Origin of the sequence: Caldicellulosiruptor morganii, from assembly GCF_026810225.1 — a bacterium.
GTDB lineage: Bacteria > Bacillota > Thermoanaerobacteria > Caldicellulosiruptorales > Caldicellulosiruptoraceae > Caldicellulosiruptor > Caldicellulosiruptor morganii.
On the sequence record NZ_CP113865.1, the window covers coordinates 1,065,344 to 1,123,014 of the forward strand.

Consider the following 57,671-nt stretch of genomic DNA (forward strand, 5'->3'; position numbering starts at 1 on the left):
GTGAAAGATTAGAATTTTTTGAAAAATATGGAATAGAAGATGTTTATTTTATTGAATTCACAGATGAGTTTATGCAGATGGACAAAGACAGATTTATCAGAGAGATTTTGATTGAAAAACTAAATGCGGGTTTAGTTGTTGTGGGCTATGATTTCACATTTGGTTACAAAGCAGAGGGAAATAGCGAGTATCTCTGTAGAAGACTGAAGGATTATGGCAGACAGTGCATAGTAATTGATCCTGTTACCTACAATCATCAGGTTGTATCAAGTACTCTTATTCGAAATTTGATAATGGATGGGAATATTCAACTTGCAAACTCTATGCTGGGCTACAATTTTTTTATAAATGGAATTGTTAAAAAAGGAAACAGAATTGGTAGAAAATTGGGATTTCCTACCCTCAATATACGATTTGATAAAGACAAGATCATACCCAAAAGAGGGGTTTACGTTACAAATACCATCATTGACAGCAGAAGGTATATATCCATTACAAATGTGGGGGTAAATCCTACTGTATCAAAGACAAATAGTATAAAAATAGAAACACATGTTTTGGATTTTGAAGAAAAGGTATACGGTAAAAAGATTAAATTGGAGTTTATTGATTTTATACGTGATGAAAAAAAATTTGAAAGCTTGCAGGATCTTAAAAATCAGATTGAGAAAGATATAGCATATGTAAAAGATATGCTTTGTAGAGCAACTGTATATAGACATTAAAGAAGATTTTTGTTACAATATGCTATGTGTTAACCTGAGTCCTTGTTAGAGGATGCTCCCAGCCTTTAACAAAGATTCAGGCATTTATAAAAGAAAGGGAGGTGTGAAAGGAATGCTTACAAAAGAGCAGAAGCAGGAGATAATCCAAAAGTACCAGCTTCACGAATATGATACAGGTTCTCCAGAGGTGCAAATAGCTCTTTTGACAGAGAGAATTAATAGGCTAAATGAGCACCTGCAGATTCATAAAAAAGATTTTCATTCCAGAAGAGGGCTTTTGAAGATGGTAGGTCAAAGAAGAAAGCTGCTCAATTATCTTAAAGAGTATGACATCAACAGATATCGTGAGCTGATTGAAAAATTGGGATTGAGAAAGTAAAATCACAAAAATTGGAGCGGTATAGCCGCTCCATTATTTTAGAAAGAGGTGGTTAGGTTTGGAAAGTAAAATCTACAGGATGGAACTTGCAGGGAGAGAACTTAGTTTTGAGATTGGTAAGTATGCACTTCTGGCAAACGGTGCAGTTTTGGCAAGGTACGGTGATACAGCTGTTTTAGTAACTGCCTGTGCTTCAGAAAAGCCAAGAGAAGGTATAAACTTTTTTCCTTTAACAGTTGACTATGAGGAGAGACTTTATTCTGTTGGGAAGATCCCGGGCGGTTTTATCAAAAGAGAAGGTAAACCTTCTGAAAAGGCGATTTTGTCTGCAAGGTTGATTGACAGACCAATACGTCCTCTCTTTCCCAAAGACTTTTACCATGATGTGTCTGTAATTGCCACAGTTTTATCTGTTGATCCTGACAATCCACCCGATGTTCTGGCTATGCTTGGTTCATCAGTTGCTCTGTCAATATCCGATATCCCATTTGAAGGACCAACCGGCTCAGTACTTGTTGGATATGTTGATGGAAAGATTGTAATCAATCCCACAGCAAAAGAAAGAGAAGTCAGCAAGCTGCATTTGGTTGTCTCTGGTACAAAAGATAGAGTGATGATGATTGAAGCGGGTGCTCATGAGATTCCAGAAGACATTATGCTTGAAGCTATAATGACTGCTCAGGAGGAGATCAAAAAGATTGTTGAGTTTATAGAAGGAATAGTAAGAGAAGTTGGGAAACCCAAGATGCAATATGAGAAAAGAATTGTTCCTGAAGAAATAAAACAAAAAGTGAGAGAGCTTGCATATGAAAAAGTATATCAGTATGTTCAGATACCTGATAAGATAGAGAGGGATAAAAAGCTGGATGAACTAAAAGAAGAAGTGTTCAAGGCGTTTGAGGGTGAAACAGAAGATACACTTCTTTTGGTGGACGATGCTCTTTACAGCTTGGAAAAAGAAATTGTCAGGAAGATGATTGCTGAAGAGGGAAAAAGACCTGATGGGAGGAAGTTTGACGAAATCAGACCTCTGTATGCTGAAGTGGGAATTTTGCCAAGAACTCATGGATCAGCCATTTTCAAAAGAGGATATACCCAGGTTCTTACAGTGGCAACACTCGGAACAAAGAGTGAAATGCAGTTTTTAGATGGTCTTGAAGAGGAAGAAGCAAAGAGGTACATGCACCACTACAACTTTCCTCCATACTCAACAGGTGAGTCAAAACCGGTAAGGGGACCTGGCAGAAGGGAGATAGGACATGGTGCTTTGGCAGAAAGAGCACTTGAGCCTGTTATACCATCTGAGGACGAATTCCCATACACTATACGGCTTGTGTCAGAAGTCTTGACTTCAAACGGTTCAACATCTCAGGCAAGCGTTTGTGGAAGTACTCTTGCATTGATGGATGCAGGGGTTCCAATAAAAGCGCCTGTTGCAGGTATTTCGATCGGGCTTATTACAAAAGAGGATGGTAGTTTTATAACACTTACTGATATACAGGGTATAGAGGATTTCTTTGGTGATATGGACTTTAAAGTAGCTGGAACAAGAGAGGGTATCACTGCTATTCAGCTTGATATAAAGATTCACGGTCTTACACGGGAGATAATTGAAAAAGCACTGTATCAGGCAAAAGAAGCAAGGTTGAGAATTTTAGATTTTATGCAAACAGTAATTGACAAGCCCAGAAGTGAGCTTTCACCGTATGCGCCAAAGATATTCAAAACTACAGTTGATCCTGAAAAGATCCGCGACATAATAGGTCCTGGTGGTAAGATGATCAATAAAATCATTGCAGAGACAAATGTAAAGATTGATATAGAACCGGATGGTAGAATATTTGTAGCTGCGCCTGATGATATTTCTGGCAACAGGGCAATTAGTATGATTGAAGGTATTGGTCGTGAGATTGAGGTAGGACAGTTCTTCCTGGGGAAAGTTACGCGAACGGCTTCTTATGGGGCTTTTGTTGAAATATATCCTGGTAAAGAAGGACTTGTGCACATTTCCCAGCTTGACAATAAGAGATTAAAATCAGTGGATGAGGTTGTCAAAGTAGGAGATTTGGTGCTGGTAAAGGTAATCGGAGTTGACAAACTTGGAAGAATTTCGCTTTCTCGAAAAGAAGCTTTAGATGCAACATACTCTCGTAGAGCAAAATAACAAAGAAAGCATAAACCATAAAAATGGCTTATGCTTTCTTTTATTTTTTACTTAATAGGCTTTTCTTTTTGAAACACTCTGAAAATCCAGTTAAAAGATGTAACAAGCATCAAGGCTATTGCAATACTTCCGGCAATCAAGAGTGTTTGAATACCCATTTTTATTGCAATGTCAAAGTGATTTTTTATAAGTGCAATCATTGTATTGTACATTCCCGCACCTGGCACAAGAGGTATTATACCGGGTATAAGAAAGATTGGGACAGGGTTTTTAAGAAGTCTTGCAAAGATTTCTGACAGTATATTAACCGTCAGTGCAGCAAAAAACACTCCTATAATAGGAGAAAAATTTGACCGTAAAAGTGTTATGTTAACAAGCCAGCCAAGCATACCGCTAATACCACAGTAAAACAGCGTTTTTTTGGGTGAATTTGTTAGGATTGCAAATGAAAAACTCACAAAGAATGCTGAAAAAAGTTGAAAACATATGCTTTGTTCCACTGTTTTTCCCCCTTTTTACTTTAAAATGCTCAGAGCAATTCCTGCGCCGGTTGCAATGAAAATGGCTATTAAAAATGCCTCAACAGCTCTTGCAACACCGGATAGAAGATCACCTGCGATTGTATCTCTTATTGCATTTGTTATTGCAACGCCGGGGGTCATGATCATAACAGAACCGATGATTATCTTATCCAGGTTGATTCCAATATGAAGATAACTTACAGTTATCAAGGCCATGGTAGCAGTTGCAAAACCACCTATGATATAAGAGATAAAATAAGAAAGATTTTTTGAATTTAGGATGTTGAGTATTGTTTGAGTAAACAGACCGACAAAAAAAGCAGATATCGCATCGAGAATATTTCCACCAAAAAGGATTGAAGAAAAGCAGCATACTAAAGCTGCTGCAAATGGTGTCAGGCGGCTACTGTATCCTTTTTTGTTTTGTATATCATTTAAGGTTTTTATAGCTTTCTCATAGGTGAAGTTATACTTCTCAAAGTCTCTTGAAAACTGGTTAACAAGAGATATCTTGTTTAAATCAATTGTTCTTCTTTTTATTCTCTTGGAAATTGTCAACAGGTTGTCATTCTCATCTACAATTGTAGCTACTATTCCAGTTGGGATGACAAAACTTTCGTTGAACTTCAGATTACCCTTTGAACAGATTCTTACCATCGTATCCTCAACTCTGTAAGTTTCTGCTCCGTTTTTGAGCATTATCTCACCGGCCAAAAGTGCAACTTCAATGAGCTCTTTTGAAGTCATCATCCTGGATTTAAATCTTCCTTTCTATTTGGTTTTCAAAGGTTTATAATATGATTATATAGCAACCTTAGCTTGATTGTGAACAAATTCAAAATTTAAAATGGACTTTCGCTAATTTGAGGTGATTGACTTTAGAATCAAAGCTAAAATATAATATACAAAAAAGCAAAATTGGTGTATAATCATAAATTGCGAACGTTATATATGAAAAATAAAAAAATATTCGGAAAGGGAGATGTAAATGTATTTCTATAATTTAGTTAAGGATACTGATCCTGAAATAGCTGAGGCAATTAAAAATGAGCTGAAAAGGCAGCAAAGTAAGATTGAGCTCATTGCCTCTGAGAATTTTGTTTCAGTTGCTGTTATGGCAGCTATGGGTTCACCTTTGACAAATAAATATGCAGAAGGTTATCCCAACAAAAGATATTATGGTGGCTGTGAATACATTGACGTTGTTGAGTCTATTGCAATAGAAAGGGCAAAGAAATTGTTTGGAGCAGAGCATGCAAATGTGCAGCCACATTCTGGAGCTCAGGCAAATATGGCAGTATATTTTGCGGTATTAAATCCTGGAGATACCATACTCGGCATGAATCTTTCACATGGAGGACATCTTACACATGGAAGTCCTGTTAACTTTTCCGGTAAACTATATAATATTGTTTCCTACGGTGTTGACCCTGAAACAGAGACAATAAATTATGATGAAGTATTGAAGCTGGCAAAACAACACAGACCAAAACTGATTTTGGCAGGTGCTTCTGCATATCCAAGAATTATTGATTTCAAAAAGTTTAGAGAAATAGCTGATGAAGTTGGAGCTTATTTAATGGTTGACATGGCGCATATTGCAGGTTTGGTTGCTGTGGGACTTCATCCGTCGCCTGTTGAATATGCTGACTTTGTTACTACAACAACTCATAAAACTCTCAGAGGTCCTCGAGGAGGACTAATCCTCTGCAAGGAAAAATATGCAAAACTGATTGACAAATCCATATTTCCTGGCATTCAGGGTGGGCCTTTGGAACATGTGATTGCAGCAAAAGCTGTTGCTTTCAAAGAAGCGATGACAGATGAGTTTAAAAACTATCAGGTTCAGATTCTAAAGAATGCCAGAGCGCTCAGTTCAAGACTCATTGAAAGAGGATTTCGACTTGTCAGCGGTGGCACCGACAATCATTTAATGCTTGTTGATTTGCGAAATAAAGGTATTACTGGCAAAGATGCAGAAAAAAGACTTGATAGTTTGAATATAACATGCAATAAAAATGCGATTCCTTTTGACACTCAAAGCCCGATGGTGACAAGTGGTATAAGACTTGGCACTCCGGCTGTGACAACTCGAGGGTTTAAAGAAGAAGACATGATAGAAGTTGCTGATATTATTCATGATGCTCTGACAAATTCCGACTCAGATGAAAATATACTGCATAGAGTTAAGGTACTGTGCGAAAAGTATCCGCTTTACAGTGAGTTTAATGAATAATAAAGTTCTGGTGAGTTTTGAGATGGACTTTTTTCAATATTTAGGAGATAAAAGATTAAAAAAAGAATCTCCTCTGGCATATAAACTGAGACCCAAGCGACTTGAAGATATTGTTGGACAAGACCACATTTTGGGCAAAGATAAACCTCTTTATAATCTCATAAAGAGTGACAAGATTACTTCTATAATTTTGTATGGACCACCGGGCACAGGAAAGACAACAATTGCACACGTTATTGCTAATGTTACAGATAAGATTTTTAGGTCAATAAACGCTACTATCGCCGGGATAAACGATATAAAAAAGATTATAGATGAGGCAAAGTTTGAATTTTCACAGGGTGGTAAAAAGACAATCCTGTTTATTGATGAGATCCACAGGTTTAACAAGCTTCAACAGGATGCGCTTTTGCCGTCTGTGGAGGAAGGAACAATAGTTTTGATTGGTGCAACCACCGAAAATCCGTTTTATGAAGTAAATAAAGCATTGGTTTCAAGGTCGCTTGTGTTTGAGCTTTACCCTTTAAAAGAGGAGGATATTATTAAAATAATTGACAGGGCAATCACTGATAAAGAAAATGGTCTTGGAGAGATGAAAATTGAAATAGATGAAGAAACCAGAAAGTTTATCGCAAGACTTTCAAACGGAGATGCAAGGGTTGCTCTTAATATTTTGGAAGCCTGTGTTTATTCAGTAAAACCCCAGCATGATGGGAGCATTGTAATTACGAAGGAAATAGTCAGCAATCTTTCAAACAGAAAAGTGAGCGTATACGATGCAGCAGGGGATATGCATTATGATACAATTTCGGCGTTTATTAAGAGCGTCAGAGGGTCTGACCCTGATGCGGCTTTATTCTACCTTGCAAAAATGCTTGAAGGTGGCGAAGATATTAAGTTTATTGCAAGAAGACTTATTATCTTGGCAGCAGAGGACATTGGTCTGGCAGATCCCATGGCACTGAATGTAGCAACAGCTGCTGCATGGGCTTGCGAATTTATTGGTATGCCAGAGGCGCGCATAATTTTGTCCGAGGCTACCATATATCTTGCATGTGCTCCAAAAAGTAATTCGGCGTATTTGGCGATTGAAAAGGCGCTTGAAGATGCTAAAAATGTTCCTATCAAGAGTATACCTATGCATCTCAGGATGGCTTTGCATGGTGAACAGAGGATTGGACATGGAAGTGGGTACCTTTATCCACATGACTATAGAAATCACTGGGTAAAACAGCAATACTTGCCAGATGAGCTTGCTGGGAGAATATATTACTGTCCCACTGAAATAGGAAAGGAAAAATATATAAAGGAATATATAGAGAAACTGAGAAAAGAAAGCAATGGTTAGTATTCTTTAGGATTACATGAAAATGAGAGGAGCAAAATTAAGATGGAAATTGGTAGTTTAGCTCTAAAGCTTCACAGAGAACACAGGGGGAAAATAGCCCTGAAAAGTAAGGTGCCTATAAATGATGCAAAAGATTTGAGCATCTATTATACTCCGGGCGTTGCAGAACCATGTAAAGAAATAGCAAAAAATGAAGAACTTGTTTATGAATATACGGCAAAATCTAACTGGGTTGCTGTTGTTACAAATGGTACTGCTGTTTTGGGTTTGGGTGACATAGGTGCTCATGCTTCTCTTCCCGTAATGGAAGGGAAGGCAGTTTTATTTAAAGAATTTGGTGGGGTTGATGCTTTTCCAATTTGTATTAATTCAAAAGATGTGGAAGAGATTGTCAGGGTAATAAAGCTTATTCAACCTTCATTCGGAGGGATTAATTTAGAGGATATAGCAGCTCCTTTTTGTTTTGAGATAGAAGAAAGGCTTATAGATGAGCTTGAGATTCCTGTATTTCACGATGACCAACATGGCACAGCAGTTGTTGCTCTGGCTGCGTTGATAAACTCTTTGAAACTTGTGAATAAAAAGATTTCTGATGTTAGAATAGTCATCAATGGGGCAGGCGCAGCCGGAATTGCTGTAGCTCAGCTTTTAATAAAATATGGTGCAAAAGATATTATAATTTGTGACAAATGTGGTGCGATTTATGAGGGCAGAGAAGAAGATATGAACAAATATAAGCAACAGATAGCAAAAGTAACCAACAAAAATCATTTAAAAGGTTCTATTCATGATGTAATAAAAGGTGCTGATGTCTTTATTGGGCTGTCAGTTGCAAACGTACTTGATGAAGAAGATGTGAAAAATATGGCAAAGGATGCTATTGTTATGGCAATGGCAAACCCGGTACCAGAAATTATGCCGGGTAAAGCAAAAAGAGCTGGTGCCAAAATTATCTGTACAGGTAGGTCTGATTTTAGCAATCAGGTAAACAACGTACTGGCTTTCCCCGGCATTTTCAGAGGTGCACTTGATGTGAGAGCAAGAAAAATAACTGATGAGATGAAAGTTGCAGCAGCAGAGGCAATAGCCAGAATTGCAGAGGAGGATTTAAATGAAGATTATGTAATTCCAAAGGCGCTAAACAAAAGAGTTTCGTTTGAAGTTGCGTTGGCTGTTGCCGAAAAGGCAATTGAACAGGGGATTGCAAGGATCAATTTGAGTAAACAGGAACTTCAAAGAAAGATTTTACTTGCGTTGAATTGTCCAGGTTAAGAAATCTTTTGACCAAAACACCCTTTTTAAAAGGGTGTTTTTTTATAGACAGTAACTGCAATATGTAATATAATTTTAAGTGAAAGATTCATATCATTTAGAATTGTGTTGTGTTTTTGCTAAATGTAAATATGTAGTAATTTTGGAAGCAAGTTGGTACTTCAAAGTAATGGATTGTAAAAAGCGGGAGGAAGTCTTGTGAATAGTCAAAAAATAGCTATCGAAAGAGAATACATAAAAGTTTCATGGTTTTTGATAGGTGCGATAGTTATTTACCTGGTTTTTGATAGACTTGTAATTGAAAAGGCAAATAATTTCTCTTCATTTTCTGACTGGCTTGTACCGTTTATATTCTTGCTTGTTTCAGTATGTTATAACTTTTTCAAACAATGGCTTTTTGATAGTAATACTGAGCTTGGCGAGGAAATTTACAGGTATCTTAAATTTTTTGAAGTTCTAAATTTTGTTTTTTTCTTTGGATATGAAAGATTATTTGATCTGATGTTTGTTGTATCTCTAATATTTCTATTTTATCTTGGAAAAATTAAAATAAGAGGTATTAAGCAAATAGTATTGGCTTTAATTTTTTCTTATGTTTTCTTTATACTGCTTGACTTTTTGTCTAAAGATATAAGCATGGAGGTTTTAAAGAATTTATTTTACATACTCTTTTATATTTTCTGGATTTACAACATTGAAAAATTCGAACTTGTTGACAGAACTTCTGTGTATGTTTCTGAAGCCCGTGCGCAGGAGATGGAAGAAAAATTAAATAATCTTATAGAATCAAATAAAGCAAAGGATACAAAGATAAAGGAGTTAGAGAGGGAAATAAGCTATCTCAGGGAGGTAAATAAAAGATTAAATATTTCGCTTGGGGAGTTTTTCAATCTTCAGGAGATTAGTAAAATAATAACTCAAATTTTGGATACCAATGAATTATTAAAATTTGTAAACGATGTGTTAATTGGTGTAACAGGAGTTGACAAAAGTTCAATTCTACTTTTTAACAGGGATAAAACAGAGCTGTATGTTGCATTCTCAAATCTTTCTGAAAGTGATCAAAAAGAGAGTTTTAAACAGGAGAATATTCAGTGGCTTAAAAATGTTGCATTGAATTGCGAAAATGGATATAGAAATAGGGTAAATCCCAAAGAGTGTCCTTTTATTGCTGGAAGAGCTACAAAATCAATTATGTATGCATCTCTGTCAACTAAAAACGATAAATATGGGATTATATTGCTTGAGCATGTATTTGAGGATATCTTTACAGAAGATAATCTGAGGTTTTTGACTTCTATTGCCGCTCAGGTTTCAATTGCATTGGAGAACTCAAGTTTATATCAACAGATGAGAAGTATGGCAATGGTTGATGGTCTAACCGGTGCATATAACAGAATCTATCTGTATGAAGTTTTGGAAACCGAGATTGAGAATTCTAAAGGCAGGTATCCTATCAGTATTGCGCTATTTGATGTGGACAATTTCAAAAAACTTAATGACACATATGGACATTTGTTTGGCGATAAAGTACTCCAGACAATTGTAAAAGTTGCAAAAGAAAAGATTAGAAAAGGGGATATTATAGCAAGATATGGTGGTGAAGAGTTTATAATTGTGTTTACTCATCTTGAAAGTTCAGAGGCATACAAGGTTGTTGAGAGAATCAGGAGAGCAATTGAGAATGAAACCATAGAGGACAATCTTGTCCAAACAAAAGTTACGGTTAGCTTTGGAATAGCTTCTTATCCCGCTCATGCCCAGAATGTTAAAGATTTAATAAAATCTGCTGATATGGCAATGTATCGAGCAAAAAGCAGTGGTAAGAACTGTACTGTAATCTACAATAAGGAAATGGGGATGAAAATATGAGGTGTCCTTACTGTGGATATGAAGACAGCAAGGTTGTTGATACAAGACCTGCTGATGAAGGAAGGACAATAAAAAGAAGAAGAGAGTGCTTAAAGTGTCAGAGGCGATTTACAACTTTTGAAAAAGTAGAAAGACAGCCTGTTTTGGTTATTAAAAAAGATAATCGCCGTGAAGAGTTTGATAGAAGCAAGATTCTGAACGGGATTATAAAAGCATGTCAGAAAAGACCTGTATCTGTTGAGCAGATGAACAAAATAGTGGATGAGATTGAAAACGAGATTTATAACTCCATGAGAGATGAAATCTCATCAAGGGAAATAGGCGAGATGGTTATGGAAAAGCTAAAGAAGCTTGATGAGATATCCTATGTACGCTTTGCATCTGTTTACAGGCAGTTTAAAGATATAAATACCTTTATAGAAGAGCTTCAGAAACTTTTAACAGAAAAGATAGAATAATCTTGAGAAAAAGTGAGAAAAATAAATATTGAATGTAGAAAATTAAAAAAAATCATGAAATTTGGTCAAATTTGAGAGTTGAGATGAGTGTGAAAAAAAGTATAATAGTAATTGAAAGTCAAAGATAGTCAAAATCAAATACAGGTGGCGATGATTCGCCACTTTAAAAAACTTTTAAAAGTCAAAAAAAGTCAAAAGGAGGGTGATGTAAGATGTTAAGAGACATTGTTCCATTTGGAAGAAGACCATTTGACATCATGAGAAAGCTTGAAAGAGAGCTTTTTGACATTGACGATTGGTTTGAAGATTTTTTTGCTCCGTTTGAAAAGGGCTCAAGATTCATGAGAACAGACATCAAAGAAACAGAAAATGAATATATTATTGAAGCTGAGCTTCCAGGGGTTAAAAAAGAGGACATCAAGATAGAGCTTTATGACAATAAACTCACTATAAAGGCAGAAACTAAGAAAGAGGAAAAAGAAGAGAGAGAAAACTTTATAAGAAGAGAAAGAAGGTATGGTGCATTTAGCAGAACATTCTACCTTGACAATGTCAAAGAGGATGGTATAAAAGCAAAATACGAGGACGGAATTTTGAAGATTATACTTCCCAAAGAGAAGCCATCAAAGCCAGATGTTAGAACAATTGAAATTGAATAAAAAGGCAATCAGGGAAGGATGGAAACCTTCCCTGATTGTTTTGTATAAAGTTCATTGAATGTGAGGTGAGATATATATGAATATGGAAAGATTTACCCAGAGTTTACAATCGGCTCTTTTAGATGCACAAAATACCGCTATATTGTACAAACATCAGGAGATAGGGATAGAACATTTGCACTATGCGCTTATCAACGAAGATGACAAATTAATTCCCAAAATACTTAAAAATATGGCTGTAAATATAGACGTGTATAAAAAAGACATAGAAGACCAGCTGAGAAAGATTCCAATGGTATATGGGCCCGGCGCTTCAACTGTGTATGTGAATAGATTTTTAAACGAGATATTGCTAAGAGCAGAAGAAGAGGCAAAGAAGTTTAAGGATGAGTATATCAGTGTTGAGCACGTATATCTTGCGATGATAGATTATGATCATCCTTCCACTAAGTCTATATTCAGAAAGTATGGGATTAACAGAGAGAAATTTTTGCAACAACTTTACAGGATAAGGGGAAATCAGAGGATAACAAACCCAAATCCTGAAGAAGTTTATGAGGTTTTGAAAAAGTATGGTAGAGACCTTACTGACCTTGCAAGGAAAGGCAAACTTGACCCTGTTATTGGCAGAGATGAGGAGATAAGAAGAGTAATTCAGATTCTTTCAAGAAGAACGAAGAACAATCCTGTCTTGATTGGAGAACCGGGGGTTGGAAAGACAGCTATTGTAGAAGGGCTTGCTCAGAGAATTGTCAAAGGTGATGTTCCAGAAGGGTTAAAAGACAAAACCATCTTTGCACTTGACTTGGGTGCACTGATAGCTGGTGCAAAATACAGGGGAGAGTTTGAGGAAAGGTTAAAAGCAGTTTTGAACGAAATTACGGCATCCGAAGGTAGAATAATCCTGTTTATTGATGAGATTCACAACATAGTCGGTGCGGGAAGAGCGGAAGGTGCAATGGATGCAGGGAATCTTTTGAAACCTATGCTTGCAAGAGGAGAGCTGCACTGTATAGGGGCAACCACCATTGATGAGTACAGAAAATATATTGAAAAAGACGCAGCATTGGAAAGAAGATTCCAGCCTGTGTTGGTAAATCCGCCATCTGTAGAAGATACAATTTCCATCTTAAGAGGGCTTAAAGAAAGATTTGAGATTCATCATGGTGTCAGAATCACAGACGATGCTCTGATTGCTGCTGCAAAGTTATCTGATAGATACATCACTGATAGATTCCTGCCAGACAAGGCAATTGACCTGATTGATGAAGCTGCTGCACTTTTAAGAACAGAGATTGATTCTATGCCTACAGAACTTGATGAGATTACAAGAAAGATTATGCAGCTTAAGATTGAAAAGAATGTATTGCAAAAAGAAGAAAACCCGAGTGCAAAACAAAGATTGGAGGAGATAGATAAAGAAATTGCGGAGCTTAACGACAGAGCAAATAAGCTTTCAGCGCAGTGGGAATATGAAAAAGAACTCATCAAAGAAATAAGAAGAATAAAAGAAGAAATAGAGAATGTAAAAATTCAAATAGAAGAAGCAGAGAGAAATTATGACTTAAATAAGCTTTCTGAACTAAAATATGGAAAACTGTTAGAACTACAGAAAATGCTTGACCAGAAGCGTCAGGAATTAGAGAAGATACCTTCTGAAAAAAGACTATTAAAAGAGGAAGTTACCGAAGAGGAAATTGCTAAAATAGTATCAAAATGGACAGGTATTCCTGTTTCAAAGCTTGTTGAAACAGAAAGACAGAAGATTTTAGAGCTTGATAGAATCCTTCACAGAAGAGTTGTTGGGCAGGATGAAGCAATTGAAGCAGTTTGCGATGCTATAATGAGAGCACGAGCTGGAATAAAAGACCCGCGAAAGCCGATTGGAACATTTTTGTTTCTGGGACCAACCGGTGTTGGTAAGACAGAGCTTGCACGAGCTTTGGCTGAGGCTTTATTTGACTCAGAAAATAATATGATAAGAATTGATATGACAGAATACATGGAAAAGCACTCTGTCTCAAGGCTCATAGGAGCACCACCCGGATATGTGGGGTATGAAGAAGGAGGGCAACTAACAGAGGCTGTCAGAACAAAACCTTATTCAGTGGTTTTGTTTGACGAGATTGAGAAAGCGCATCATGACGTATTTAATATACTGCTTCAGATAATGGATGATGGAAGACTTACAGATTCAAAGGGCAGAACGGTTGATTTTAAAAATACTATAATAATAATGACTTCAAACCTGGGCAGCGAATATCTCTTGAATGCGAATATCTCAAACGGTGAAATAGATGAAAACACAAGAAAACTAATAGACAGGGAGCTCAAAACTCACTTTAGACCGGAGTTTTTAAACAGGCTTGATGAGATAATAATATTTAAACCTCTCACAAAAGAGCAGGTAATAAAAATTATTGACCTCAGAGTAGCTGAGATTCAGCAAAGACTTATTGAAAAAGGAATTTCGATTGTTCTCACACAGAAAGCAAAGAAATATGTAATGGAAAATGCGTTTGACATAAACTTTGGCGCAAGACCAATAAAGAGGTTTTTGCAAAAAAATGTTGAAACATTAATTGCAAAGGAAATTTTAAAGGGTACCATTAAAGAAGGAGATATTATTACTATTGATGTTGACAGTGGCAGGTTTGTAATAACAAAGTAAGGACTATCTCAGATAAATTAGAAAAGATGAGATAGTCCTTATTTTTTGTTTGCTTTTATTTATTTTGAAAATTATTAAATATTACAATATAATAACTTAAAAAGCTTGTAACTTTTTAATTCATTTATATTCTCTAATATGTATATCATCAGGAAGGATGGTAGATTGGGATGATTTGGTCAGAATATGAAAAATTAAACAGAAAACAATTTGAAGAACTACAGCTTGAAAGACTTAAAAGGACGGTAGAAAGGGTTTATGAAAATGTTCCCTTTTACCGTAAAAAGTTTGATGAGATTGGAGTAAAACCCCATCACATCAAAACTCTCAAAGATATACAACTCCTCCCCTTCACAACAAAAGATGATTTAAGGGAAAATTATCCATATGGGCTCTTTACTGTTCCACTTACAAAGATTGTCAGAGTCCATGCCTCATCAGGCACAACTGGTAAACCTACCGTTGTTGGCTATACAAAGCATGATATGGAAGTTTGGACAGAGGTTGTTGCACGAATTGTCACAGCATCAGGTGTAAGGGAGCATGACATTGCCCAGATAGCATTTGGTTATGGGCTTTTTACAGGAGCTTTTGGACTTCATCAGGGATTAGAGAGAGTAGGTGCAACTGTAATTCCCATTTCAAGTGGTAATACGGAAAAGCAGCTTATGGTAATGCAGGATTTCGGCGCGACAGTTTTGGTCTGTACGCCATCATATGCACTTTACATGGATGAGGTTGCAAATGAACTTAATATTGACAGGTCAAAACTCAAACTCAGGTTGGGGCTTTTTGGAGCAGAAAGCTCAACTGTAGAGATGAGAAGGGAAATAGAAAAGAAGTGGGGGCTTTTTGCTACCGAAAACTATGGTCTTTCTGAGATAATTGGTCCAGGTGTATCAGGTGAGTGTGAATATAGAGAAGGACTTCATATAAATGAAGACCATTTTTATCCTGAAATTATAAACCCACAAACCGGTGAAGTTTTGCCGGAGGGTGAAACAGGAGAGCTTGTTCTGACAACACTTACAAAAGAAGGTATGCCACTTATAAGGTATAGAACAAGAGACATTACCTCATTGATTTATGAGCCATGCAAATGTGGAAGAACAAATGTCAGGATGACTTCTGTGAAGGGTCGCACCGATGATATGCTAATTATCAGAGGTGTAAATGTATTTCCTTCGCAAATAGAAAGTGTTTTAATGGGGATTGAGGGAATTGGGCCCCACTATCAGCTGGTTGTTACAAAAAAAGGATACTTGGATGATTTGGAAGTACATGTTGAACTTGTAGATGGAAGACTTTTAGAAAGGTATGCTGAGCTTGAAAAGCTGGAGAATAAAATAAAACACAGAATTTATACAGTATTAGGATTAAATGTAAAAGTAAAATTGGTAGAGCCCAAGACTCTGGAGAGGACAACAGGAAAAGCCAAAAGGGTTCTGGATTTGAGGAATCAGAGCAACTAAAAAAAACAAAACTGGAGGATGAGACTGTTGAGGCGACTTATGCTTGGTAACCAGGCTGTTGCCAGAGGATGTTTTGAAGCAGGTGTTAAGGTTGCAACTGCTTACCCTGGCACACCATCTACAGAGATTACTGAGTACATATCAAACTACAATGAAATTTACTGTGAATGGGCACCAAATGAAAAGGTGGCGTTAGAGGTTGCAATTGGAGCTTCTATCTATGGTAAAAGAGCAATCTGTTCAATGAAGCATGTGGGTTTGAATGTTGCAGCAGACCCACTTTTCACAGTATCTTATACAGGGGTCAATGCCGGGCTTTTAATAGCTGTTGCTGATGACCCCGGTATGCACTCATCGCAAAATGAACAGGACACAAGGAATATTGCAAAGGCAGCGAAGGTGCCAGTGTTAGAGCCTGCTGATAGCCAGGAGTGTATTGATTTTGTAAAAAAGGGTTTTGAGATTAGCGAAAAGTATGATACTCCTGTAATATTACGTCTTACAACAAGGGTTTCACACTCTCAATCGGTGGTGAAAGAAGGTATAAGGGAAGAAGTGGATTATGAGTACAAAAAAGACATACAAAAATATGTCATGATGCCAGCAATGGCAAGGAAAAGGCATGAGGTTGTTGAAAAGAGATTAAACGATCTAAGAGAATTTGCAGAAGGGACTGATTTGAATAGAATTGAAGAAGGGAAAACAAATCTTGCCTTTATTGCAGCGGGTATAGCTTATCAGTATGTAAAAGAAGCATATCCTGATGCCTGGGTTTTAAAACTGGGTATGGTGTGGCCACTTCCTAAGAAATTAATTATGGATTTTTGTAGCAGATTTGAAAAAGTATATATTGTTGAAGAGCTTGACCCATTTTTGGAAGAGAACATAAAAGCAATGGGTATAGCAAATATAGTAGGTAAAGAAGTTTTTAAATTAACGGGTGAATATTCACCTTCGTTTATAAAATCAGCAGTTGAAAAGATATATACTGAAATACCATACAGTATAGCGCAGCAGATTCCGCCAAGGCTTCCTGTACTGTGCCCTGGTTGCCCTCACAGAGGGATATTTTATACACTGAGCAAAATAAAAGATATAATCATCACAGGTGATATAGGCTGTTACACCCTGGGTGCTCTTTCCCCTTTCAACGCTATGGATACATGCGTCTGTATGGGTGCAAGTGTTGGAATGGCTCATGGTATTTCAAAAGCATCAAATAATGGTAAAAAAGCTGTTGCGGTTATAGGTGACTCCACCTTTGTTCACTCGGGGATAACAGGTATTATTGATGCTGTTTATAATAAGTCTGATATTATTGTGTTAATTCTGGGTAATTCTACAACTGGAATGACAGGACATCAAGACCATCCTGCAACAGGGTATACTATAAGAGGAGAAGAGACTTATAAACTTGATCTATTGAATCTTTGTAAAACTATAGGATGTTCGGTTGTGGAGGAAATAAATCCTTATAATATTAATGAAAATCTCAATAAGATAAATGAACTACTAAAAGTCCCTGGTGTTAAGGTTTTAATTGCCAAAGCACCCTGCAGACTTCACAAAAGGTATAAATATACCACTTTAAAAAGGTATGTTGACAAAACCAAATGCAAAAATTGTAAATTATGCTTGAGTCTGGGGTGTCCTGCGCTATCGCTAAAGGATATACCTGTAATTGATCAAAACCTGTGCCTTGGATGCGGGATGTGCGAAAGTGTTTGCAGATTTGGAGCAATCAATAGTGTAAAGGAGTAATGCTGCGATGAAAGAAAGTGTCAATATATTAATAGTTGGAGTTGGAGGACAGGGGAATATTTTGTTTAGCAAGATTTTAGGAGATGTATTTTTAAACACAGGATATGATGTGAAAATATCAGAGGTCCATGGTATGGCTCAGAGAGGAGGAAGTGTGGTAACATATGTAAAAGCAGGTAGGAAGGTGTTTTCACCACTTATAGATAAGGCGGAAGCTGATTATATAATTGCATTTGAAAAGTTGGAGGCTTTGCGGTGGATTGAATTTCTAAAGAAAGAGGGGTTTTTGATTTATTCCGATTATGAAATTCCTCCAATAGGTGTTATTACCGGGATGTATGAATACCCCGATGTTGATAAGATTGTGAAACAGCTTGGAGTAAAGTTCTGTAAAATTGATATTCTCTCTTTGCTCAGCAAAGCAGGGAATCCACGTGTTCAAAACACTGTAATGCTGGGTGTATTTAGCAAGTTCATGGAAATAGAAGAAAACTTTTTTAAAAAGGCTATAGAGAATAATGTAAGGTCAGAATTTGTTGAGATAAATCTCAGAGCGTTTGAAATTGGCAGAAGTGTAGATTTAGGTGAGGTGAGGATTTGATATGAGATACTGGGATGAGCATATGGAGTGTATGGACAGAAGTACATTACAGGAGATTCAATTGAAAAGATTGATAGAGACGGTTAAAAGAGTGTACACAAGCGTACCATATTACAGAAATAAGATGCAAAAGTTAGGACTTATTCCCGAAGACATAAAAGACCTAAATGATTTACAAAAACTCCCATTTACAACCAAACAGGATTTAAGAGACAACTATCCTTATGGGCTTTTTGCAGTACCATTGAGTGAAATTGTGAGAATTCACGCATCATCCGGTACCACGGGAAAACCCACCGTTGTGGGATATACAAAACATGACATTGGTATATGGTCTGAGGTTATGGCAAGAACACTTGTTGCAGCAGGGGCTGACAAGCATTCTTTTGTTCAGATTGCATATGGTTATGGACTTTTTACCGGCGGACTTGGAGTACATTATGGTGCAGAGAGAATAGGAGCTTCTGTTATTCCAATTTCGTCTGGTAACACAAAAAGGCAGATTCAACTTATGGTTGACTTTGGAACAACACTTTTGGCTTGTACGCCATCTTATGCACTCTATCTTGCTGAAACAATGGAAGAGATGGGCGTAGACAAATCTCAGCTAAAGCTCAAATCAGGTGTATTTAGAGCAGAGCCTTGGTCTGAAAATATGAGAAAAGAAATAGAATCAAAGCTGAATATAAAAGCATATGATATTTATGGACTTTCTGAGATAATTGGACCGGGGGTTGCTTATGAGTGTGAATACCAGTGCGGTATGCATATAAATGAAGATCATTTTCTCCCTGAAATAATAAACCCTGAAACGGGTGAAGTATTGGGAGAAGGAGAGTATGGAGAGCTTGTATTTACCACAATAACCAAAGAAGGGCTCCCCCTTATTAGATATAGAACAAGGGATATAACAGCTCTTCACTATGAAAAGTGCAGATGCGGTAGGACATTTGTCAGAATGGAAAAGGTAATTGGTAGAACCGATGATATGATAATAATAAGAGGTGTGAATGTATTTCCTTCTCAGATAGAAAGTGTTTTGCTTGAACTTGGAGAAGTAGAACCACATTATCAATTGATAGTTGACAGGGTCAATAACCTTGATGTCTTAGAAGTTCTGGTTGAAGTTTCTGAGAGGATGTTCTCGGATGAGGTTAAAAAATTGGAGCAGCTTGAGAAGAAAATAACAAAAGCAATTGAAGATACACTTGGAATTTCTGTTAAGGTAAGACTTGTTGAACCAAAAACAATTGAGCGTAGTGAAGGAAAAGCAAAAAGAGTAATTGACAGGAGAAAGATATAAATAAAAAGGGGTATTAATAATTTAGTAGGAGAAGTTTAAAGAAATTCAGGAGGGTTTAAAAATGTATGTAAAGCAGATTTCTGTATTTTTAGAGAACAAATCAGGAAGACTTGCTGAGGTGACCAGTGTTTTAGGAAAACATGAAATTGATATTTCGGCTCTGTCAATTGCAGATACTACAGATTTTGGTATTTTAAGATTGATTGTTAACAAACCTGATTTAGCTCTTCAGGTCTTAAAAGAAAATGGATTTACAGTTTCTGCTACAGATGTAATTGCTATAGCTGTTGAAGACAAACCAGGTGGTCTTGCTAAGGTGCTCGATATTTTGTATAAAAACGATATAGGTATTGAGTACATGTATGCTTTTGTTGGGAAAGTAGCTGATGAAGCTCTTGTAATCTTGAAGGTTGAAAATGCTGAAGAGGCAGTGAATATTTTAAAAGAAAACGGTGTTAAGATTCTGTCAGCAGATGAGGTTTACTCTTTGTAAAAATTTCCTTTATTACAGTTAATATGGAAAGGCAGAAGGGGATGGGACTCCTTCTGCCTTGTTTTGTTATTGCTGATTTTTAACTCTATTTTGATAGTCCTGAATCATCTTTTTAACCATATATCCTCCTACAGTTCCTGCTTGTTTTGCGGTAATGTTTGGATTGTAATTATCAAGTGTTACGCCAACTTCCTGAGCTGTTTCTTGTTTTAATTTATCCAGCTGAGGAGCTGCTTCTGGAACAAGCCTTTTTTTCTTGGCATAAATTTTTCCTCCTTTTTGGTTGAGACATTTTGAGATTTTTCAATATTAATTTGTTCTGATTTTGTACGAAATATTAAGAAAAAAATGGAACCTTATGATATTATAATTCCATGAACAAAATGCTATAATAAAGCTTGTTAAATAAAAATTTTGAGGGGGATAAGACTTGGAAAATAGAGGTATTTATTATATAGATTTTGGTACTCAGGCACACTTTGTTGAAGAGATTGAAAAGATGAATTCAGAATATTACTTTAAGAATCGAAGAAATAGAATGTATCACATAATAACATATGGTTGTCAAATGAATGTCCATGATTCTGAGAAATTGGCAGGAATGCTTAATGCTATGGGATATATTGAAACTCAAAATATAGAAGAAGCAGATCTTATAATTTTCAACACATGCGCTGTTCGCGAGCATGCTGAGTCAAGAGTATATGGTAATATTGGACCTTTGAAGAAGTTAAAAGATAAAAAACCGGATTTAATAATAGGTGTATGCGGATGTATGCCTCAGCAAGTTGAAGTTGCGCAAAAACTTGCCAGGTTATTTCCATTTTTGGATATTATATTTGGTACAAAAAGTCTTCATAGATTTCCTCAGCTTTTGTACAAAGCAATTACTGAACATAAAACTGTAATTGATGTTGCAGAGGATGAGGATGTGGTTGCTGAAGGCATTCCAACTGCAAGAAAAGAAGGTGTCAGTGCGTTTGTGAATATAATCTATGGTTGCAATAACTTTTGTTCCTATTGTATTGTGCCCTATGTAAGGGGGAGAGAAAGGAGTAGAAGACCCGAAGAGATTCTATTTGAGATTGAGCAGCTTGCAGCAAATGGCGTAAAAGAGGTAACACTACTGGGGCAGAATGTGAACTCATATGGTAAAGATTTACCCGATGGAATTCCGTTTCACAAACTTCTTGAAAAAGTAAATGATATCAATGGTATTGAGAGAATAAGGTTTGTGACATCACATCCAAAAGATTTGTTGGATGATTTGATTTATGCAATGAGAGATTTGGAGAAGGTTTGTGAACATATACACTTACCGGTACAGTCAGGTTCAACAAGGATTTTAAAAGAGATGAACAGGCACTATACAAAGGAGGATTACCTGAAGCTTGTTGAAAAGCTAAAAAACAATATTCCTGATATAGCAATTACAACAGACATTATTGTAGGATTTCCAGGAGAAACAGAAGAAGATTTCGAAGATACGCTGGATGTAGTCAAAAAAGTTGAATTTGATTCTGCATTTACCTTTATGTATTCAAAGCGTAGAGGTACAAGAGCAGCGCAGATGCCAAACCAGGTACCTGATGAAGTAAAGCGTGAAAGGTTCCAGAGACTTTTGAAATTGGTAGAGGAGATTGCTTTAAAAAAGAATAAGCAAATGCTTGGTAACACATATGAAATTCTAATAGATGGGTATGCCAAGAAGAATAATTTGCTTGTGGGAAGAACAAGGACAAATAAAGTAGTAAATGTGAAATGCTCCGAGGATTTTATGTACAAATTTGTAAATGTAAGAATTTTGGAAGCTACAGAGCACTGGCTTTATGGTGAGGTGATTTAGATCATGCAAGAGCTTACCCCCATGATGCAGCAGTATATGGAAATAAAACAGAAGGTAAAAGACTGCATTTTGTTTTTCAGACTTGGAGACTTTTATGAAATGTTCTTTGACGATGCAATAGTTGCCTCAAAGGAACTGGAAATAGCCCTGACTGCAAGAGATTGCGGAAACAATGAGAAAGCACCCATGTGTGGTGTTCCTTACCATTCCGCTCATAGTTACATTGCAAAACTTATTGAAAAGGGATACAAAGTGGCTATTTGTGAGCAGGTAGAAGATCCAAAACTTGCAAAAGGTGTTGTCAAACGTGAGATTACAAGAATTATCACACCGGGTACATTTATTGATGAGAATTTTAGCAGATCTAATAACTTTATCTGCTGTGTGACAGAGGTGGAAAATGGTTTTGCCTTAACCTTTGTAGATATTTCAACAGGTGAGATGTATGCCTGTCTGGTTGAAAATGATACTCAGAAGTTGATAAACGAAATTAGTAAATATACTCCCAACGAAATTCTGGTATCTTTATCAGAACCAGACATATATGAAGTTTTAAAGAGGAATTATAACACCTTTATTCAAAGAGTAAACTTTATTGATATTGATAAATGTTACGAATTAATAAATACACATATCCAGATTGCTACTGTTGATGATACAATAGCGCTTTCTGTTGGCAATCTTTTAAACTATTTGGTTGAAACACAAAAAATCTCTTTCAATTATATAAAGAAGTTTGAGTTTTACAAAATTCAGAACTATCTCCAAATTGATTTTAACACAAGAAGAAATTTGGAACTTACAGAAAGCATTATCACGCGTTCTAAAAAAAATAGCCTTCTTGGAATTTTAGATCAAGCAAAGACATCGATGGGCTCAAGACTGATAAAAAAATGGCTTGAAAGACCTTTAATTGATGTTGTAGAGATAAATAGAAGGCTTGATGCGGTTGAAGAACTATATAATAATTTTACGCTTCTGGTGCAGATTGAAGAACTGTTAGATGGGATATATGATATTGAAAGACTTTCTTCAAAATTTGCTTATAAAAGCATAAATGCTAAAGATTTAATCAGTTTAAAAAAATCAATAGAGGTTTTACCCAGATTAAAAGAGCTTCTGAGCAAATTTAGTTCTAATTTGTTAAAAGAGCTCTGCAGCAATCTTGATACATTGGATGATGTATATGAGCTTATTCATTCATCAATAGATGAAAATGCATCTGTGAGCTTGAAAGAGGGAGGAATTATAAAAGAGGGCTATGACGAGGATGTAGATAGGCTCAGGAATATTTCAAAAAATAGCAAAGAACTTCTAATTCAATACGAGGAGAAAGAAAGAAATTTAACAGGTATCAAAAATCTGAAAATAGGTTATAATAAAGTTTTTGGATACTATATTGAAGTGACCAAATCTAACTATTCTCTTGTTCCAGAACGATATATAAGAAAACAAACTCTTGCAAACGCAGAAAGATATGTTACAGAAGAGCTTAAGAAGTTAGAAGATGAAATTGTAAATGCAGAACAAAAACTTATTGATCTTGAGTACCAGCTTTTTTGTGAAATAAGAGACAGAGTAGAAAGTCAGATAGATAGAATCCAGAAAACTGCAAGCTGTATAACTATAATTGACGCTCTTTGTTCATTTGCTCGTGTTGCAATTGACAACAGGTACACAAAACCAGCTGTTTATTTGGGAGATAGAATCTTTATAAAAAATGGCCGGCATCCTGTTGTAGAAAAGATGATAGGACATAGCAATTTTGTTCCTAATGATACAGAACTTGATAGCAACCAGAACAGGGTTTTAATAATAACAGGTCCTAACATGGCAGGCAAATCTACATACATGCGTCAGGTAGCACTGATTGTCATAATGGCACAGATGGGCTGTTTTGTACCTGCTGAAGAGGCACAGATTGGTATAGTTGATAAAATTTTTTCGCGAATTGGGGCATCCGATGATATTTCATCTGGTCAGAGCACTTTTATGGTTGAGATGAGTGAAGTTGCAAACATTTTGAAAAATGCAACCTCCAAAAGCCTTATAATATTTGACGAGGTGGGAAGAGGAACCAGCACATACGATGGACTTTCAATTGCCTGGGCTGTTTTGGAATATGTTGCTGATAAAACCAGGATAGGAGCAAAGACCCTCTTTGCAACTCATTATCATGAGCTTACTGAACTTGAAGATAAAATTCCGGGGGTGAAAAATTACAGGGTTGATGTTAAGGAGGAAGGTAAAAATATTATCTTTTTGAGAAAGATTGTGAGAGGTGGCTGTGATTCAAGCTATGGTATTCATGTTGCGAGACTTGCTGGTATTCCTGAGGAGGTTTTACAAAGGGCAGAGCAAATACTAAAAAAGCTTGAAGAAGCTGATATAAACCGTAAAGAGGCAAAGAAGTTGAGAAGGGAAATAAAAAGAGAGTTTACCGAGCAGATTGAATTTTTCTCATACAAGAAAGATGAGATAATAGAGAAGATTGAAAACATTGACATTTTAAATATAACCCCAATTCAGGCGCTAAACATTTTAAGTGAGCTCAAGCATGAAATAATTAAAGCAAAAGAGAGGCAGCTATTATGAGAGAGCTAAATAAGTTATCTGAAGAAATTGCTCATATTCTGGCGGCTGGAGAAGTTGTTGAAAGACCTGCTTCATGTGTGAAGGAAGTTATTGAAAATTCTATTGATGCAGGGGCAAGTTTTATAGATATTAAATTGGAAAAAGGCGGTATTAAAAAAATTGAGGTTTATGATAATGGCAAAGGTATTCATCCAGAGGATATAAAATATGTGTTTGAAAGACATACAACAAGCAAGATAAAAACAGTGGATGACATTTTTAAAATTAAAACGATGGGTTTTAGAGGAGAGGCACTCTGTGCAATCTCAAGTGTCTCAAAAGTCACTCTAATTTCAAGACATTATCAGCAGGACCAGGGTTACATGGTAAAGGTTGAGGGAGGAAAAGTTAATTCAAAAACAGTATATCCTTTTGAGAAGGGTACAAAAATAATTATTGAAGATCTTTTTTTCAACACACCGGCAAGATTAAAGTTTTTAAAGTCACCTTCTGTTGAACAAAAGTACTGTGCAGAGGTTGCGGAAAAGATAGCCATCTGCTATCCGGAGATTTCCTTTAGAATGCAAGTTGATAACAAAAGGCAACTTTTCACCCCCGGTGATGGTAAGGTAGAATCTGCAGTTGCCTCAGTTTTTGGGACAGATATTTTAAAGAGTCTGATTGATTTTCATCAAGAAGAGCCAGGATTGAAAGTGTGGGGATATTTTGCAAATCCAGTGTTAAGTAAATCAACAAGAAGCGGTTACTACTTTTATGTCAACAGGAGGTTTATAAGAAGTAAGCTTCTTTCCAGCTGTATTGATGAGGTTTTTAAAAATTCGATTTTAACTGGTAGATTTCCTATAATATTCTTATTTATAGAAATAGACCCATCCGACATTGATGTTAATGTACATCCTACAAAGCTTGAGATAAAATTCAAAGATGAAAGATTTGTTTACAACACCGTATATAAAGCAATTTCAAAAGTGCTTCAGTCAGAAAAGATAATTCCCAAACCTGATTTGAATAATATTTATTCGCATCAGGATAAGCAGGAAAGTGAAAGTAAAAAAACTTCTTTGCCCTTTATTTATGAAGAACATAACTTTGAGAAAAATTCTTTTGAAAATTTAAGTGAGTTTTTAAAAATAGAAGAACAGCTTGATTTTTCTGAATTAGAACCGAAGCAGTGCACAGAGAATGTTATAAATATATTTTCAAAAACTTTTGAATTAGAAACCTACAAAATAGTTGGATATGCTTTTGATACCTACATTATTGTGGAAAAAGATGAAAGTCTTTATTTGATTGATCAGCATGCTGTTCATGAAAGAAGATTGTTTGAACTTTTTAAAGAAGAGGTAATTCAGAATAAAATTCAAAGACAGATGTTGCTTTCTCCGGTTATAGTTGATCTACCTCCTTCTCAAAAAGAATTTGTTCTTGAGAATGCTCAGTTTTTTGAAAGACTTGGTTTTGAAGTAGGTGATTTTGGGAAAAATGAGATAATAGTGAGAACAGTTCCCGTTTTGATTAAAAATTTGGCCGATAGGTATCTTATCTTTGATATAGTTGAAATGCTGTACAATGAATCCATTTCAGCAGGTCTTGTACAAATTTCAGAAGAACTGCTAAAAGAGATTGCTTGCAAAGCGGCTGTTAAAGGTAATATGAATATTTCTGACCTTGAAAAAGAAGAGATAGTAAAGCTTGTTCTTGTTGAAAAAAGGATTTTTCATTGCCCTCATGGAAGACCGGTGGTTGTTGAAATTCCTAAAAAAGACATAGAGAAGATGTTTAAAAGAATTGTTTAATAAAAAATTTTTCAAGGAAAAGGTGAATCTTAGAAGATGCAAAAGATTCCTTTGATAGTAATTGCAGGTCTGACTGCAACCGGGAAAACGGATGTTGCAATTGAGCTTGCCCAAATGATAGATGGTGAAATTGTCTCTGCAGATTCTATGTGTGTTTACAAGTATATGGACATAGGGACTGCTAAGCCAACAAAAGAACAAAGAGAAATGGTGAAGCATTATATAATCGATGTTGTTTACCCCGATGAGGATTACAATGTAGCTCTGTTCCAGAGGGATGCTACAAAAGCAATAGAAGAAATTTACCAGAAAGGCAAGATACCCCTTCTTGTCGGGGGTACAGGGTTTTATATAAAATCGGTTGTGGATGAAATAGAGTTTCCAGAAATGGGGGACTCAAAGGAAATACGTCAAAAACTTTACAAGGAGCTTGAAGAAAAGGGTAACATGTACCTTTACGAAATGCTCAAAAATATTGATGATAAAGCTGCACAGACCGTTCATCCGAATAATGTAAAAAGAGTTATAAGATATTTAGAAATTTACTTTCTCACCGGCAGGAAACCTACTGATTTTCTGGATAAGGTGAGAAAGAGAGGCTCTGAAAGGTATAATATATTGCCCTTGTGTTTTGTTATGGAAAGGACTGCCCTGCGTGAGAGGATTGATGCAAGGGTTGAGAAAATGTTTAAAATAGGGCTTGTGGATGAGGTAAAGATGCTGCTTGAAATGGGATATTCAAAGGATTTAAAATCTATGCAGGGGCTTGGATATAAGCAGGTTATACCATACATTGAAGGGAAAATTACCTTGGATGAAGCAAAGGAGGATCTGAAGATCAGAACAAGGCAGTTTGCAAAAAGACAAAGTATTTGGTTTAAATACCAGGGGAATTTTATATATTTGGATGTGGGGAACCTTGAATTTAAAGAAGTTGTGAAAAAATGTTTTGAACTTTGCAAAAGTGTGGTATAATTTAAGAAAAACATATAAAAATTATAATATAAAAAACTTTTAAGTTTGGGGAGGAATACATAAAGTGGCAAAAGGAAATTTGAATTTGCAGGATTTATTTTTGAACCAGCTCAGAAAAGAAAAGGTTAATGTTACAATCTTTCTACTGAGCGGTGTCCAAATAAAAGGGACTATCAAAGGTTTTGATAATTTTACCCTGGTAGTGGAAACAGACAATAATAAACAAATGCTCATTTACAAACATGCAATTTCCACAATTCTTCCATCAAAACCAGTAAACTACATGACTCAAATGCAAAATTCGCAAACACAAAATGCCACCCAGCAAGACAAATAATCAAAGCCTGAAGTCAGAATAACAGCAGTTGAGGAAAGCTCATGAACAAAGAGGTTTCATGAGCTTTCTTTAATTTTTTGAATAAAAATTGGTGCACTAAAAAGGAAGGGTGTGACAGGATTTGCAATTTGATTTTGAAGCTCTGAAAAGATTTTATAACTTTGATATAAAGCTTTTGACACTGGCGCAGCAAACAATTAAAAGTGTAGAAGAGGTTTTTAAAAAAATAGAAAGAATAAAATCTTACAATCAATTAAAAATCTTAAATGCATTTCACAAAAATAAGCTTTCTTACACTCATTTGAACAAGACAGATGGTTATGGATATTCAGATAGTGGAAGAGAGGTCATTGAAAAAATATATTCAGATGTATTTGGCTCTGAGGATTCACTTGTTAGAATCCAGTTTATATCAGGTACTCAGGCAATTTCAACCATGTTATTTGGTGTTTTGCGTCCAGGTGATTTGCTTTTATCTATAAGCGGCAGACCTTATGATACTTTACAAAAAGTAATTGGGATAAAAAAGGGAGGTTACGGGAATCTTATTGAGTTTGGTATAGGATATGAAGAGGTGGATCTTAAAGAAAACAACTTTGATTATGAGCAAATTGAGAACCTTTTAAGAAAACAAAAAGTGAAAGCAGTTTTTATACAGCGTTCAAGAGGATATTCTTTAAGGGAATCAATCTCTATAGAAAAAATAGGACAGGTAACACAATTTATAAAAAACATAAGTCCTGACACAATTGTTATTGTGGACAACTGTTATGGTGAGTTTGTAGAGGAGAAAGAACCAACAGAGGTTGGAGCAGATTTAATGGCAGGATCGCTTATTAAAAATCCAGGCGGAACCATTGCATCCTGTGGTGGTTATATTGCGGGGAAAAAAGATCTGATAGAGATGTGCGCAGATAGACTCAACACAACCGGTATGGGTAAAGATGTAGGACCCTCCTTGGGGTTTAACAGAGAAATATTACAGGGACTTTTATTTGCTCCGCACATTGTTGCCGAGAGTTTAAAGGTTGCAGTTTTTACAGCATACATTATGGAAACCCTGGGCTATGAAGTTTTACCACGGTACAATGAATATAGAACAGACATAATTCAGTCAATTGTATTTAAAGATGAAGAAAAACTAATTAAATTCTGCCAGGGAATTCAGAAAGGCTGCCCGGTTGACAGTAACGTTTTGCCCGAGCCCTGGGATATGCCAGGGTATTCACACAAAGTGATAATGGCAGCGGGCGGTTTTGTTCAGGGGACATCATTGGAACTTTCATGTGATGCGCCAGTTCGTGAACCTTTTGTTGCATATCTTCAAGGAAGTTCCTCATTTGAGATAGGAGTGGTGGGAGTACTAAGGGCTATTGAAATGATCAGGAGGATGTAAAGATTTACATCCTCCTGAAAAGTCCTATCACTTTTCCAAGTATCTTTACGTCCTTTACAATTATAGGTTCCATTGCTTTGTTTTCAGGTTGAAGTCTTATGTGGTCGCTTTCTTTAAAAAATCTTTTTACAGTTGCTTCATCATCAATTAAAGCAACAACAATATCTCCATTTTCAGCTACATTTTGTCTTCTTACAATTATAATATCATTGTCAAAAATTCCAGCATCAATCATACTATCACCTTTTACTCTTAACAAAAACGCATCTTCTGTTCCCACAAGGTCGTAAGGAAGAGTTAGAGTATCCTCTATATTTTCAACAGCCAAAATAGGTTCACCTGCAGTGACTTTACCAACAAGAGGAAGCTGAACCATGTTTCTGTTGGTATAAAAATCATCATCAACAATCTCAATGGCTCTTGGCTTTGAGGAGTCACGTCTGATATAACCTTTTTTCTCCAAACGAGTCAGATGTCCGTGAACGGTTGAGGTTGATTTCAAGCCTGTTGCTTCACATATTTCTCTAACAGCTGGGGGATATCCCTTTTCTTTGATTCTCTTTTTTATGAATTCCAGTATTTCTTGCTGTTTTTTTGTAAGCTGCTTCTTCATTAAATTTCCCCTTTTCAATTTAATTTTTAAGTAAATTATAGCATAAAAACATATATTCTTCAAACAGTTGTTTAGCATTTTACAAGAAAATTTTGCACAATAAATATTTATGCAAATTTGTATTGCACTATTTTTTCTTGATATAATATAATCAAACCGAAAATCATAAAAACAGGGAGTGAGGGGTATGAGTGCTAAAATTAATACAAAATACCCTGTAATTAAGACAGCCAATAATCATTCTAATTCTGTTAGTTACAGCAGTAAGGTTTCTACTCAATCCTTATCAAGTGGATGGTTTGTAACTAATAAACCATCATCACAGTTGACCCAGCCTTATAAGGTTACATTTTCGCAGATTAGTACTTCTTCTCAAAAATCTTCAACAAGCAACAAGACTCATACCACAAACACAAGTGGTGGAGGACTTTTTGGCTTTATTTCAAACATTAAAAAAGATATTTCTGAAGCTGCTAAAAAAGTTAAAGACAACGTTAATGCATTTGTATCATCTGCATCTAAAACTGTCAGTAGCACAGTAAAAAGTGTAGAGCAAAAGGTTTCTTCGGCTGCAAAGGCTGTCTCCCATAGTGTTAACAATATCAAAAAGGATTTAGAGCAGACAGTCAGAGATGTGAAACAAAGAGTGCAGCAATTTGTTAATTCTGAAAAGAAGAATGAGAAAGCCGATTCTAATCGTCAGAGTTCTGCGGCAAAGGTTAATGATAAGAAAGACAGGAGCGGTGGGACATATGTAATAACAAAGAATACCGGTTTAAAGAGTGATAATAATTCAGAAGGTAATAAAAATACCGGTAATATCAGTATTGACTTGAGCCCTTTTGATCCAAGAAAATCACCTGGGAATGCATTAAGCAACGGAAATGGAGTGAAAAATGTTATAAAATATACAAAGGCATACATAAAGGACAATTTCACAATAGTAGTGAAAAGGGCAGAAGATAACAGGAAGTATGCGATAATAAAAGGTGCACGAAGTGAATCGGCTTTGGAGGAAGGGATAAAAGGCACAAGATATGCATTCAAAAATGCTGAAAAATACCCAGAGGTGTTCAAATTTATTAAAGGGAAGGTTGCAGTAAAAGAAGCGTTTAATCTAAAGAGTGTAGGTGGGAAAATATCTGTGGCAGGGATTGCCATTGATACAGGGATTGATGTGTATAAAGATTTAAAGAGCAAAGCAGAGCCCAGCAAAGTAGCAGCTGATGCGGTTGTGGATGTTGCATTTGGAGCAGGTGGTATGGCAGTTGGTGCTTTAGCAGGGGCAGCTTTTGGAAGTGTTTTTGGACCGATTGGAACGGCAGCAGGTGCTTTGGCTGGGGGATTGTTTTATACATATATGACTGAGTCTTATAAAGTAAATGGTAAATCTTTAAAGGATGCTGCAAAGCAATTGACCAAAGAGGTTTTTGATTATGCATTTAGATGATAAAAATTGTGTATGAAATTCCCAGGTGGAAGGACTGATTGAATTATGACATTAGAAGAATACCGTATAAAAAAATACCTGATAGAAAGTGAACCATATATTGATGACCCATCAGAGTTTAAAAGTAGTACAAAAATTAATTTACTTGCATATCTATTTTTCGCAGGAATGTCAGTTTTAATGCCAATGCTTATTGCAAAGAATTTAATCACCAGGGTTATTTTTTTGACAGTGATTGGATTGTTTGTGTTTTTCAGTATATGGGCAATATATATTTTAAGAAGCCCTTACAAAAGGCAAAGGCAGATTGTACTTTATAATGGATTGTTCTATTTAGTATTCTCGTTAATTCTCTTGGTGGGTGCAGTGGAACATGTAGGTATGCTATTGCACCTGCATATTCTTGCATTTTTATTTGTTGCAATTTATATAGGAATTTTCTGGTTATTGTACAGGGTATATATTCCAAGGAAGCTTAAGGGCTGGAGATCGAAGTTTTACGAGACCAAGCTGGGCAGGAAGATACTTGGTATTGCCACAGCAATTATTCCTTTTGCAGGAACTCTTGGTATAGCAATAGCCAAGATGACAAAAGATTATCTCAGTCAGGAGCAGGTATATTTTGCGATAGCGATGAGTTGTTTGGTTCTTTCTTATATGTGTGTTAAAGGGAGCGAGAATATATACAGGTATTATTTAATGCAGAGGTATCCCCAGTGTGCTATTTATTATGAGCCACCAAAGGAGAAGAGAAAGAGGACTACCAGGAAGAGTGGGAAGGATGAAAAGGCTCGAGATGATTTAGACAAAGTTCAAAAACAAAGAGGGGTTGGAGGCAGTGAGGTATAGATTTGAATGCACATATTTAGAAGCAGAGAGAGTATTTTTGGAGATTATTTCTGAGAAGATGGGCAAAAGATATATTCCGATGGAGAAGAAGGAGGATGTTTTTACCTGTGAGATAGAATTGAGCCCATCAGATATTTACAAATACATTTTTGTTATAGATGACAACATTAGGCTAATTGACTTTTCAGCACCTTTTACCATTCCAACAGAAGATGGGCAAATATATTCGTGCATTGCTATAAATGCCGGTGGAGAGATTTTGACATATGATTTTGAGCCAAGTATATATGTTAAAGATTTTGGTTTTTGCAATGAGGCAAAAGAAGACGAAAAGATGCTTTATAAAAGAGCTTTTTCAAAGAAAGACAGGAAGGTTTGTGTTAGAATAGTATACACAGAAGTTCTGGGATTTCATCAAAGCAGTATACTTTGGTATAAGCCTGATGGAGAGTTTTTTGCTCAAAGTAGTGGAATTGTCTGGAGTGATGAAGAGAAAATGGACAACATAACCGAGTGGCATTATATAGAAATAGGAGAGGAAATACCAACAGGCAGATGAAAGGTAAAGTTATTTATTGATGGGCTGTATATCTTAGAAGACTATTTTGTAATAACTCCAACTGTATACGGTGTAGAGTCAGGTATATTAAAAACGAGAATATAAAACTTTTACTTCTTTCTATTTCACTTAGGTGTTTAAAACTTCTCTTCTTTGTGGTGTTATTATTACAAGCCATAGCTTCAAACCTCCTGTGTATGGTTTTGTCTTTTCAACTAATATCATACACAGTTTGAAGCTATGGCTTCAATGTTTATTGACACTGTTTCGTTTAAATTTACAACAAACATCTTTAAAATTTTGCAGATTAATTCTTGTATACAAGATACAATTTAGTTTATAATATATAAGGTGCAAAAATGTTAAACAATAAACGAAAGGGGCTTTCAGAGATGTCATTTATTGATACAATAATAGAAAAAGCCAAGTCGAACCTCAAAACTATTGTGTTGCCAGAAAGCTATGAAGAGAGAAATTTGAAAGCTGCAAGCATTGTTCTAAAAGAAAAAATAGCGAAAATTGTGTTAGTAGGTAAAGAAGAAGAAATAAAAAAAGAAGCAGCAAAGTTTGGTGCAAATGTGGATGAAGCAATTTTCATTGACCCTGATAACTTTGAAAGATTTGATGAATTTGTAAATGATTTTTATGAAATCAGGAAAAACAAAGGTGTGACACTTGAAGATGCAAGAAAAATTATGAAAGACTTAATGTATTTTGGAGTTATGCTGGTGTACAAAGGTTTGGCAGATGGTATGGTGTCTGGTGCAATTCACTCAACTGCCGATACACTGCGCCCAGCACTTCAAATCTTAAAAACAGCACCGGGCGTAAAGCTTGTTTCGAGCTTTTTCATAATGGTTGTTCCAAATTGCGAATATGGGGAAAATGGAGTGTTGTTATACGCTGATGCGGGACTAAATCCGAATCCTACAGCTGAAGAGCTTGCAGACATTGCCATTTCATCTGCAAAAAGTTTTGAAGCCCTGGTTGGAAAGACCCCAAAGGTTGCAATGCTTTCATATTCAACCAAAGGCTCGGCAAAATCAGAGATGGTTGACAAGGTGGTTGAGGCCACAAGAATTGCAAAAGAAAAGGCACCAGATATTTTGATAGATGGCGAACTTCAGGCGGATGCAGCACTTGTGCCGTCTGTTGCAAAACTAAAAGCACCGGGCAGTCCTGTTGCAGGACAGGCAAATGTGCTAATCTTTCCTGACCTTGATGCGGGGAATATTGCATATAAGCTTACAGAGAGACTTGCTAAGGCAGAAGCTTATGGACCTATTACCCAGGGAATAGCAAAACCTGTAAATGATTTGTCAAGGGGCTGCAAGGCAGAAGATATAGTTGGCGTTGTGGCTATTACTGCTGTTCAGTCAATGATGAAATAAATTTTAAAAGGGGTAGGGTAACAGATGAAAGTATTAGTGTTAAATTCAGGAAGTTCATCATTAAAATATCAGTTTATTGATACTGAGACAGAAATTGCTTTATGTAAAGGTGTTGTTGACAGAATTGGTTTGCCGGGAGCATTTATAAAACACCAGAAAAACGGACAGGAGATTATAAAAGAACAGGATGTAAAGGATCACAATGTGGCAATAAAACTTGTTTTGGAGATGCTGACTCATCCTCAAATGGGGATAATAACCTCAATGGATGAGATTGATGCAATCGGTCACAGAGTTGTTCATGGCGGGGAATATTTCAGTAATGCCGTGATTGTCAATGAAGAGGTAAAAAAGGCAATAAGAGAGTGTATTGAACTTGCTCCTCTTCACAATCCTGCAAATCTTATGGGAATTGAAGCGTGCGAAAAAGAAATTCCGGGGAAGCCCAATGTTGCTGTATTTGATACAGCTTTTCATCAAACAATGCCAAAGTATGCTTATATGTACTCTATTCCATATGAGATGTATGAGAAATACAAAATAAGAAAGTATGGCTTCCATGGTACATCACACAAGTATGTTGCAATAAAAGCAGCAGAATACTTAAAAAGACCGCTGGAAGAATTGAAACTTATAACATGCCACTTAGGGAATGGTTCAAGTGTTTGTGCAATAAAGTATGGCAAATCAGTTGATACAAGTATGGGGTTTACACCCTTGGCCGGACTTGCGATGGGAACAAGAAGCGGAACAATTGATCCTGCTGTTATTCTGTACATTATGGAAAAAGAAAATATGGATGTTAAACAAATGAATGATTTCCTGAATAAAAAATCGGGTGTTTTGGGTATTTCTGGTGTCAGCAGTGATTTTAGGGATTTAGAAAGAGCAGCTAACGAAGGAAATGAAAGAGCTCAGCTTGCAATTGATATGTTCTGCTACAGGGTAAAAAAATATATTGGAGAATATGCGGCAGTTTTGGGCGGGGCTGATGCAATTGTTTTCACCGCCGGAATAGGAGAGAACAATGCAGTTGTTAGAGATAGGTGTCTTACTGATTTAGAATATATGGGGGTTTTATATGACAGAGAAAGAAACTTCAATGCAGAAAAAGGTAAAGTATTTGAAATCAACAAACCGGAAAGCAAAGTAAAGGTTTTAATAGTTCCAACAAACGAAGAGCTAATGATTGCAAGGGAGACAAAAAGATTACTGGAAAAGTAAATTAAAAAAGGGCTGCTTTTAAGTAAATTTTAGCAGCCCTGTCTTTTTTATTCTTTTTTCCAAAGCCCATGCAGATTGCAATATTCATAAGCAACAAGTTTATCGGCAGATACATCAAATAAAGCTTTTGGTTCATCGCCGGGTTTTAGGTATTTTCTGTAGACAACATCATCTGCTATTAGTTCGATCCACATAATATAGTGTTTTTCTTCCATTGGATGTGGAACTTCTCCCACCTTAACTAAAATGCCTTCTTCTGTTTTTTCAATTACAGGTACATGCTTTTCTAAACTTGCGTCGACTGTATTTGCTTCAATCAAAGTCATTGGTTGACCACAGCAGACCAGCTGCCCGCCACCTGCAAATAAAACTTCTACAATGTTTCCACAAATTTCACATTTATAAACGTTTCCTCTTTTTACCATATCAATATAGCCTCCCTTGTAAAATTTGAATTTTTAAATTACAATTACTTTATACCCACAAAAATAAAAAACTAAACAAAGAGTTTGAAATTAAAATAATTTTGAAATAATATAAAAAGTGAAATCAAAACTTTGAAAGGAGGATGAAAGAAGGTGCAAAAGGTCTACAATCCTCAAGAGGTTGAAGATAGGCTTTATAAGATGTGGCTTGAAAAAAAATACTTTCATGCAAGGATTGACTGGTCAAAAAAACCTTTTACAATTGTAATTCCACCTCCGAATATTACAGGGCAACTACATATGGGACATGCTCTGAACAATACCATTCAAGATATCTTGATAAGATTTAAGAGAATGCAGGGTTATTGTGCACTCTGGCTTCCCGGCACTGACCATGCAAGTATTGCAACTGAAGCAAAGATTGTTGAGAAGATGAAAGAAGAAGGTCTCACAAAAGAGATGATAGGAAGGGAGAAATTTTTAGAGCGTGCATGGGAGTGGAAAAGAGTCTATGGCGGCAGGATAATTGAGCAGCTTAAGAAACTTGGGGCTTCTTGCGACTGGGACAGAGAGCGTTTTACAATGGATGAAGGACTTTCCAACGCAGTAAAAGAGGTTTTTGTAAGACTTTATGAAAAAGGTTTAATCTATAAAGGCGAAAGAATGATCAACTGGTGTCCCACTTGTAAAACAACCATTTCAGATGCTGAAGTGGAGTATGAAGAAAAAAAAGGGAAGCTGTGGTATATTAAGTATCCAGGGGAGGACAACTCTTTCTTTGTGGTTGTTGCAACAACAAGACCTGAAACAATGCTTGGTGACACTGCTGTTGCAGTAAATCCTAACGATGAAAGATATAAACATCTGATTGGAAAAAAAGTTGTGCTTCCTCTTGTGAACAGAGAAATACCAATCATTGCAGATGAATACGTAGATATGGAATTTGGTACAGGTGTTGTAAAAATTACTCCCGCTCATGACCCAAATGACTTTGAGATAGGACAAAGACATAATCTACCAATGATACAGGTAATTGATACAAAAGGGTATATGAATGAAAATGCTGGCAGATATGCAGGACAGGACAGATTTGAGGCAAGAAAAAATATTGTAAATGACCTAAAAAGTCTTGGACTTCTTGTAAAAGAAGAGGACTATACTCACAACGTAGGTCACTGTTATAGGTGTTCCACAGTAATTGAACCGCTTGTATCCAAGCAGTGGTTTGTCAAAATGAAACCGTTGGCAGAGCCTGCAATAAGAGTGGTAAAGAAAGGTAGAATAAGATTTATTCCTGAAAGGTTTGAAAAGATATATTTTAACTGGATGGAAAATATAAAAGACTGGTGTATTTCAAGACAGCTTTGGTGGGGGCATAGAATTCCTGCATATTATTGTAGAGATTGTGACAATATGATGGTGAGTCGTGAGGAAGTAAAGATATGCTCAAAGTGTGGTTCTGCCAATGTATATCAGGACGAAGATACTCTTGATACATGGTTTTCATCGGCACTATGGCCATTTTCGACACTTGGATGGCCAGAGGAAACAGAGGATTTGAAGTACTTTTATCCAACCGATGTTCTGGTAACGGCATATGATATAATCTTCTTCTGGGTTGCAAGAATGATTTTTTCAGCTCTTGAACACATGGGAAAAGAGCCATTTAAGTATGTACTGATTCACGGAATTGTAAGAGATGCTCAGGGTCGCAAAATGAGCAAGTCACTTGGCAATGGAATAGACCCGCTTGAGATAATAGAAAAATACGGTGCAGATGCTTTAAGATTTACACTTGTTACAGGAATTTCACCTGGAAATGATACAAGATTTCATATGGAAAAGGTTGAGGCGAACAGAAACTTTGCAAACAAGATCTGGAATGCAGCAAGGTTTGTAATAATGAACCTTGATATTGATACAAAATACAAGCCTGATGAAAGTAAATTTACATTTACAGAAAGATGGATTCTGTCAAGGTTGGATGCACTTATTAAGGAGGTTACTGAAAACCTTGAAAAGTTTGAAATAGGCATTGCAGCTCAAAAGCTTTACGACTTTATTTGGGATGAATTTTGTGACTGGTATATTGAGATGTCAAAACCAATTCTTTACAACAAAGAAGCGGAGAACAACAGAGAGGTACAGTATGTTCTTTTAACAGTGCTTACCAGCGTATTAAAACTTTTGCATCCATTTATGCCGTTTGTAACAGAAGAGATTTATTTGAACCTCCCGCATGATGAAGAAAGTCTTGTTATAGCTAAGTGGCCAGAGCCAGGAGGGTATACTTATTCTCAGGATATTTCTATGGTTGAAAAGCTGATTGAACTTATAAGAAGTATCAGAAACCTCAGGGTAGAAAAAAATATACCTGCAAGTTTAAAACCGACAGTCTTTATAAAAACTGATGATGTGAGTATGCTTCAGCAAAGAGAGCTCTGGGAGATTTACGCAAAGAGGCTTGCAAATATAGAAGAGGTTGTGGTAGCTCAGGATGCTCCGCAAGACAGTGTTTCACTTGTTCTATCTTGGGGTGTTGCGTATATCAAACTCAGAGAAATTATTGATATTCAAAAAGAGCTCGAAAGACTTACCGAGGAAAGAGAAAGACTGCTAAAAGAAGTTGAAAGGTCTGAAAAGCTGCTTGGTAATCAGAACTTTTTGCAAAAAGCTCCCCAGAAAGTTGTAGACGAGGAAAAAGAAAAATATGAGAGATACAAACAGATGTTAAGATCTGTTGAAGATCAGCTTGAGAGAATTAGAAGCTTAAGGTGATATGATAATGTCAATGACTTATGAGCAAGCGCTTGAATATATTCATGGGTCATATAAGTTTGGAGTGAAACTTGGACTTGAAAATATAAAAAAATTGCTTGAAATTATGGGCAATCCCCAGAAGGATTTAAAGGTTATTCATGTTGCCGGGACAAATGGAAAAGGTTCTACCTGTGCTTTTGTTAATCAAGTTTTGGTGGAAGCAGGATATAAGGTGGGGCTTTATACCTCACCTTACTTAGAAATTTTTAATGAAAGAATAAAGATTAATAACAATCCCATTTCTAATGACGAACTTGCAATAATAACTGAATTTGTTAGGGATAAGGTAGAACTAATGATAGCTCAGGGCTTTAATCATCCTACTGAATTTGAGATAGTCACTGCAATAGCCTTTGAATATTTTAAAAGAATGAATGTGGATTTTGTTGTGTTAGAAGTTGGACTTGGTGGGAGATTTGACGCAACAAATGTAGTTGAGAATCCAGAGCTTTGTATTATAACTTCTATTGGCTATGACCATATGGATATCTTGGGTCAGACAATAGAACAAATAGCATATGAAAAGGCTGGAATTATAAAAGAAGGTGCAACTGTTATTTTAGCAGTGCAGCGTTATAAAGAAGCGGTTGATGTTATTTCAAGAGTGTGTAAAGAAAAGGGTGCCAATTTGGTTGAGATGAGCAGTGAATACAAAATTATAAATAATAGTCTTGATGGAATTGTGTTTGATTGCATAACTCCAAAGAGTATATATAAAAATCTTGAAATTAAGCTGCTGGGAACACATCAGGTTGAAAATGCATTGAACTGTATATATGCATTTGAATATTTAAGAGAAAAATACAATATAGATACATCTTCACTTGTTAATGGGCTATTAAAAGCAAAATGGAATGGTAGATTTGAAGTCATTTCAAAAGATCCTCTTGTGATTCTGGATGGTGCTCATAATGTAGATGGGATGAAGGTACTTATTGACAACTGCAGGTGGTATCTAAAAGATAAGAAGATTATTGCTATTGTAGGAATTCTGAAAGACAAAGAATATCAGGAAATGCTTACTTTAATAAAAGAAATAGCCTCAGAGGTTATATTTACAGTTGTTCCATATCAAAAAAGGGCTTTTTCAACTGCAGAAGCAAAGGACGTTGCTGTAAGTTACCAGTTGGAATTTATCAAAGATTTCAGAGAAGCAATTAATATGGGTCTTAAAAGAGCAGAAGAAAACTCGGTTATCTTGATTTGTGGGTCTTTGTATTTGGTCGGTCCTGCAAGGACATATCTTAAAAGCATTTTTTAGTTATTGTAATTATGCAGCAACTGGTATAAAATAATAGTCAGAAAAAATCTTAATTGAAAAGAGGTGTAAAATACAGGATGAAACTATTTATCGATACTGCCAATATAAATGAAATAAAAGAAGCTTACTCCTGGGGAATAATTTGCGGTGTTACAACAAATCCTTCTTTAATTGCAAAAGAGGGTAGAGATTTTAAAGAAGTTGTGAATGAGATTTGTTCAATTGTAGATGGTCCAATCTCTGCAGAGGTAATTTCTCTTAAAGCAGAGGGTATGATTGAAGAAGCAAGGGATTTAGCAAAGATTCACAAAAATATTGTTATTAAGATTCCAATGACAGCAGAGGGACTAAAAGCTGTTTCTGTGCTATCTAAGGAAGGAATAAAGACAAATGTCACACTTGTTTTCTCAGCAGCTCAGGCACTTTTGGCAGCAAAAGCCGGTGCAACATATGTATCTCCGTTTGTAGGTAGGCTTGATGACATAGGCCAAAACGGAATTGAGCTTATCAAAGAGATTGTTCAGATATTTAAGAATTATCCTGATATAAAAACAGAGATAATTGCAGCAAGTATAAGACATCCTATACATGTTATTGAAGCTGCAAAAGCAGGAGAAGATATTGCAACAGTTCCATTTAAGGTACTTGAGCAGATGACAAAGCATGCACTGACTGATGTAGGTATAGAAAGATTTTTAAAAGATTGGGAGAAAGTACCAAAGAAAAATTAAAAGCAACCTCTTTGCAGGTTGCTATTTTTTTAATTTCCAAATGGAGGGTTAGAATGGCTTTTGACAAAGTATTTGTAAATGGACTTGAAATCTATAAGGTTTCCGAGTTTGAACAGCACGGTGTGGAGGCTTTTTTTACAACAAGAAGGTATCTTGGCACACTTGATTTCAATCTGAGTTATAAATGGGCAGGATCCAGAAATGAAATCGATAATAATTTTCTTGTTCTTTTTGAGAGCTTAAAAATAAATCACAGGAATATTTATTATGCAAAACAGGTACATGGAAATGGTATAATAATTGTTGAAAAAGGATTTGATTTTTTTGAACATAATCAGCAAATAGAAGCAGATGGACTTATAACATTCAAGACTGATGTTGTGCTTATGACCTTTCATGCAGATTGTATTCCGGTTTACATTTTTGATAGAGAAAAGAGGATTATCTCACTTCTGCACTCTGGCTGGAGAGGAACATTGCAACATATAACAAAAAGAGCATTGGAAATGCTGAGCTTCAAATTTGGATGTAACATGTCAAATCTCACTGTGGCGATTGGACCGGGTATTTGCAAAAATCATTTTGAAGTGGGCGAAGATGTATATAACGCTTTTTTAAAGCAGTTTCCTGATGATGTTTGCATACAAAACAGAACGAAATTTTTTGTGGATTTAAAAAAAGCTATTGAAAAGGATTTATTGGACAGTGGAGTGGAAAAAGAGCAGATTATAATCTCTGAATTGTGTACATATGAAGATGAAGATTTGTTCTTTTCATACAGAAGAGATTTTAAAAATCCAGAAAAATTGGGTGGCATGGTTGCTATTATGAGGATGGTGAGATAATGAAAAGTATTTTGATTGTGGATGATGAACCTCATATTGTTGAATTGATTAAATTCAATCTAAACAAGGAAGGTTACACTACATTTGAAGCTGAAAGTGGCAGTGCAGCCCTGGATGTTCTTAAAAATAATAAGATTGATCTTGTAATCCTTGATATAATGATGAGTGGTATGGATGGTTATGAGGTTTTGAAAGAAATTAGGTTTAACAAAAAGACAAAAAATCTTCCTGTAATTTTGCTTTCTGCAAAATCAGAGGAAATTGATAAAATATTAGGGCTTGAACTTGGAGCTGATGATTACATAACAAAACCTTTTAGCGTAAAGGAACTGATTGTAAGAGTGAAAGCACTTTTTAGAAGGATCGAGAGTTTAAAACCTGATACAGAGGAGAAGTTTAGATTTGGTGATATTGAGGTAGATTTAACAGGAAGAAGTGTAAAAAAGAACAACAAAGAAGTATCTCTTTCGTATAAAGAGTTTGAACTTTTAAAGCTGTTGATAGAGAACAGAGGAAGAGTTTTGGATAGAGATTTCATTTTGCAGAGAGTATGGGGCTACGAATTTGACGGAGATACCCGAACAGTTGATGTGCATATAAGATTTTTAAGAAAGAAGTTGGAGGATGATGAGAGAAATCCTCGATATATTGAGACAGTGAGAGGAGTTGGTTACAGGTTTAGAGAAGGGTTGGATTAAAGAATGAGAGCAAAAATTTTGGGTTATACCATTTTGGTTATAATAATTGTAAGCATTTTGCAAGGTATCTTCTCATATGAAGTATCCAGAAACATATACCTTGAAGAAAACAAAAAACAGCTTGAAGTTATGATTGATGAGGTGGAAAGATATATAAATCAATTTGGTATTCAACTTTTGGACAGAGTATATAAGAAAGGATTTTTTAGGGTTACAATTATTGATAACACAGGGGTTGTGATTTACGATTCTGAAGCAGATAAAAATAAGATGGAAAATCATTTAAAAAGACCGGAGATTTTACAGGCAAATAAAAAGCCTGGTTTGGTGTCTTTTTCGATGCGAAAGAGCAAAACGCTGAATAAGGCTTTTCTCTATGCAGCAAAAAAAACAGAGATTCGTGGTAAGCACATATTTATTTGCGTTTCAGTCCTGCTTAACAGAGTGGATGCAATTTTCAAAAGGGCTTTAATTCAAACATTAAAGTTTGCACTTATTTGTGTGGTATTAGGATTAATTCTAATAATTGGAGTGTCGTCACTTTTATATCAACCACTTAAGAATTTAATTTCTCTTATTACACAAGCGCTGAAGAAATTTGCTATAGCTGAGCTTAAAGAAGAAGAGGATTTGAAGTGGTTAAGTCTTAGTTTTACAAGGTTATATCAACTTTTAGAAGAAAAAATTAATGAGGTTAATGCACTGAACTGTAGACTTAGTTCACTGCTCAACTCTATCGAAGTGGGAATAATCTTTTTTGATGATAAAAAGCGTATCATTATGTTTAACCGACAGGCTGAAAAAATATTTGCGACAGAGCTTAAAAATGGTAATAGTTTACTTGAATGCATCCGAATTTATGAACTTTTTGAATTTTTATACGATGAGGCAGTTTTGGAGAAAGAATTTGAGGTGGTAGTCGATGGGCAAAATAGGATTCTGAAAGTTGCTAAGAAAAAGATCAAATACGATGAGAATAAGGAAGGCATATTGCTGATTATTAATGATATTACTGTTATTAAAAAGCTTGAAAAGATGAGATCTGATTTTGTTGCAAATGTTTCACACGAACTTAAAACTCCGCTGACCTCCATTAAAGGGTTTGTGGAAACACTCAAAGATGGAACAATTGAAGACAGGGATATAGCTATGAGATTTTTAAATATAATTGAAGTTGAGGTTGAAAGACTTGTTCGTTTAATAAACGATTTGTTGTATCTTTCTGAAATAGAAAATGCAAAAATAGAAGTTAATGAAGAAGAAGTGAACATAAAAGAAATAGTGGATGAATGTATTCAGCTTTTGAAGTTTAAAGCTGAAGCTAAGGATGTAAAAGTACATGTTGATGTGGATAACAATCTCAAAATTAAAATATACAGGGACTGGTTAAAACAGCTGTTTATAAACCTGATAGACAACGCAATAACATACAATAAACAGGGTGGAGAAGTTTTTGTAAAAGTTGAAAAATCGGGAGACAAAATGGTCATAAAAATAAAAGATACTGGAATAGGTATTCCACAGAACGAAATAGATAGAATCTTTGAAAGGTTTTATAGAGTGGACAAAGGTCGATCGCGAAAAGGTGGTGGGACCGGCCTGGGACTGTCCATAGTCAAGCACATAGTTGAACTCTATAACGGAAGAATATATGTCAATAGTGAAACTGGCAAGGGAAGCGAATTTACAATTGTAATATAAAAAGGAGCTGCAGGTCAAACAGCTCCTTTTTGCAGTTTTAATCCTAAACAATTAAGTTATAATAATCCATGCAATTAAACCACCAATTAAACTGCACATCGGAATTGTCAAAATCCATGCAATAACAATGTTCTTGGCAATTCCCCACCTTACTGCTGAAAATTTTTTACATGCACCCACTCCCATAATAGAGGATGAGATTACATGTGTTGTAGAAACAGGTGCTCCAATATGTGTGGCAAACTGGATTGTAAGTGCTGCTCCTGTTTCGGCAGCAAAACCATTTATTGGAGCAAGTTTTATTATCTTTACTCCCATAGTTTTGATTATTCTCCATCCACCAAATGAAGTACCAAGTGCCATTGCAAGAGCACAGGCAAATTTTACCCAATCAGGAACCACAAATTTGTTTAAAACTCCAGCACTAACAAGTGCCATTGTAATTATCCCCATTGATTTTTGTGCATCATTTGAACCATGGCTATATGCCATCCACATTGCAGAAAATATTTGAAGTTTTGAAAAGTATCTATTTACAATATTGGGGTGAACCCTGGCAAAAACTACGTAAAGAATCATCATAAACAAATATCCAAATATAAAACCCAGAACAGGAGAAATAATCAGTGGCAATACTATTTTTTTAACAAAACCAATCCAGTTTATATCAGAAAGTAACTTTGTGGTAACAATAGCTGCACCAATCAATCCACCTATTATTGCATGTGAAGAAGATGAGGGAATTCCCCACCACCATGTGATCAAATCCCAAACAATTGCTGCTATAACAGCGGCAAGGACAAGGTACTCTGTAACAAATTTTGGGTCAACTATACCGTGTCCTATAGTCTTTGCAACTTCTGTGTTAATCATTGCACCGAAAAAGTTAAAAACTGCTGACATAAATATTGCAGCCCTTGGTGTCAGAACACGGGTTGAAACAGATGTTGCAATGGCGTTTGCAGTATCATGAAAACCATTTATAAAGTCAAATAATAAGGCCAGGATTATTATGAGAAGAAGATTTAAAGGTATACTATGCATTTTTTGTCATAACCCCTTCTATTACATTTGCAACATCTTCACAAGCATCCAAGGTATCTTCAAGAAATCCAAATATTTCTTTCCAGATTATTACTTTAATGGGCTTGTCCCTATTTTCAGAAAAAAGTTTTTTTATTACATTTCTGTAAACAATATCACCTTCATCCTCAATTCTATTCACTTCAATAATCTTCTCTTTAATAAGTTTGGTATTTTTTAAGTCTTTCAAATTTTCGACTACACTTTTTAATTCTTTTGTACAGTTTATTATCATCTCGGATAAAATTTTCGCTTCCGGTTTAATGTGGTCCACACCGTATATTTCGAATCTGTGAGCAACAGTCTCAAGTGCATCCACAATGTTGTCTATTTCCTTAATGATTGCGAACAGGTCCTCTCTGTCAAGAGGAGTAATGAAAGTTTTATTGAGAAGTTCAATTACTTGATGTGTAATATCATCACCTCTGTTCTCAGCTTTTTCAAGTTCAACAATATATTTATTCATATTTGAAAGATTATTAATAAGTTGACTCAATAACACTGCTGACTGATAGGCATTTTCAATTGCATCATTTAGAAGGACAAAAAACTGGTTTTCTTTTGGTATAATACTCCACATTCTTTCACAACCCCTTTTTAAAATTTTGTTACAGAGTCCAATTTACATAGGATGAGAGTGACAGAATAAAAGCTTTTACATCGCACAGAAAATATTATATAATATTTAACACAGTTTTAACATACATTAAATAAAATTTTAAAAGTAGAGGTGTATAATTCATAAATTGTGGTATTAAAATGGATAGGGAGAGGTTGTTTTGAAATGGTAATTATAGAGACAAAGGATTTAAATCTGTACTATGGTGACAATTATGCTCTTAAAAATGTAAACATAAAGATAAATGAGAAGTCCATAACAGCACTCATTGGTCCATCTGGCTGTGGTAAATCTACATTTTTGAGGACACTCAATCGAATGAATGACCTTATTGAGAATGTGAGAATAGAAGGAAAGGTTTATTTTGAAAATAAAGATATTTACAAAGACGTAGATGTCATCACACTCAGGAAAAAGATAGGCATGGTGTTTCAAAAACCAAATCCTTTTCCTATGAGTATATATGACAATGTAGCATATGGTCCGAGAATACATGGGATTAAGAAAAAAGAGATACTTGATGAGATTGTAGAAAGCAGTCTAAAAAAAGCCTATCTTTGGGAAGAGGTGAAAGATAGACTTAAAAAAAGTGCATTTTCTCTCTCAGGAGGTCAACAACAAAGACTTTGCATTGCAAGAGTTTTAGCAGTAGAGCCTGAGGTTATTTTACTTGATGAACCTACATCTGCGCTGGATCCAATTTCAACTTTGAAGATAGAAGAACTTTTGGAGGAGCTCAAGAAGAACTACACCATTGTAATAGTGACACACAACATGCAGCAAGCTGCAAGAATATCTGACTGGACCGGGTTTTTCTTAAATGGCGAACTCATTGAATATGATAAAACTATTACAATCTTCAACACTCCAAAAGACAAGAGAACCGAAGATTACATCACAGGTAGATTTGGATAAAAACTTATATTAACAGAATGAGAGGTGATTTTAAAAAATGACAAGACCTACTTTTGAAAATGAGCTAAAAGAAATACACCTGGACATACTAAAAATGGGGGCAATGGCAGAAGAAGCAATTGACAAGGCAATTTATGCGCTAAAAACCAAGGATATAGATCTTGCTCAAAAGATTATTGAAAATGATGACAAGATAGATGCTCTTACCGAGGAAATAGAGAAAAAGTGTGCTATTGTAATTGCTACCCAGCAGCCTCTTGCAAGCGATCTTAGACTTATCATCTCTGCAATGAGGATTGCCACCGATATTGAAAGAATTGCAGACCATGCGGAGGATATTTCACAGATAACAATTAAGCTTGCAAGTGAGGCATATATAAAACCTCTTGTTGACATTCCCAGAATGGCAGAAATAACCCGATCAATGCTAAAAGATGCCCTTGACTCTTATGTGAATTCTGATGTAGAACTTGCCAAATCTGTTGTAAAAAAGGATGACGTAGTTGACCAGATGTATCAAAACCTGATAGATGAATTAGAACAGATAATGAAGACAAATTCAGATGCTGTGCCACAGTGTATACAATTTTTGCTTGTTATAAAATATCTGGAAAGAATAGCAGATCACTCTACAAATATTGCTGAATGGGTTGTTTATAAAATAACAGGAATGCACAAACATGATTGGGAGACAAAATAGGAGGATATAGTTTATGAAAAAAATGAGTCTTCAAGTTGTTGCAAGATCAGGTATTATTGCTGCACTTTATTTTATCTTGACTTCATTTTTGCCGGCGATATCATATGGACCTGTTCAGGTAAGAGTTTCGGAGGCATTGACGCTTTTGCCGGCTTTAATGCCAGTATCTGCAACAGCCGGACTTTTTGTAGGGTGTTTTCTGGCAAACCTGTATGGAATGATGATCAGTGTAACAGGAATATATGATGTAATTTTTGGTTCCTTAGCCACTCTTGTTGCTGCTATAATAACAACCAGAATTAGAAAGAAGATACTTTTGCCTCTGCCAACTATAGTTGTAAATGCAGTGGTAGTTTCAGCTTATATATGGTATTACTTTATTGATAACCTGAAAATAGAGTGGCTGAGCCATTTAAATCCTTTTTTAAGATATCTTTTTACAGTGATATCTATTGGGACTGGTGAGGCAATTGCAACATATGCTTTGGGTCTTCCACTATTTATTGCTATTGAAAAGCAACTGAAAGGTAAAAAACTGATATGAAATTAAATATTGAGAAGGGAAAGTGGAGTGATTTTTGCTCCACTTTTTTTGTTGCATTTTTTTAATATGTATAATATAATATATCATGATATCTATTCATCACTTTATCATGATAAAGCAAAGAAGGGAAGAAAAATGAACAAAAAATTTATGGATTACTATCAATTACCAGCAATTCTCCTGGAACAAATAAGACAAAAGACTATAACCTTGTTTTCAAAGTTTGGATATCAGTTAGTAGAAACTTCTGTTTTTGAAGATTATGAGAGGTCAAAAAGTTTGGATGGACAAAATGCTATAAAATTTATGGATGCCGATGGGAGTATAATAGCATTAAGAGATGAGTTTACACCAAAAGTGGCTGAAATAGCGGCAAAAAGATCCGAGAAAGTTTACCCTATTAAATACTGTTATTTTGGAAAGGCATTTCAGTTTCTGCAATATGATGCAGGAGATTTGAGAGAATTTTTTCAGTCCGGGATAGAGAATTTTCACATATCAGACAACATTTATATAGATTTGGAGGTGTTAATTTTAGCGGTTGAGAGCCTTCTGCAACTTGGATTTGATAATTTTACAATTGATATAGGTGAAGTAAACTTTTTCAAAGGAATAGCAAATGATTATGAAATAGATGATACTTCATCTGAAATGTTGTGTAAATTAGTGGATAAAAAAGATTATATTGGGATAGAGAATTTCCTTATCAAAAAAGGCATCTCGGAAAAGGTTATAGATATTTTTAGAAGTCTTACCAGACTGTATGGGAAAAAAGATAAAATAGATGAAGCTTATAATTTTGCTAAAAATGAGATATCAAAATGTGCGATAGAAAGATTAAAAGAAATATATGAAAAAATGACCAGGTTGGGATATGAAAAATACATTTCTATAGATTTTAGCATGGTAAAACACTTGAATTACTATACTGGTATAATATTTTCTGGTTACCTTCCCAAGATGGGGTATTCGGTACTCAATGGAGGAAGATATGATAACTTATGTGAAAGATTTGGGAAAAAACTCTATGCCATTGGCTTTGCTCTCGGGGTTGACAGGTTGGTAAACTGGCTTATAAAAAACTCAAATTTAAAAATAAGCTTATACAGGTCTGCAATGTTTTATCATCAAGGTTTTTTTGAAGTGGCAGTAAAAGAACTTTTAAATCTTGAGGATGAAACTTACTTTTACAGTGAGCCGGTGGACATTCAAAAAGCTGAGGTTATTGCCAAAGGGCTCAAAATAAATGAATTTTATTATGTCTGTGAAGACGGAATAAAGAGATTCTCGGTGGAGGAATAGGGAAATGATAACAGTAGCACTGCCTAAGGGAAGATTGGCACAGGAGGCAGCAAGACTTTTTATAAATTCTTCTCTTACAACTATCGATATTATACAGGAGACAAGAAAGCTTATAATCGAAGATGAAAGTAGCAATATCCGTTTTTTGATGGTGAAACCTTTTGATGTTCCGACATATGTGGAGTATGGCATTGCTGACATGGGGATTGTAGGCAAGGATGTTTTACTTGAGCAAGGGAAAAAAGTTTATGAGCTTTTGGACTTGGGTATAGGAAAATGTTTTATTGCATTGGCAGGTCCCAAAGGTATGAAAGAAGAACTTTTGAACAAATCGGAAAAGACCATAGCGACAAAGTTTCCGAATATAACAAAAGAATATTTTGAAAATGTACTTGGTGAGGATGTTCAAATAATAAAACTAAATGGTTCGGTTGAGCTTGCACCTATTTTGGGACTCTCTGATATGATAGTTGATATTGTTGAAAGCGGAAGAACTCTTAGAGAAAATGGGCTGGAGGTATATGAAAAGTTATATGATGTAAGTGCACGTTTGATTATAAACAGAGCAAGTTTGAAACTTAAAAATAAAATAGAAGTAATTGTAAACCATTTGGAAAGGATGGTCATGCAGTGAGAATAATAGAAGAAAAAATAGAACTTGAAAAATACTTAAGGAGTATTGCTTTTACTGATTATAGAGAAATTGAGGAAATAGAAGAAAAAGTAAAAAAAATAATTACAGATGTGATTTTTAGAAAAGACGAAGCCATTTTAGAGTATACAAGACTTTTTGACTGTAAGGAGATAGAGTTTGTAGATTTAACTGTTAAAGAGGATGAGATTGAACGAGCTTATCTTGAATGTCAAGAGGAAGAACCAGAGTTTATAGAAGCATTGAAAATAGCTTATGAGAACATCTATCAGTACCATTTAAGACAGAAAGAAGAAACCTGGCTTTATGTAAAAGGTGATACTATCTTGGGGCAGATAATAAGACCTTTAGAGAAAGTTGGGATATATGTACCCGGTGGAAATGGTTCATATCCTTCAACCGTTTTGATGAATTCTATTCCTGCCAAAATAGCAGGTGTGAAAGAAATAATTATGGTAACCCCTCCGGATAAACATAAAAAAATAAATAAATACACCCTGGCAGCAGCAAAAATATGCGGTATAAATAAGATTTTTAAAGTTGGAGGAGCTCAAGCAATTGCAGCACTGGCAATAGGTACACAGCTTATCCCCAGGGTAGACAAGATTGTTGGACCGGGGAACATTTATGTGGCAATTGCCAAAAAAGTCCTTTTTGGAGTTGTAGATATTGATTCAGTTGCAGGTCCGAGCGAGGTTTTGGTTATTGCTGATAGCTCTGCAAATCCAAAGTATGTTGCAGCAGATTTATTGTCTCAGGCAGAGCATGACACAAGGGCAAAAAGTATTTTAATTACAACCTCTAAAGAGCTTGCTTTTGAGGTAGTTGAAAATATAAATGAAATGTTAAAAACAAATCCAAATCCGATAGCTTTTCAATCTATTGAAAAAAATGGTGTAGTAATAATAGTTGAGGATTTAGAAGAAGCAGCAAGCATTTCGAATATTATTTGCCCTGAACATTTGGAGCTTTGCTGTAAAAATCCTGAGGAGTTAATCTTTAAAATAAAAAATGCAGGCGCAATTTTTGTAGGAGAATTTTCACCTGAGCCAATTGGTGATTATATTGCTGGTCCAAATCATGTTTTGCCTACGTCTGGTACAGCACGATTTTTCTCACCTCTTGGCGTCTATGATTTTGTAAAAAGAGTTAGTGTAATAAAATATTCAAAAGATCAATTTTTCAAAGATGCTCCACTTGCAATTGAAGTGGCTCAAAAAGAAGGATTTTCGTTTCATGCAAATTCTTTGAAAGTGAGGTTGGAAGATGTTCAGAAGTAAACTCCAATTTTTCACAAACTATTCAACACCCGTTTTTGAGTATACTGTCAAGGCTGATGCAAATGAAAACCTTTTGGACTATCCTGAGGATCTACAGATTCTCATTGCTGACATTTTGAACAAGAGTGTGAAAGACTTATGTTTTTATCCCGAGATAAATTCTCAACCTTTAAAACAGGAGCTTGCAAAGTTTTATAACCTCAAAGAGGAAAACTTTATAATAGGAAATGGTTCGGATCAGATTATCCAGATCATTATCCAGGCTGCTTGTGATAAGGATGATTTTATCTTTACGCTCTATCCATCATTTGCTATGTATAAGATTACAGCAGATCTATTTGATGTAAATCACAGTTTTATAGACATTACTCAAAACTGGGAAATTGACGTTGAAGAGACTGTTAAAAAAATAGGGAAAAATGAAAGGATTAAAGTCATTTTTATTGATACACCGAACAATCCCACTGGTATTGCGTTAGATTATGAAAAGCTCAAGATGATTGTCAAATCATTCCCGGAGAAATTGGTTGTAATTGACAATGCATACGGTGAATATTGTGATATTGATTATCTGAGTTTAGTTCTTCAGAATGAAAATGTGATAATATTAAAAACTTTTTCTAAAATAGGATTTGCAGGAATAAGATGTGGATATGCAATTGGAAATGAAAGGATTATAGAAAATTTACACAAGGTAAAACCCCCCTATAATGTGAATATACTTTCACAGCAGATTGCGATAAGTTTATTGAAAAATTTTGATAGATTAAAAGATAATATTGACACTGTAAAAAATGAAAGATTGAGAATGGCAAATGCATTGAAAAGTTTTTACTTTGTTTTACCTTCTCAGGCAAATTTTATATCAATAGTGGATGATGAGGTGGATTATATCTTTGATTATCTGAAAGATAAGAAAATTTTAGTCAAAAAATTTGATACGGGCTTTAAAAAACTTTTAAGGATTACGTTGGGTAAGCCTGTGGACAATGATATAATATTAGAAAATCTAATCAACTACAAAAGGGGTAAACAAATATGAATGTGCGTATTGCTGAGGTCCAGAGAAAAACTAAGGAAACCGAAATCAAAATAGTCCTGAACATAGACGGACAAGGGGATTACAAAATCTCAACAGGGATAGGTTTTTTTGATCACATGCTTCAGCTATTTTCACATCATGGTAAATTTGATGTTCAGCTTGAGGCAAAAGGAGATCTTTACATCGACGACCATCATACTATTGAGGATGTTGGAATAGTTTTAGGTCAGGCATTTTTGAAAGCTCTATCCGACAAAAAGGGTATAAAGAGGTATTCCCATACAATTTTGCCTATGGATGAGGCACTTGTGATGGTTGCAATTGATATATCTGGTAGGTCTTATTTAGCTTTTGATGTTGATTTTAAACTCCCAAAACTCGGAGAAATGACTTCTCAGATGGTGGTAGAGTTTTTCAGGGCGTTTGTTTCTTCTGCCAAAGTTACTCTTCATATAAAGAAAATATCAGGTGAAAATGACCATCATATCTGTGAAGCTATTTTTAAAGCTTTTGGCAGGGTTTTGAAAGATGCATGTACTGTTGTGGATGATAAAATACCATCATCAAAAGGAGTGCTGTGAGTTTGAAAAGGATATGTATAATAGACTATGGAATGGGTAACCTGAGAAGTGTAGGGAAAGCATTTGAGTATCTGGGATTTGCTCCTATTATTACATCAAACAAAGAGGAAATTGAAAGGTATGATGCAATAGTTTTGCCAGGAGTTGGTGCTTTTGATGTGGCTTACAAGAATCTTGAAAAGTTGGGTTTAATTGAAGTTTTAAAAAAAAGATTAAATGAGGTAATTTTTCTTGGCATATGTTTGGGATATCAATTGCTTTATGACTTTAGTGAAGAGGGGAATTGTGAGGGGCTAAAAGTATTAAGAGGAGATGTAAGAAAGTTTCCACAAAAGCAAAATATCAAAATTCCTCATATGGGATGGAATAAAATAAAAGTGAGGGGGACATCCAGGCTCTTGAAAGGCCTGGATGGGCAATATGTTTATTTTGTTCACTCATTCTATGTTGATAACAAAAACAAGGAGATTGTTTCATCTACGTGTGAACATGGAATAGAATTCGACTCTTCTATAGAAATGGGAAATATTTTTGCAACCCAGTTTCATCCAGAAAAAAGTGGTGAAGTGGGACTTGAAATTTTAAAAAATTTTGGGGGATTGATATGATTATAATACCTGCAATAGATATAATTGGTGGTAGATGTGTAAGACTTTCTCAGGGAGACTATAATAAAATACAGGAATATAGCTCAGACCCTGTGCAGCAGGCAATTTTCTTTGAAAAAGAAGGTGCTAAATACCTTCACGTGGTTGACTTGGAAGGAGCAAAGGCAGGCAACCCGGCTAACTTTGAAGTTATAAGGAGGATAAAACAAAGTACAAATTTGACTGTACAATGCGGTGGCGGCATAAGAGATGAAGCGACTATAAGCAATTATCTGCTGGCTGGAATTAATTACATTATTCTGGGTTCCATTATTTTTAAAAACCCTGAATTTGTTAAAAATGCACTTAAAAAATATGGAAGTGAAAGGTTTATAGCTTCACTTGACTTTGAAGATGGATTTTTGAAACTTTCTGGCTGGCAGGAGTCGACAAAAATTTCGGTAAAAGAAGGGATTGTTCATATTAAAAATCTTGGTTTTCAAAGGCTCATATACACCGATATAAAAACAGATGGAATGTTAAAAGGTCATAACTTTGAGGCAGCAAGTTATATTCGAAGGTTATTCGATGGATTTTTGATCTCGTCAGGTGGGATTTCCTCGAAAGATGATATTTTGCGACTAAAGGATATAGGCACAGATGCTGTAATTATTGGCAAGGCTCTTTATACAGGTCATATTAGTCTAAAAGAAGTGATAAATATATAAAAACCGGTAATAGAAGGAGAAGATGACTTATGGTTGCCAAAAGAATTATCCCATGTCTTGATGTTGACAGGGGAAGAGTGGTAAAAGGTATAAACTTTTTAAACCTTGTTGATGCAGGTGACCCTGTTGAATGTGCTCAAAAATATAATCAGCTCGGTGCAGATGAGCTTGTATTTTTAGATATTACTGCCTCATATGAAGAGAGAAATATAATGCTTGAAGTTGTGAAGAAGGTTGCTGAGAGGGTATTCATTCCCTTTACAGTAGGTGGTGGTATAAGAGACATAGAGGATATACGAAATCTGCTGCTTGCCGGAGCTGATAAAGTATCAATAAATTCAGCAGCGGTAAAGAATCCTGATTTGATAGAAAAATCTGCTAAAATTTTTGGTTCTCAATGTATCGTTGTTGCAATAGATGCAAAGAAACACAGAGATGGCTTTCACGTATATATAAACGGTGGTAGGGTTGATACAGGACTTGATGCCATAAAGTGGGCAAAAGAGGTTGAAAAAAGAGGAGCAGGTGAGATACTTTTGACCTCAATGGACAGAGATGGTACAAAAGCTGGTTATGATTTAGAATTAACCCGGGCTGTATGTTCTGAGGTCAATATTCCTGTAATTGCATCAGGCGGTGCTGGTAATTATGATCATTTCCTGGAAGTTTTTAAGGTAGGTGCTGATGCAGCATTGGCTGCCTCGGTTTTTCATTTTGGTGAAATTTTGATTGGTGATTTAAAGCAGTTTTTGAAAAATCATAATATTGAGGTGAGAACATAAAATGTTGGATCTATCGTTAATCAAGTTTGACCAAAACGGGCTTATTCCAGTTGTTGTTCAGGATATTAGAACAAACGAGGTTTTGATGTTGGCATACATGAATCAAGAAAGCATAAAACTTACACTTGAAACTGGATATATGCATTATTTTAGTAGAAGTAGAAACAAGATATGGAAAAAGGGAGAGACATCAGGGAATTTCCAGAAGGTAAGATCATTGTATGTTGATTGCGACGGGGATGCCATATTAGCAATTGTTGAACAAACAGGGGTTGCGTGCCATACGGGCAATAAAAGCTGCTTCTTTACAAATTTTTTTGGTCAGGATAAAAAAAGCGAGGTTGATATTCTTTTTAGACTAATTGAGACAATAAATGATAGAAAGAGAAATAAAATAGAAGGATCATATACATGTTATTTGTTTGAAAAAGGTCTTGACAAGATACTCAAGAAAGTAGGAGAAGAGGCTACTGAGGTTGTAATTGGTGCAAAAAATGAATCAAAACAAGAAATAATATATGAAATAAGTGATCTTGTTTATCACTTGAGCGTTCTGCTTTCATATTTTGATTTAGATTGGACAGAGATATTCAAGAGTTTAGAAGAAAGAAGAAAATAAAAGCTTTTTTTGAGATTTTCCTGTTTAAAAGCTGAAAAATATTGTATAATATAAATGTTGACAACTTTATTACTTCAGTTGACAGGGAGGGGTTTAAGAATGCAAAAGTTTGCAGTGGTTATGGCAGGTGGCGGCGGTACACGGTTCTGGCCATTATCGAGAAGTTCATCGCCCAAGCAGTTTTTAAACCTCTCTGGGAATGACATATTAATCAACGAAACTATTGATAGAATTTCCAAGGTAATTCCAAAACAGAATATATTCATTGTAACAAATATAAATCAGAAGGAAATGATAGAAAAGGTTTTAGACAGCGAGATTAACAGGAATAATATCATCTATGAACCGATTGGCAGAAATACAGCTGCTTGTATTTTATACGCAGCACTCAAGATTAAAAAGTTACATGAAGATGGAATAATGTGTGTGTTTCCTTCTGACCATTATATAAAAGACAATGAAGGTTTTGCTGAAGTTCTAAATACCTGTATTGAGATTGCAGAAAAGTCTGATAAACTGATAACAATTGGAATAAATCCAACCTTCCCTTCAACTGGATATGGATATATTAAATTTGATAAAGATTCACATGACAAGTATGATAATAAAGCTTATGACGTTTTGGAATTTGTTGAAAAACCCTCATTTGACAGGGCGAAAGCTTATATAAAAAGCGGTAATTATCTTTGGAACAGTGGTATGTTTGTATGGAGGCTTGATACAATTATCCAAAACTTTAATAGATTTTTACCGAGGATATACAATAAGTTTTATTCTGTCTATGAGTATCTATGGACAGAAGAAGAATTCAGATATGTGAGTGATATATATCCAGTCTTGCAGGATATCTCTATTGACTATGGTATAATGGAAAGAGCTGATGAAGTTGTTGTTGTGCCAGGAGATTTTGGATGGAATGATGTGGGTTCATGGGATTCATTGGGAGCAATTTTCCCGCCAGATGATGATGGTAATATTATAAAAGCACTTCATGTTGGTATAGATACACGTGACTGTATAATTTATGGCAATAACAGGCTTATTGCTACAATAAATGTATCGGATGTTATCATTGCAGAGACAGAGGATGCTGTTTTGGTCTGTGCTAAAAATAGAGCTCAGGATGTTAAAAAGATTGTCGAAATGCTAAAAGAAAAGAAGTTGGACAAGTTTATATAAAGTTGGGAAAGGCGGTCTTGAATGGACAATACAAAAAGGATTACAAAAGCTACTTTTTTAGTAGTATTAGCAACAATACTTTCTAAAATATTTGGATTTTTGCGCGAGGTTGTTTTAGGCGCATTTTATGGAACAAGCTACAAATTGGATGCTTTAATTTCTGCCCAGCTGTTGCCGGGCGTTTTTTTTGCAAGTATTCTGGCTTCTTTTTCAACAACTTTTATTCCTATATATAATGAAATAGTTGTAAAAGCAGGCAAACAAAAGGCAAATAAATTTGTAAATAAGTCTCTTTTTTTAATTTCAATTTGTGCTCTTTTTATTGCAATTCTGGGTTGTATATTTTCACCTTTTATAGTTGATTTAATATTCAAAGGTTTTGATTTGCAAAGAAAAGCGCTTACCTCTTCTCTTATGCAAATAACATTTTTTTATATAATCTTTTTGGGAGCGAATTATATCTTTCAGGCTTTTCTGCAGTCAAATGAGAATTTTATTGTTCCAGTATTGGTAGGGCTTCCATTTAATGCAATAATTATTTTTTCAGTCTTTTTCAAAAAATTCTTTGATATTTATGCTGTTGCGATTGCTTTTGTTTTAGGATATTTTTCAATGGTTATATTTCAAATTCCGTTTGCCAGAAAAAAAGGCTTCAAGTTGGAACTTGATTTCAATGTAAAGGACGAGTACATACAGAAGATGTTTAGACTTGTGTTACCGGTTTTTGTAGGTTCTTCTGTGATCTCATTAAATTCTTTTGTAGATAGATATTTGGCTTCGTATTTACAGCAAGGTAGCATTTCTGCTTTAAACTATGCTGAGAAGCTAAACGGACTGGTTTATGGCATTTTCAGTGCTTCGATATCGACGGTGATTTACCCGTATCTGTCAAGATTTTTTTCAACCGATAAAAAAGAAGAATTTAAAAGGTATTTAAAGCTCTCAATCAACTCCCTTATTTTAATAATGGTTCCAATAACATTTGGAATTTTGGTTCTAAGTACTGAGATAGTCCAGGTAGTCTATGAAAGAGGAGCATTTGATAAAAAGTCCACATACCTTACAAGTGGTGCTCTTATGTTTTTTTCCTTGGGGTATTTAGGCTATGCAGTGAGAGATGTACTTAGCAGAACATTTTATTCAATTCAGGATACATTAACACCTATGAAAAACGGAATAATTGCTGTTTTTGTAAATATTGGACTGAACATAGTTCTTGTCAGATTTTTGCAGCACAGAGGTTTAGCACTGGGTACGAGCATAGTTGCCTATGTTTCTGTTTTTTTACTTTTAAGAAGTTTGGTTGTGAAAATAGGAAAAATAGAATTCAAAAACTCATTTGTTGTGCTTTTAAAATCAATTTTTGCTTCAATATGTATGGTATTGACCATGATGATTGCTAAAAAGTTTATTAATATACAGACATCATATATATTTTTAACACGTACAATTAACTTGGCAATCAAGATATTTTGCGGAATTATTTCATACTCAATAGTAATTTATATTTTGAAAGTTAATGAAATCAAATGGTTGTTTGAAAACTCAAAAATTGCAATAAGCAAAATCATAAAGTTAAATGCAAAATGATTATACTTAAGTATCTACCGA

General features: G+C 35.4%; 54 protein-coding genes (2 of these 54 running past the window's edge). 46 read left to right on the forward strand and 8 right to left on the reverse strand.

From position 1 onward, the window contains the following. From OTK00_RS05185 to OTK00_RS05195, 3 genes are all read left to right on the forward strand, one after another. Positions 1 to 725, forward strand: the 3' portion of a protein-coding gene (locus OTK00_RS05185; protein WP_045169338.1) for a bifunctional riboflavin kinase/FAD synthetase. It extends 202 nt beyond the left edge of the window; 725 of the gene's 927 nt are visible here — the last part of the coding sequence; its start codon lies off the left edge, out of view; the stop codon is at positions 723 to 725. Positions 726 to 837: 112 nt separating this feature from the next. Continuing rightward, positions 838 to 1,104 (forward strand): 30S ribosomal protein S15, encoded by a 267-nt coding sequence (rpsO, locus tag OTK00_RS05190; protein ID WP_045170152.1) that lies wholly within the window; start codon positions 838 to 840, stop codon positions 1,102 to 1,104. Positions 1,105 to 1,162: 58 nt separating this feature from the next. Continuing rightward, positions 1,163 to 3,268 (forward strand): polyribonucleotide nucleotidyltransferase, encoded by a 2,106-nt coding sequence (locus tag OTK00_RS05195; protein WP_045169339.1) that lies wholly within the window; start codon positions 1,163 to 1,165, stop codon positions 3,266 to 3,268. A gap of 47 nt (positions 3,269 to 3,315) precedes the next feature. Here OTK00_RS05195 and OTK00_RS05200 read toward each other — a convergent pair whose 3' ends face one another. Beyond that, a complete protein-coding gene (locus OTK00_RS05200; protein ID WP_045169341.1) occupies positions 3,316 to 3,768 on the reverse strand; it encodes a threonine/serine exporter family protein in 453 nt (150 codons plus the stop codon). A 15-nt stretch (positions 3,769 to 3,783) separates the two neighbouring features. Beyond that, positions 3,784 to 4,539 carry a threonine/serine exporter family protein gene (locus tag OTK00_RS05205; protein ID WP_052670877.1) on the reverse strand — a complete coding sequence of 252 codons (756 nt, stop codon included), beginning with the start codon at positions 4,537 to 4,539 and terminating at the stop codon, positions 3,784 to 3,786. A gap of 238 nt (positions 4,540 to 4,777) precedes the next feature. Between OTK00_RS05205 and OTK00_RS05210 the strand changes: the two genes are divergently transcribed. The 12 genes from OTK00_RS05210 (at position 4,778) to OTK00_RS05265 (ending at position 19,935) form a co-directional block, all read left to right on the forward strand. Beyond that, the gene (locus OTK00_RS05210; RefSeq protein ID WP_045169342.1) at positions 4,778 to 6,025 is read left to right on the forward strand and encodes a serine hydroxymethyltransferase; all 1,248 of its coding nucleotides are present in this window, start codon (positions 4,778 to 4,780) and stop codon (positions 6,023 to 6,025) included. A 22-nt stretch (positions 6,026 to 6,047) separates the two neighbouring features. Beyond that, a complete protein-coding gene (locus OTK00_RS05215) occupies positions 6,048 to 7,373 on the forward strand; it encodes a replication-associated recombination protein A (RefSeq protein ID WP_045169343.1) in 1,326 nt (441 codons plus the stop codon). A 42-nt stretch (positions 7,374 to 7,415) separates the two neighbouring features. Beyond that, positions 7,416 to 8,645, forward strand: a complete 1,230-nt coding sequence (locus tag OTK00_RS05220) for an NAD(P)-dependent malic enzyme (RefSeq protein ID WP_045169344.1) — start codon at positions 7,416 to 7,418, stop codon at positions 8,643 to 8,645. Positions 8,646 to 8,843: 198 nt separating this feature from the next. Continuing rightward, entirely contained in the window at positions 8,844 to 10,517 is a 1,674-nt protein-coding gene (locus OTK00_RS05225) for a sensor domain-containing diguanylate cyclase (protein WP_045169345.1), read from the forward strand. Beyond that, entirely contained in the window at positions 10,514 to 10,975 is a 462-nt protein-coding gene (nrdR, locus tag OTK00_RS05230) for a transcriptional regulator NrdR (protein WP_045169346.1), read from the forward strand. The genes OTK00_RS05225 and nrdR overlap by 4 nt, the downstream gene beginning before the upstream one ends. Before the next feature lie 212 nt (positions 10,976 to 11,187). Beyond that, positions 11,188 to 11,634 (forward strand): Hsp20/alpha crystallin family protein, encoded by a 447-nt coding sequence (locus tag OTK00_RS05235; protein WP_045169347.1) that lies wholly within the window; start codon positions 11,188 to 11,190, stop codon positions 11,632 to 11,634. A gap of 76 nt (positions 11,635 to 11,710) precedes the next feature. Further along, positions 11,711 to 14,305, forward strand: coding sequence for an ATP-dependent chaperone ClpB (gene clpB, locus OTK00_RS05240; RefSeq protein ID WP_045169348.1), 2,595 nt, complete (start codon positions 11,711 to 11,713; stop codon positions 14,303 to 14,305). Between the two features lie 170 nt (positions 14,306 to 14,475). Beyond that, the gene (locus OTK00_RS05245; protein WP_045169349.1) at positions 14,476 to 15,777 is read left to right on the forward strand and encodes a phenylacetate--CoA ligase family protein; all 1,302 of its coding nucleotides are present in this window, start codon (positions 14,476 to 14,478) and stop codon (positions 15,775 to 15,777) included. A gap of 27 nt (positions 15,778 to 15,804) precedes the next feature. After that, entirely contained in the window at positions 15,805 to 17,538 is a 1,734-nt protein-coding gene (iorA, locus tag OTK00_RS05250) for an indolepyruvate ferredoxin oxidoreductase subunit alpha (RefSeq protein WP_045169350.1), read from the forward strand. A 7-nt stretch (positions 17,539 to 17,545) separates the two neighbouring features. Further along, positions 17,546 to 18,139: an indolepyruvate oxidoreductase subunit beta gene (locus OTK00_RS05255; RefSeq protein ID WP_045169351.1), complete on the forward strand. Its 594-nt coding sequence runs from the start codon at positions 17,546 to 17,548 to the stop codon at positions 18,137 to 18,139. A gap of 1 nt (position 18,140) precedes the next feature. Then, on the forward strand, positions 18,141 to 19,442 hold the full coding sequence (locus OTK00_RS05260; RefSeq protein WP_045169352.1) for a phenylacetate--CoA ligase family protein: 1,302 nt from the start codon (positions 18,141 to 18,143) through the stop codon (positions 19,440 to 19,442). Positions 19,443 to 19,503: 61 nt separating this feature from the next. Further along, complete coding sequence (locus tag OTK00_RS05265) at positions 19,504 to 19,935, forward strand: ACT domain-containing protein (protein WP_045169353.1); 432 nt, start codon at positions 19,504 to 19,506, stop codon at positions 19,933 to 19,935. Between the two features lie 66 nt (positions 19,936 to 20,001). Here OTK00_RS05265 and OTK00_RS05270 read toward each other — a convergent pair whose 3' ends face one another. Further along, on the reverse strand, positions 20,002 to 20,202 hold the full coding sequence (locus tag OTK00_RS05270; protein WP_082054657.1) for an alpha/beta-type small acid-soluble spore protein: 201 nt from the start codon (positions 20,200 to 20,202) through the stop codon (positions 20,002 to 20,004). A gap of 163 nt (positions 20,203 to 20,365) precedes the next feature. Here OTK00_RS05270 and miaB point away from each other — a divergent pair, with 163 nt between their 5' ends. The 6 genes from miaB to OTK00_RS05300 all read left to right on the forward strand — a co-directional run bounded on the left by miaB (position 20,366) and on the right by OTK00_RS05300 (position 28,880). Continuing rightward, positions 20,366 to 21,781, forward strand: coding sequence for a tRNA (N6-isopentenyl adenosine(37)-C2)-methylthiotransferase MiaB (gene miaB, locus OTK00_RS05275; RefSeq protein ID WP_045169354.1), 1,416 nt, complete (start codon positions 20,366 to 20,368; stop codon positions 21,779 to 21,781). Positions 21,782 to 21,784: 3 nt separating this feature from the next. Continuing rightward, positions 21,785 to 24,376, forward strand: a complete 2,592-nt coding sequence (gene mutS / locus OTK00_RS05280; RefSeq protein WP_045169355.1) for a DNA mismatch repair protein MutS — start codon at positions 21,785 to 21,787, stop codon at positions 24,374 to 24,376. Beyond that, positions 24,373 to 26,172 carry a DNA mismatch repair endonuclease MutL gene (gene mutL, locus OTK00_RS05285; protein WP_045169356.1) on the forward strand — a complete coding sequence of 600 codons (1,800 nt, stop codon included), beginning with the start codon at positions 24,373 to 24,375 and terminating at the stop codon, positions 26,170 to 26,172. The genes mutS and mutL overlap by 4 nt, the downstream gene beginning before the upstream one ends. Before the next feature lie 36 nt (positions 26,173 to 26,208). Then, on the forward strand, positions 26,209 to 27,147 hold the full coding sequence (gene miaA / locus OTK00_RS05290; protein ID WP_045169357.1) for a tRNA (adenosine(37)-N6)-dimethylallyltransferase MiaA: 939 nt from the start codon (positions 26,209 to 26,211) through the stop codon (positions 27,145 to 27,147). A 64-nt stretch (positions 27,148 to 27,211) separates the two neighbouring features. Next, positions 27,212 to 27,484 (forward strand): RNA chaperone Hfq, encoded by a 273-nt coding sequence (hfq, locus tag OTK00_RS05295; protein WP_045169358.1) that lies wholly within the window; start codon positions 27,212 to 27,214, stop codon positions 27,482 to 27,484. A gap of 121 nt (positions 27,485 to 27,605) precedes the next feature. Beyond that, positions 27,606 to 28,880 carry a methionine gamma-lyase family protein gene (locus tag OTK00_RS05300; RefSeq protein ID WP_045169359.1) on the forward strand — a complete coding sequence of 425 codons (1,275 nt, stop codon included), beginning with the start codon at positions 27,606 to 27,608 and terminating at the stop codon, positions 28,878 to 28,880. Between the two features lie 4 nt (positions 28,881 to 28,884). Here the strand turns inward: OTK00_RS05300 and lexA are convergent, their stop codons facing one another. After that, positions 28,885 to 29,493, reverse strand: coding sequence for a transcriptional repressor LexA (lexA, locus tag OTK00_RS05305; RefSeq protein ID WP_045169360.1), 609 nt, complete (start codon positions 29,491 to 29,493; stop codon positions 28,885 to 28,887). A gap of 187 nt (positions 29,494 to 29,680) precedes the next feature. Here lexA and OTK00_RS05310 point away from each other — a divergent pair, with 187 nt between their 5' ends. The 5 genes from OTK00_RS05310 (at position 29,681) to OTK00_RS05330 (ending at position 34,966) form a co-directional block, all read left to right on the forward strand. Then, a complete protein-coding gene (locus tag OTK00_RS05310; protein ID WP_157841014.1) occupies positions 29,681 to 30,943 on the forward strand; it encodes a hypothetical protein in 1,263 nt (420 codons plus the stop codon). Between the two features lie 45 nt (positions 30,944 to 30,988). Beyond that, the gene (locus tag OTK00_RS05315; RefSeq protein ID WP_045169361.1) at positions 30,989 to 31,792 is read left to right on the forward strand and encodes an MFS transporter; all 804 of its coding nucleotides are present in this window, start codon (positions 30,989 to 30,991) and stop codon (positions 31,790 to 31,792) included. Beyond that, the gene (locus OTK00_RS05320; protein ID WP_241765481.1) at positions 31,782 to 32,351 is read left to right on the forward strand and encodes a hypothetical protein; all 570 of its coding nucleotides are present in this window, start codon (positions 31,782 to 31,784) and stop codon (positions 32,349 to 32,351) included. The genes OTK00_RS05315 and OTK00_RS05320 overlap by 11 nt, the downstream gene beginning before the upstream one ends. A gap of 392 nt (positions 32,352 to 32,743) precedes the next feature. Continuing rightward, entirely contained in the window at positions 32,744 to 33,742 is a 999-nt protein-coding gene (pta, locus tag OTK00_RS05325; protein WP_045169362.1) for a phosphate acetyltransferase, read from the forward strand. 24 nt (positions 33,743 to 33,766) lie between these two features. Next, on the forward strand, positions 33,767 to 34,966 hold the full coding sequence (locus OTK00_RS05330) for an acetate kinase (protein WP_045169363.1): 1,200 nt from the start codon (positions 33,767 to 33,769) through the stop codon (positions 34,964 to 34,966). A gap of 47 nt (positions 34,967 to 35,013) precedes the next feature. Here OTK00_RS05330 and OTK00_RS05335 read toward each other — a convergent pair whose 3' ends face one another. Beyond that, the gene (locus tag OTK00_RS05335) at positions 35,014 to 35,391 is read right to left on the reverse strand and encodes a desulfoferrodoxin (RefSeq protein ID WP_045169364.1); all 378 of its coding nucleotides are present in this window, start codon (positions 35,389 to 35,391) and stop codon (positions 35,014 to 35,016) included. Between the two features lie 153 nt (positions 35,392 to 35,544). Between OTK00_RS05335 and OTK00_RS05340 the strand changes: the two genes are divergently transcribed. The 6 genes from OTK00_RS05340 to OTK00_RS05365 all read left to right on the forward strand — a co-directional run bounded on the left by OTK00_RS05340 (position 35,545) and on the right by OTK00_RS05365 (position 43,447). Next, positions 35,545 to 38,169 carry a valine--tRNA ligase gene (locus tag OTK00_RS05340; protein ID WP_045169365.1) on the forward strand — a complete coding sequence of 875 codons (2,625 nt, stop codon included), beginning with the start codon at positions 35,545 to 35,547 and terminating at the stop codon, positions 38,167 to 38,169. 7 nt (positions 38,170 to 38,176) lie between these two features. After that, positions 38,177 to 39,472 (forward strand): bifunctional folylpolyglutamate synthase/dihydrofolate synthase, encoded by a 1,296-nt coding sequence (locus OTK00_RS05345; protein ID WP_241765482.1) that lies wholly within the window; start codon positions 38,177 to 38,179, stop codon positions 39,470 to 39,472. A 77-nt stretch (positions 39,473 to 39,549) separates the two neighbouring features. After that, positions 39,550 to 40,203: a fructose-6-phosphate aldolase gene (gene fsa / locus OTK00_RS05350; protein WP_045169366.1), complete on the forward strand. Its 654-nt coding sequence runs from the start codon at positions 39,550 to 39,552 to the stop codon at positions 40,201 to 40,203. A 53-nt stretch (positions 40,204 to 40,256) separates the two neighbouring features. Then, positions 40,257 to 41,048 (forward strand): peptidoglycan editing factor PgeF, encoded by a 792-nt coding sequence (gene pgeF / locus OTK00_RS05355; protein WP_045170157.1) that lies wholly within the window; start codon positions 40,257 to 40,259, stop codon positions 41,046 to 41,048. Then, positions 41,048 to 41,746: a response regulator transcription factor gene (locus OTK00_RS05360; RefSeq protein WP_045169367.1), complete on the forward strand. Its 699-nt coding sequence runs from the start codon at positions 41,048 to 41,050 to the stop codon at positions 41,744 to 41,746. The genes pgeF and OTK00_RS05360 overlap by 1 nt, the downstream gene beginning before the upstream one ends. A 3-nt stretch (positions 41,747 to 41,749) precedes the next feature. Next, complete coding sequence (locus OTK00_RS05365; RefSeq protein WP_045169368.1) at positions 41,750 to 43,447, forward strand: sensor histidine kinase; 1,698 nt, start codon at positions 41,750 to 41,752, stop codon at positions 43,445 to 43,447. Positions 43,448 to 43,498: 51 nt separating this feature from the next. On the opposite strand, the gene OTK00_RS05370 is transcribed toward OTK00_RS05365, so the two are convergent. Both OTK00_RS05370 and OTK00_RS05375 read right to left on the reverse strand, forming a co-directional pair. Next, positions 43,499 to 44,491 (reverse strand): inorganic phosphate transporter, encoded by a 993-nt coding sequence (locus OTK00_RS05370; protein ID WP_045169369.1) that lies wholly within the window; start codon positions 44,489 to 44,491, stop codon positions 43,499 to 43,501. After that, entirely contained in the window at positions 44,484 to 45,110 is a 627-nt protein-coding gene (locus OTK00_RS05375) for a DUF47 domain-containing protein (protein WP_045169370.1), read from the reverse strand. Before OTK00_RS05375 ends, OTK00_RS05370 begins: the two co-directional genes overlap by 8 nt. Before the next feature lie 204 nt (positions 45,111 to 45,314). Here OTK00_RS05375 and pstB point away from each other — a divergent pair, with 204 nt between their 5' ends. The 14 genes from pstB (at position 45,315) to murJ (ending at position 57,650) form a co-directional block, all read left to right on the forward strand. Continuing rightward, a complete protein-coding gene (pstB, locus tag OTK00_RS05380; RefSeq protein ID WP_045169371.1) occupies positions 45,315 to 46,064 on the forward strand; it encodes a phosphate ABC transporter ATP-binding protein PstB in 750 nt (249 codons plus the stop codon). A gap of 37 nt (positions 46,065 to 46,101) precedes the next feature. Then, entirely contained in the window at positions 46,102 to 46,764 is a 663-nt protein-coding gene (phoU, locus tag OTK00_RS05385) for a phosphate signaling complex protein PhoU (RefSeq protein ID WP_045169372.1), read from the forward strand. Between the two features lie 13 nt (positions 46,765 to 46,777). Next, positions 46,778 to 47,308, forward strand: coding sequence for a QueT transporter family protein (locus OTK00_RS05390; protein WP_045169373.1), 531 nt, complete (start codon positions 46,778 to 46,780; stop codon positions 47,306 to 47,308). A 135-nt stretch (positions 47,309 to 47,443) separates the two neighbouring features. Then, complete coding sequence (locus OTK00_RS05395) at positions 47,444 to 48,610, forward strand: ATP phosphoribosyltransferase regulatory subunit (RefSeq protein WP_045170158.1); 1,167 nt, start codon at positions 47,444 to 47,446, stop codon at positions 48,608 to 48,610. A 4-nt stretch (positions 48,611 to 48,614) separates the two neighbouring features. Beyond that, the gene (hisG, locus tag OTK00_RS05400; protein ID WP_045169374.1) at positions 48,615 to 49,244 is read left to right on the forward strand and encodes an ATP phosphoribosyltransferase; all 630 of its coding nucleotides are present in this window, start codon (positions 48,615 to 48,617) and stop codon (positions 49,242 to 49,244) included. Further along, positions 49,241 to 50,542 carry a histidinol dehydrogenase gene (hisD, locus tag OTK00_RS05405; RefSeq protein ID WP_052670881.1) on the forward strand — a complete coding sequence of 434 codons (1,302 nt, stop codon included), beginning with the start codon at positions 49,241 to 49,243 and terminating at the stop codon, positions 50,540 to 50,542. Before hisG ends, hisD begins: the two co-directional genes overlap by 4 nt. Beyond that, positions 50,529 to 51,584 (forward strand): histidinol-phosphate transaminase, encoded by a 1,056-nt coding sequence (gene hisC, locus OTK00_RS05410; protein ID WP_045169375.1) that lies wholly within the window; start codon positions 50,529 to 50,531, stop codon positions 51,582 to 51,584. Before hisD ends, hisC begins: the two co-directional genes overlap by 14 nt. Next, complete coding sequence (gene hisB / locus OTK00_RS05415; RefSeq protein WP_045169376.1) at positions 51,581 to 52,165, forward strand: imidazoleglycerol-phosphate dehydratase HisB; 585 nt, start codon at positions 51,581 to 51,583, stop codon at positions 52,163 to 52,165. The genes hisC and hisB overlap by 4 nt, the downstream gene beginning before the upstream one ends. A gap of 2 nt (positions 52,166 to 52,167) precedes the next feature. Then, complete coding sequence (gene hisH / locus OTK00_RS05420) at positions 52,168 to 52,773, forward strand: imidazole glycerol phosphate synthase subunit HisH (protein WP_045169377.1); 606 nt, start codon at positions 52,168 to 52,170, stop codon at positions 52,771 to 52,773. Next, on the forward strand, positions 52,770 to 53,480 hold the full coding sequence (gene hisA / locus OTK00_RS05425; RefSeq protein WP_045169378.1) for a 1-(5-phosphoribosyl)-5-[(5-phosphoribosylamino)methylideneamino]imidazole-4-carboxamide isomerase: 711 nt from the start codon (positions 52,770 to 52,772) through the stop codon (positions 53,478 to 53,480). The genes hisH and hisA overlap by 4 nt, the downstream gene beginning before the upstream one ends. A 29-nt stretch (positions 53,481 to 53,509) precedes the next feature. Next, on the forward strand, positions 53,510 to 54,262 hold the full coding sequence (gene hisF / locus OTK00_RS05430) for an imidazole glycerol phosphate synthase subunit HisF (RefSeq protein WP_045169379.1): 753 nt from the start codon (positions 53,510 to 53,512) through the stop codon (positions 54,260 to 54,262). A gap of 1 nt (position 54,263) precedes the next feature. Further along, positions 54,264 to 54,881: a bifunctional phosphoribosyl-AMP cyclohydrolase/phosphoribosyl-ATP diphosphatase HisIE gene (gene hisIE / locus OTK00_RS05435; protein ID WP_045169380.1), complete on the forward strand. Its 618-nt coding sequence runs from the start codon at positions 54,264 to 54,266 to the stop codon at positions 54,879 to 54,881. Between the two features lie 99 nt (positions 54,882 to 54,980). Continuing rightward, positions 54,981 to 56,060: a mannose-1-phosphate guanylyltransferase gene (locus OTK00_RS05440; RefSeq protein WP_045169381.1), complete on the forward strand. Its 1,080-nt coding sequence runs from the start codon at positions 54,981 to 54,983 to the stop codon at positions 56,058 to 56,060. Between the two features lie 21 nt (positions 56,061 to 56,081). Next, positions 56,082 to 57,650: a murein biosynthesis integral membrane protein MurJ gene (murJ, locus tag OTK00_RS05445; RefSeq protein ID WP_045169382.1), complete on the forward strand. Its 1,569-nt coding sequence runs from the start codon at positions 56,082 to 56,084 to the stop codon at positions 57,648 to 57,650. On the opposite strand, the gene OTK00_RS05450 is transcribed toward murJ, so the two are convergent. Next, positions 57,628 to 57,671, reverse strand: partial view of a GNAT family N-acetyltransferase gene (locus tag OTK00_RS05450; RefSeq protein WP_045169383.1) — the 3' portion only. Its footprint extends 445 nt past the window's final position; 44 of the gene's 489 nt are visible here — the last part of the coding sequence; its start codon lies off the right edge, out of view; its stop codon occupies positions 57,628 to 57,630. The genes murJ and OTK00_RS05450 overlap by 23 nt on opposite strands.

Excerpts from the sequence above, each read along its gene's own strand:
- hisC (WP_045169375.1), top strand. The coding sequence starts at position 50,529 with ATGTTCAGAAGTAAACTCCAATTTTTCACAAACTATTCAACACCCGTT.
- OTK00_RS05255 (WP_045169351.1), top strand. The coding sequence starts at position 17,546 with ATGAAAGAAAGTGTCAATATATTAATAGTTGGAGTTGGAGGACAGGGG.
- OTK00_RS05310 (WP_157841014.1), top strand. The coding sequence starts at position 29,681 with ATGAGTGCTAAAATTAATACAAAATACCCTGTAATTAAGACAGCCAAT.
- OTK00_RS05235 (WP_045169347.1), top strand. The coding sequence starts at position 11,188 with ATGTTAAGAGACATTGTTCCATTTGGAAGAAGACCATTTGACATCATG.
- pgeF (WP_045170157.1), top strand. The coding sequence starts at position 40,257 with ATGGCTTTTGACAAAGTATTTGTAAATGGACTTGAAATCTATAAGGTT.
- pstB (WP_045169371.1), top strand. The coding sequence starts at position 45,315 with ATGGTAATTATAGAGACAAAGGATTTAAATCTGTACTATGGTGACAAT.
- OTK00_RS05205 (WP_052670877.1), bottom strand. The coding sequence starts at position 4,539 with ATGATGACTTCAAAAGAGCTCATTGAAGTTGCACTTTTGGCCGGTGAG.
- OTK00_RS05210 (WP_045169342.1), top strand. The coding sequence starts at position 4,778 with ATGTATTTCTATAATTTAGTTAAGGATACTGATCCTGAAATAGCTGAG.
- clpB (WP_045169348.1), top strand. The coding sequence starts at position 11,711 with ATGAATATGGAAAGATTTACCCAGAGTTTACAATCGGCTCTTTTAGAT.
- OTK00_RS05260 (WP_045169352.1), top strand. The coding sequence starts at position 18,141 with ATGAGATACTGGGATGAGCATATGGAGTGTATGGACAGAAGTACATTA.
- OTK00_RS05375 (WP_045169370.1), bottom strand. The coding sequence starts at position 45,110 with ATGTGGAGTATTATACCAAAAGAAAACCAGTTTTTTGTCCTTCTAAAT.
- mutL (WP_045169356.1), top strand. The coding sequence starts at position 24,373 with ATGAGAGAGCTAAATAAGTTATCTGAAGAAATTGCTCATATTCTGGCG.
- OTK00_RS05370 (WP_045169369.1), bottom strand. The coding sequence starts at position 44,491 with ATGCATAGTATACCTTTAAATCTTCTTCTCATAATAATCCTGGCCTTA.
- OTK00_RS05360 (WP_045169367.1), top strand. The coding sequence starts at position 41,048 with ATGAAAAGTATTTTGATTGTGGATGATGAACCTCATATTGTTGAATTG.
- OTK00_RS05330 (WP_045169363.1), top strand. The coding sequence starts at position 33,767 with ATGAAAGTATTAGTGTTAAATTCAGGAAGTTCATCATTAAAATATCAG.
- OTK00_RS05390 (WP_045169373.1), top strand. The coding sequence starts at position 46,778 with ATGAAAAAAATGAGTCTTCAAGTTGTTGCAAGATCAGGTATTATTGCT.
- OTK00_RS05265 (WP_045169353.1), top strand. The coding sequence starts at position 19,504 with ATGTATGTAAAGCAGATTTCTGTATTTTTAGAGAACAAATCAGGAAGA.
- OTK00_RS05215 (WP_045169343.1), top strand. The coding sequence starts at position 6,048 with ATGGACTTTTTTCAATATTTAGGAGATAAAAGATTAAAAAAAGAATCT.
- hisF (WP_045169379.1), top strand. The coding sequence starts at position 53,510 with ATGGTTGCCAAAAGAATTATCCCATGTCTTGATGTTGACAGGGGAAGA.
- murJ (WP_045169382.1), top strand. The coding sequence starts at position 56,082 with ATGGACAATACAAAAAGGATTACAAAAGCTACTTTTTTAGTAGTATTA.
- miaA (WP_045169357.1), top strand. The coding sequence starts at position 26,209 with ATGCAAAAGATTCCTTTGATAGTAATTGCAGGTCTGACTGCAACCGGG.
- OTK00_RS05440 (WP_045169381.1), top strand. The coding sequence starts at position 54,981 with ATGCAAAAGTTTGCAGTGGTTATGGCAGGTGGCGGCGGTACACGGTTC.
- hisB (WP_045169376.1), top strand. The coding sequence starts at position 51,581 with ATGAATGTGCGTATTGCTGAGGTCCAGAGAAAAACTAAGGAAACCGAA.
- hisIE (WP_045169380.1), top strand. The coding sequence starts at position 54,264 with ATGTTGGATCTATCGTTAATCAAGTTTGACCAAAACGGGCTTATTCCA.
- OTK00_RS05345 (WP_241765482.1), top strand. The coding sequence starts at position 38,177 with ATGTCAATGACTTATGAGCAAGCGCTTGAATATATTCATGGGTCATAT.
- hisA (WP_045169378.1), top strand. The coding sequence starts at position 52,770 with ATGATTATAATACCTGCAATAGATATAATTGGTGGTAGATGTGTAAGA.
- hisG (WP_045169374.1), top strand. The coding sequence starts at position 48,615 with ATGATAACAGTAGCACTGCCTAAGGGAAGATTGGCACAGGAGGCAGCA.
- OTK00_RS05335 (WP_045169364.1), bottom strand. The coding sequence starts at position 35,391 with ATGGTAAAAAGAGGAAACGTTTATAAATGTGAAATTTGTGGAAACATT.
- OTK00_RS05220 (WP_045169344.1), top strand. The coding sequence starts at position 7,416 with ATGGAAATTGGTAGTTTAGCTCTAAAGCTTCACAGAGAACACAGGGGG.
- mutS (WP_045169355.1), top strand. The coding sequence starts at position 21,785 with ATGCAAGAGCTTACCCCCATGATGCAGCAGTATATGGAAATAAAACAG.
- OTK00_RS05315 (WP_045169361.1), top strand. The coding sequence starts at position 30,989 with ATGACATTAGAAGAATACCGTATAAAAAAATACCTGATAGAAAGTGAA.
- fsa (WP_045169366.1), top strand. The coding sequence starts at position 39,550 with ATGAAACTATTTATCGATACTGCCAATATAAATGAAATAAAAGAAGCT.
- lexA (WP_045169360.1), bottom strand. The coding sequence starts at position 29,493 with ATGAAGAAGCAGCTTACAAAAAAACAGCAAGAAATACTGGAATTCATA.
- OTK00_RS05245 (WP_045169349.1), top strand. The coding sequence starts at position 14,476 with ATGATTTGGTCAGAATATGAAAAATTAAACAGAAAACAATTTGAAGAA.
- rpsO (WP_045170152.1), top strand. The coding sequence starts at position 838 with ATGCTTACAAAAGAGCAGAAGCAGGAGATAATCCAAAAGTACCAGCTT.
- nrdR (WP_045169346.1), top strand. The coding sequence starts at position 10,514 with ATGAGGTGTCCTTACTGTGGATATGAAGACAGCAAGGTTGTTGATACA.
- pta (WP_045169362.1), top strand. The coding sequence starts at position 32,744 with ATGTCATTTATTGATACAATAATAGAAAAAGCCAAGTCGAACCTCAAA.
- phoU (WP_045169372.1), top strand. The coding sequence starts at position 46,102 with ATGACAAGACCTACTTTTGAAAATGAGCTAAAAGAAATACACCTGGAC.
- OTK00_RS05395 (WP_045170158.1), top strand. The coding sequence starts at position 47,444 with ATGAACAAAAAATTTATGGATTACTATCAATTACCAGCAATTCTCCTG.
- OTK00_RS05365 (WP_045169368.1), top strand. The coding sequence starts at position 41,750 with ATGAGAGCAAAAATTTTGGGTTATACCATTTTGGTTATAATAATTGTA.